Source organism: Chitinophaga sp. Cy-1792 (assembly GCF_011752935.1).
Classification (GTDB): domain Bacteria; phylum Bacteroidota; class Bacteroidia; order Chitinophagales; family Chitinophagaceae; genus Chitinophaga.
In genome coordinates this window covers 1,787,050-1,844,720 of sequence record NZ_VWWO01000002.1, presented here as the reverse complement: position 1 = coordinate 1,844,720, position 57,671 = coordinate 1,787,050, and the positions used below count along the sequence as shown (strand labels likewise).

At 46.6% G+C, this 57,671-nt stretch carries 55 protein-coding genes (1 of these 55 running past the window's edge); 17 read left to right on the top strand and 38 right to left on the bottom strand.

Translation table 11 applies throughout. The features are described 5' to 3' along the window. Positions 1-19: 19 nt before the first annotated feature. The 8 genes from F3J22_RS21655 to F3J22_RS21620 all read right to left on the bottom strand — a co-directional run bounded on the left by F3J22_RS21655 (position 20) and on the right by F3J22_RS21620 (position 9,749). Positions 20-439 (bottom strand): DUF3276 family protein, encoded by a 420-nt coding sequence (locus F3J22_RS21655; RefSeq protein ID WP_167020019.1) that lies wholly within the window; start codon positions 437-439, stop codon positions 20-22. Positions 440-593: 154 nt separating this feature from the next. After that, on the bottom strand, positions 594-2,393 hold the full coding sequence (locus tag F3J22_RS21650) for an ABC transporter ATP-binding protein (protein ID WP_167020018.1): 1,800 nt from the start codon (positions 2,391-2,393) through the stop codon (positions 594-596). 132 nt (positions 2,394-2,525) lie between these two features. After that, a complete protein-coding gene (locus F3J22_RS21645) occupies positions 2,526-3,458 on the bottom strand; it encodes a phosphoribosylaminoimidazolesuccinocarboxamide synthase (protein ID WP_167020017.1) in 933 nt (310 codons plus the stop codon). Between the two features lie 98 nt (positions 3,459-3,556). Beyond that, positions 3,557-4,912, bottom strand: coding sequence for an exonuclease domain-containing protein (locus F3J22_RS21640; protein WP_167020016.1), 1,356 nt, complete (start codon positions 4,910-4,912; stop codon positions 3,557-3,559). Between the two features lie 42 nt (positions 4,913-4,954). Continuing rightward, the gene (locus tag F3J22_RS21635; protein WP_167020015.1) at positions 4,955-6,136 is read right to left on the bottom strand and encodes an ABC transporter permease; all 1,182 of its coding nucleotides are present in this window, start codon (positions 6,134-6,136) and stop codon (positions 4,955-4,957) included. Continuing rightward, positions 6,129-7,292, bottom strand: coding sequence for an ABC transporter permease (locus tag F3J22_RS21630; RefSeq protein ID WP_167020014.1), 1,164 nt, complete (start codon positions 7,290-7,292; stop codon positions 6,129-6,131). The genes F3J22_RS21635 and F3J22_RS21630 overlap by 8 nt, the downstream gene beginning before the upstream one ends. After that, entirely contained in the window at positions 7,289-8,278 is a 990-nt protein-coding gene (locus F3J22_RS21625) for an HlyD family secretion protein (RefSeq protein WP_167020013.1), read from the bottom strand. Before F3J22_RS21625 ends, F3J22_RS21630 begins: the two co-directional genes overlap by 4 nt. 10 nt (positions 8,279-8,288) lie before the next feature. Beyond that, positions 8,289-9,749 carry a TolC family protein gene (locus F3J22_RS21620; RefSeq protein WP_167020012.1) on the bottom strand — a complete coding sequence of 487 codons (1,461 nt, stop codon included), beginning with the start codon at positions 9,747-9,749 and terminating at the stop codon, positions 8,289-8,291. Between the two features lie 318 nt (positions 9,750-10,067). On the opposite strand from F3J22_RS21620, the gene F3J22_RS21615 reads away from it, so the two are divergent. The 8 genes from F3J22_RS21615 to F3J22_RS21580 all read left to right on the top strand — a co-directional run bounded on the left by F3J22_RS21615 (position 10,068) and on the right by F3J22_RS21580 (position 14,618). Further along, positions 10,068-10,604, top strand: coding sequence for a YceI family protein (locus F3J22_RS21615; RefSeq protein ID WP_167020011.1), 537 nt, complete (start codon positions 10,068-10,070; stop codon positions 10,602-10,604). Between the two features lie 51 nt (positions 10,605-10,655). Then, a complete protein-coding gene (locus F3J22_RS21610) occupies positions 10,656-11,588 on the top strand; it encodes a ring-cleaving dioxygenase (protein ID WP_205195500.1) in 933 nt (310 codons plus the stop codon). Positions 11,589-11,590: 2 nt separating this feature from the next. Next, complete coding sequence (locus tag F3J22_RS21605; RefSeq protein ID WP_167020010.1) at positions 11,591-12,217, top strand: alpha/beta hydrolase; 627 nt, start codon at positions 11,591-11,593, stop codon at positions 12,215-12,217. A 45-nt stretch (positions 12,218-12,262) separates the two neighbouring features. Then, entirely contained in the window at positions 12,263-12,667 is a 405-nt protein-coding gene (locus F3J22_RS21600; RefSeq protein WP_167020009.1) for an OsmC family protein, read from the top strand. A gap of 16 nt (positions 12,668-12,683) precedes the next feature. Continuing rightward, positions 12,684-13,133 (top strand): (4Fe-4S)-binding protein, encoded by a 450-nt coding sequence (locus tag F3J22_RS21595; RefSeq protein ID WP_167020008.1) that lies wholly within the window; start codon positions 12,684-12,686, stop codon positions 13,131-13,133. Positions 13,134-13,143: 10 nt separating this feature from the next. Then, entirely contained in the window at positions 13,144-13,428 is a 285-nt protein-coding gene (locus F3J22_RS21590) for a GNAT family N-acetyltransferase (RefSeq protein WP_167020007.1), read from the top strand. 207 nt (positions 13,429-13,635) lie between these two features. Next, a complete protein-coding gene (locus F3J22_RS21585) occupies positions 13,636-14,202 on the top strand; it encodes a YeeE/YedE family protein (RefSeq protein ID WP_167020006.1) in 567 nt (188 codons plus the stop codon). A 5-nt stretch (positions 14,203-14,207) separates the two neighbouring features. After that, positions 14,208-14,618 carry a DUF6691 family protein gene (locus tag F3J22_RS21580; RefSeq protein WP_167020005.1) on the top strand — a complete coding sequence of 137 codons (411 nt, stop codon included), beginning with the start codon at positions 14,208-14,210 and terminating at the stop codon, positions 14,616-14,618. Positions 14,619-14,748: 130 nt separating this feature from the next. Here F3J22_RS21580 and F3J22_RS21575 read toward each other — a convergent pair whose 3' ends face one another. The 14 genes from F3J22_RS21575 to F3J22_RS21510 form a co-directional block, all read right to left on the bottom strand. Then, positions 14,749-15,312: a DUF4142 domain-containing protein gene (locus F3J22_RS21575; RefSeq protein WP_167020004.1), complete on the bottom strand. Its 564-nt coding sequence runs from the start codon at positions 15,310-15,312 to the stop codon at positions 14,749-14,751. 231 nt (positions 15,313-15,543) lie between these two features. After that, on the bottom strand, positions 15,544-16,674 hold the full coding sequence (locus F3J22_RS21570; protein WP_167020003.1) for a hypothetical protein: 1,131 nt from the start codon (positions 16,672-16,674) through the stop codon (positions 15,544-15,546). Positions 16,675-16,726: 52 nt separating this feature from the next. Beyond that, positions 16,727-17,866: an SPFH domain-containing protein gene (locus tag F3J22_RS21565; RefSeq protein WP_167020002.1), complete on the bottom strand. Its 1,140-nt coding sequence runs from the start codon at positions 17,864-17,866 to the stop codon at positions 16,727-16,729. A 77-nt stretch (positions 17,867-17,943) separates the two neighbouring features. Continuing rightward, complete coding sequence (locus F3J22_RS21560; RefSeq protein WP_167020001.1) at positions 17,944-20,034, bottom strand: copper-translocating P-type ATPase; 2,091 nt, start codon at positions 20,032-20,034, stop codon at positions 17,944-17,946. Positions 20,035-20,099: 65 nt separating this feature from the next. Continuing rightward, on the bottom strand, positions 20,100-20,954 hold the full coding sequence (locus tag F3J22_RS21555; RefSeq protein WP_167020000.1) for an alpha/beta hydrolase: 855 nt from the start codon (positions 20,952-20,954) through the stop codon (positions 20,100-20,102). Positions 20,955-20,971: 17 nt separating this feature from the next. Next, positions 20,972-21,727: an SGNH/GDSL hydrolase family protein gene (locus F3J22_RS21550; RefSeq protein WP_167019999.1), complete on the bottom strand. Its 756-nt coding sequence runs from the start codon at positions 21,725-21,727 to the stop codon at positions 20,972-20,974. A gap of 98 nt (positions 21,728-21,825) precedes the next feature. Further along, a complete protein-coding gene (locus tag F3J22_RS21545) occupies positions 21,826-23,187 on the bottom strand; it encodes an acyl-CoA dehydrogenase family protein (protein WP_167019998.1) in 1,362 nt (453 codons plus the stop codon). 28 nt (positions 23,188-23,215) lie between these two features. Then, complete coding sequence (locus F3J22_RS21540) at positions 23,216-24,703, bottom strand: hypothetical protein (protein WP_167019997.1); 1,488 nt, start codon at positions 24,701-24,703, stop codon at positions 23,216-23,218. Between the two features lie 178 nt (positions 24,704-24,881). Then, complete coding sequence (locus tag F3J22_RS21535) at positions 24,882-25,496, bottom strand: ABC transporter permease (protein WP_205195498.1); 615 nt, start codon at positions 25,494-25,496, stop codon at positions 24,882-24,884. Between the two features lie 408 nt (positions 25,497-25,904). Beyond that, positions 25,905-27,374: a hypothetical protein gene (locus F3J22_RS21530; RefSeq protein ID WP_167019996.1), complete on the bottom strand. Its 1,470-nt coding sequence runs from the start codon at positions 27,372-27,374 to the stop codon at positions 25,905-25,907. A gap of 135 nt (positions 27,375-27,509) precedes the next feature. Beyond that, a complete protein-coding gene (locus tag F3J22_RS21525) occupies positions 27,510-28,988 on the bottom strand; it encodes a hypothetical protein (RefSeq protein ID WP_167019995.1) in 1,479 nt (492 codons plus the stop codon). A gap of 33 nt (positions 28,989-29,021) precedes the next feature. Further along, positions 29,022-30,473 carry a hypothetical protein gene (locus F3J22_RS21520; protein ID WP_167019994.1) on the bottom strand — a complete coding sequence of 484 codons (1,452 nt, stop codon included), beginning with the start codon at positions 30,471-30,473 and terminating at the stop codon, positions 29,022-29,024. A 126-nt stretch (positions 30,474-30,599) separates the two neighbouring features. Further along, on the bottom strand, positions 30,600-33,011 hold the full coding sequence (locus F3J22_RS21515) for a glycoside hydrolase family 3 N-terminal domain-containing protein (RefSeq protein ID WP_167019993.1): 2,412 nt from the start codon (positions 33,009-33,011) through the stop codon (positions 30,600-30,602). Positions 33,012-33,149: 138 nt separating this feature from the next. Continuing rightward, positions 33,150-33,776 (bottom strand): 4'-phosphopantetheinyl transferase superfamily protein, encoded by a 627-nt coding sequence (locus tag F3J22_RS21510; protein WP_167019992.1) that lies wholly within the window; start codon positions 33,774-33,776, stop codon positions 33,150-33,152. Positions 33,777-33,921: 145 nt separating this feature from the next. Here F3J22_RS21510 and F3J22_RS21505 point away from each other — a divergent pair, with 145 nt between their 5' ends. From F3J22_RS21505 to F3J22_RS21490, 4 genes are all read left to right on the top strand, one after another. Beyond that, the gene (locus F3J22_RS21505; RefSeq protein WP_167019991.1) at positions 33,922-34,482 is read left to right on the top strand and encodes an RNA polymerase sigma-70 factor; all 561 of its coding nucleotides are present in this window, start codon (positions 33,922-33,924) and stop codon (positions 34,480-34,482) included. Positions 34,483-34,537: 55 nt separating this feature from the next. After that, on the top strand, positions 34,538-35,515 hold the full coding sequence (locus F3J22_RS21500) for a FecR family protein (protein ID WP_167019990.1): 978 nt from the start codon (positions 34,538-34,540) through the stop codon (positions 35,513-35,515). Continuing rightward, positions 35,448-38,159, top strand: a complete 2,712-nt coding sequence (locus F3J22_RS21495) for a TonB-dependent receptor (RefSeq protein ID WP_167019989.1) — start codon at positions 35,448-35,450, stop codon at positions 38,157-38,159. The genes F3J22_RS21500 and F3J22_RS21495 overlap by 68 nt, the downstream gene beginning before the upstream one ends. A 65-nt stretch (positions 38,160-38,224) precedes the next feature. Then, entirely contained in the window at positions 38,225-39,184 is a 960-nt protein-coding gene (locus tag F3J22_RS21490) for a DUF4249 family protein (protein ID WP_370459464.1), read from the top strand. Positions 39,185-39,272: 88 nt separating this feature from the next. Here the strand turns inward: F3J22_RS21490 and F3J22_RS21485 are convergent, their stop codons facing one another. Next, the gene (locus F3J22_RS21485) at positions 39,273-41,138 is read right to left on the bottom strand and encodes a M1 family metallopeptidase (RefSeq protein WP_167019987.1); all 1,866 of its coding nucleotides are present in this window, start codon (positions 41,136-41,138) and stop codon (positions 39,273-39,275) included. Positions 41,139-41,195: 57 nt separating this feature from the next. Further along, entirely contained in the window at positions 41,196-41,555 is a 360-nt protein-coding gene (locus tag F3J22_RS21480) for a hypothetical protein (RefSeq protein WP_167019986.1), read from the bottom strand. A gap of 255 nt (positions 41,556-41,810) precedes the next feature. Here F3J22_RS21480 and F3J22_RS21475 point away from each other — a divergent pair, with 255 nt between their 5' ends. Beyond that, positions 41,811-42,926 carry a ParM/StbA family protein gene (locus F3J22_RS21475; protein ID WP_167019985.1) on the top strand — a complete coding sequence of 372 codons (1,116 nt, stop codon included), beginning with the start codon at positions 41,811-41,813 and terminating at the stop codon, positions 42,924-42,926. A gap of 9 nt (positions 42,927-42,935) precedes the next feature. Next, entirely contained in the window at positions 42,936-43,412 is a 477-nt protein-coding gene (locus F3J22_RS21470) for a polymer-forming cytoskeletal protein (RefSeq protein ID WP_167019984.1), read from the top strand. 7 nt (positions 43,413-43,419) lie between these two features. Here F3J22_RS21470 and F3J22_RS21465 read toward each other — a convergent pair whose 3' ends face one another. Then, entirely contained in the window at positions 43,420-43,647 is a 228-nt protein-coding gene (locus F3J22_RS21465; protein ID WP_167019983.1) for a DUF3820 family protein, read from the bottom strand. Positions 43,648-43,740: 93 nt separating this feature from the next. Next, positions 43,741-44,409, bottom strand: a complete 669-nt coding sequence (locus F3J22_RS21460; RefSeq protein ID WP_167019982.1) for a hypothetical protein — start codon at positions 44,407-44,409, stop codon at positions 43,741-43,743. A gap of 222 nt (positions 44,410-44,631) precedes the next feature. On the opposite strand from F3J22_RS21460, the gene F3J22_RS21455 reads away from it, so the two are divergent. Then, on the top strand, positions 44,632-45,105 hold the full coding sequence (locus F3J22_RS21455; RefSeq protein ID WP_167019981.1) for an Lrp/AsnC ligand binding domain-containing protein: 474 nt from the start codon (positions 44,632-44,634) through the stop codon (positions 45,103-45,105). A gap of 8 nt (positions 45,106-45,113) precedes the next feature. Here the strand turns inward: F3J22_RS21455 and F3J22_RS21450 are convergent, their stop codons facing one another. The 11 genes from F3J22_RS21450 to F3J22_RS21400 form a co-directional block, all read right to left on the bottom strand. Further along, positions 45,114-45,296, bottom strand: a complete 183-nt coding sequence (locus F3J22_RS21450) for a hypothetical protein (RefSeq protein WP_167019980.1) — start codon at positions 45,294-45,296, stop codon at positions 45,114-45,116. Between the two features lie 231 nt (positions 45,297-45,527). Continuing rightward, on the bottom strand, positions 45,528-46,718 hold the full coding sequence (locus F3J22_RS21445) for a class I SAM-dependent RNA methyltransferase (RefSeq protein WP_167019979.1): 1,191 nt from the start codon (positions 46,716-46,718) through the stop codon (positions 45,528-45,530). 18 nt (positions 46,719-46,736) lie between these two features. Continuing rightward, a complete protein-coding gene (gene map / locus F3J22_RS21440) occupies positions 46,737-47,501 on the bottom strand; it encodes a type I methionyl aminopeptidase (RefSeq protein WP_167019978.1) in 765 nt (254 codons plus the stop codon). Positions 47,502-47,594: 93 nt separating this feature from the next. Further along, complete coding sequence (locus F3J22_RS21435; protein ID WP_167019977.1) at positions 47,595-48,128, bottom strand: RNA 2'-phosphotransferase; 534 nt, start codon at positions 48,126-48,128, stop codon at positions 47,595-47,597. A gap of 1 nt (position 48,129) precedes the next feature. Then, positions 48,130-49,245, bottom strand: a complete 1,116-nt coding sequence (locus F3J22_RS21430) for an acyltransferase family protein (RefSeq protein WP_167019976.1) — start codon at positions 49,243-49,245, stop codon at positions 48,130-48,132. Positions 49,246-49,312: 67 nt separating this feature from the next. Beyond that, the gene (locus tag F3J22_RS21425; RefSeq protein WP_167019975.1) at positions 49,313-50,197 is read right to left on the bottom strand and encodes a hypothetical protein; all 885 of its coding nucleotides are present in this window, start codon (positions 50,195-50,197) and stop codon (positions 49,313-49,315) included. 229 nt (positions 50,198-50,426) lie between these two features. Beyond that, positions 50,427-50,795 carry a YccF domain-containing protein gene (locus F3J22_RS21420; protein WP_167019974.1) on the bottom strand — a complete coding sequence of 123 codons (369 nt, stop codon included), beginning with the start codon at positions 50,793-50,795 and terminating at the stop codon, positions 50,427-50,429. Next, entirely contained in the window at positions 50,779-51,279 is a 501-nt protein-coding gene (locus F3J22_RS21415) for a GNAT family N-acetyltransferase (RefSeq protein WP_167019973.1), read from the bottom strand. The genes F3J22_RS21420 and F3J22_RS21415 overlap by 17 nt, the downstream gene beginning before the upstream one ends. Next, a complete protein-coding gene (locus F3J22_RS21410; RefSeq protein WP_167019972.1) occupies positions 51,279-51,734 on the bottom strand; it encodes a YhcH/YjgK/YiaL family protein in 456 nt (151 codons plus the stop codon). Before F3J22_RS21410 ends, F3J22_RS21415 begins: the two co-directional genes overlap by 1 nt. Positions 51,735-51,803: 69 nt before the next feature. After that, on the bottom strand, positions 51,804-53,747 hold the full coding sequence (locus F3J22_RS21405; RefSeq protein WP_167019971.1) for a PAS domain-containing sensor histidine kinase: 1,944 nt from the start codon (positions 53,745-53,747) through the stop codon (positions 51,804-51,806). Between the two features lie 214 nt (positions 53,748-53,961). Then, positions 53,962-54,414 (bottom strand): cold-shock protein, encoded by a 453-nt coding sequence (locus tag F3J22_RS21400; RefSeq protein WP_167019970.1) that lies wholly within the window; start codon positions 54,412-54,414, stop codon positions 53,962-53,964. A 222-nt stretch (positions 54,415-54,636) separates the two neighbouring features. Here F3J22_RS21400 and lepB point away from each other — a divergent pair, with 222 nt between their 5' ends. Next, positions 54,637-55,809, top strand: a complete 1,173-nt coding sequence (gene lepB / locus F3J22_RS21395; RefSeq protein WP_167019969.1) for a signal peptidase I — start codon at positions 54,637-54,639, stop codon at positions 55,807-55,809. Positions 55,810-55,927: 118 nt separating this feature from the next. Continuing rightward, positions 55,928-56,800 carry a hypothetical protein gene (locus tag F3J22_RS21390; protein ID WP_167019968.1) on the top strand — a complete coding sequence of 291 codons (873 nt, stop codon included), beginning with the start codon at positions 55,928-55,930 and terminating at the stop codon, positions 56,798-56,800. Here the strand turns inward: F3J22_RS21390 and F3J22_RS21385 are convergent. Beyond that, on the bottom strand, positions 56,795-57,671 hold the 3' portion of the coding sequence (locus F3J22_RS21385) for a PLP-dependent aminotransferase family protein (RefSeq protein ID WP_167019967.1). 596 nt of this gene lie beyond the right edge of the window; 877 of the gene's 1,473 nt are visible here — the last part of the coding sequence; its start codon lies off the right edge, out of view; its stop codon occupies positions 56,795-56,797. The two genes, F3J22_RS21390 and F3J22_RS21385, sit on opposite strands and share 6 nt — an antisense overlap.

The following is a 57,671-nucleotide window of genomic DNA, read 5'->3' as shown; positions in this document are numbered from 1 at the left end:
ATGATAAAATAAGTTCAGATTACCATTTGTCTACATCATCGGCTGCATGTGAAGAAGGCGCAGAAGCCTCTACAGAAACTGTCTCGGCGGGAGCTGCTGAAACTTCAGCACCTTCGGCGTCGTCCTGGTCTTCCTGCACATAATCGTGGTTGTAGGCATCAAAATCAAAATCGGGCATCAACTCAGTTTTAACGTAGTTGATGGTTTCGGTCAGCGCGTTCAGGAACTTGTTAAAGTCTTCCTTGTACAGGAACACTTTATGCCTGTCATAACCGTTGTCATTAAAACGTTTCTTACTTTCTGTGATAGTAAGAAAATAATCGTTTCCCCGAGTGGTCTTAACATCAAAGAAGTACGTTCTTCTTTTGCCCGCTTTCAATCGTTTAGAAAAGATGCTATCATTGTTTCTTTCCTGTTGATTGTTGTTGTCGTACGCCACAGTTGATAGATTTAAGTGTTAACGAATCAAATCCTGTTTCAATAAGGAACAAATATACTATTGTTTTACAAATATCAAAATAATTTTAAATGATTTTGAAAATTCATAAAAGACAGCCGTCAATGACTGTTACAACGTATATACAAGACAGTGATTACGACTCACTTACAGGGTCCTCTTCGTTGGTCTGCTGACGTGTGTACAACTCCGCATAGTACCCATTCAATGATAATAATTCTTCATGTGTTCCTGATTCAGCGATGCGTCCTTCGTCCATCACAATAATCTTATCAAACTCAAACAGTGCAAATATGCGGTGGGTAATGATGATAGCAGTTTTATCCTTCAGATAGGCGTACAGGTTACCGATGATTTCCTTTTCTGTACGGGCATCTACGGCCGAAAGGCAGTCGTCAAATATCAGCAGGTGCGGGTCTTTTATCAGTGCCCGCGCAATAGAGATACGCTGTTTCTGTCCGCCACTTAATGTAACACCGCGCTCTCCTATCTCCGTTTCAAAGCCTTCCTTGAAACCAAGGATATCTTTTTCAACGGAAGCCTGACGGGCAGCGGTTTGCACCACGGTAATATCCGCTGCAGGATCTCCGAACCGGATATTATTGGCCACTGTGTCAGAGAACAAAAATACATCCTGCGGCACATAACTGATCTGGCCGCGCAGACCTTCCAGCGGCATTGTACGGATATCCGTATCCGTTAGTTTCACTTTCCCTTCCTGCGGATCGTACATACGTATCAGTAGCTGCGCAAGCGTGCTCTTACCGGAGCCAGTACGGCCTATCACCGCTACTTTCTGCCCAGGCCTGATATGCAGGTTAAAATCCTTTATGGCTGTTATGCCGGTATGCGGATACGTAAATGAAACGTTTTCAAATTTGATGTCACCGTCAATATCTTTTGCCACAGCGCCCGGTATATTCTTAATTTCCGGTTCTATTTTCAAAAATTCGTTTATGCGTTGCTGTGAGGCCGCAGCGCGCTGTATCATACTCGCTACCATCCCGATGGAAAAAAACGGGAACATCAGCATATTTACATATATCACAAACTCCGCCAGGTTACCCACGGTAATATTACCGGCAATCACCTGCATACCACCTACATAAATCGTGATAATAACGCTCAGGCCTATCATCAGCGCCATAGTAGGCTGAAACAAGGCATCCGTCTTTGCGAGACTGATTGAACTTTGCTTATAATCTTCGCTGGCCTGCTCAAAATGTTTTGTGCTGGCATCTTCCTGCACATAGGATTTTATAACGCGGATACCGGAATATGATTCCTGTGCAATAGAAGTTATACCTGAAAGCTGCGCCTGTATACGTTCACTTTTTTTATGAATGATACGGTTGACATAGTAGATGGTCAGTGCCAGGAAAGGCAGCGGCGACAAGGTATACAACGTCAGCATCGGATTCACCCTTATCATCAGCCAGATGACAATGATGATCAGGAACACTGTACGGGAAGCATACATAATGGCCGGTCCCACATACATACGCACCCTTGAAACGTCTTCCGTGATGCGGCTCATCAGGTCGCCCGTGCGGTGCATCTTGAAAAAGTTAAGGTCCAGTTTCTGGTAATGCTGATAGATTTCATTTTTAAGGCCGTATTCAATATGACGGCTCATGACAATCAGGGTTTGTCGTTGCAGGAAAAGAAAGAACCCGCTCAGCAGGGCAAAGATCAGAATACTGATGCCATAGAAGGCCAGCACCTGGCTAAAACTACCCCTGAAGGCGGATTTGAGTCCTGTATCTTCTAATAACCGGTATTCGTCCAGGTTGTGTGAAAGCAGGTCAAAGATCTGCCTTACCATGATGGGTTGGGTAACGCTAAAAATGATGGAGATGGCTGTAAACAGCAATCCCAGGATTAACCGCCATTTGTTCTGGAGAAAATATTTATTGAGTGCGCCTAAATGTTTCAAAAGCCTAACTATTTGACAACAAAAATAGGACTTTATAGGATTCGGGGAATCACTGATTTTACCAGTGGTAACAAACAGAAACGGGGCAGCATATCTGCCGCCCCGTCATTAGTTATATGGAATACCGCTATATTAAAGCAGATTTTTCAGTTCAGCTATGATTCTTGCCTGTGCATCCGCATCGGAAACATCTTCCTTCACGAATTGCTGGCCGGTGATGTTTTCGAACAGCTCGATATAACGATCACTTACCGTTTGCACAAACTCATCGGTCATTTCAGGAACCACCTGTCCTTCCTTACCCTGGAAACCATTTGCCATCAGCCATTCGCGTACAAACTCCTTAGACAGTTGTTTCTGCGGGTTGCCGGCTTTCTGGTTCTCTTCATATCCTTCAGCATAGAAGTAACGGGAAGAATCCGGGGTATGGATCTCATCGATTACGTAGATCTTGTCACCGATTTTACCGAATTCATATTTGGTATCTACCAGTATCAGCCCACGTGCTGCTGCCAGCTCCTTACCTTTCGCGAATAGCGCCAGGGTATATTTCTCCAGCTGCTCGTAATCTTCTTTGCTGATCAGTCCTTTTGCGAGGATTTCTTCACGGGAGATATCTTCGTCGTGGCCTTCATGTGCTTTGGTGGTAGGTGTAATGATAGGTGCAGGGAAGAAATCATTTTCTTTCAGTCCTTCCGGCATGGTAACGCCGCAGAGTACACGCTGACCGGTTTTGTAAGTCCTCCAGGCATGGCCGGTGAGGTTTCCGCGAACCACCATTTCCACAGGGAAGGTCTCACATTTCAGACCGATGGTAGTATTAGGCAGCGGAGTAGATTTTACCCAGTTAGGTACAATATCTTTTGTAGCTTCCAGCATGATGGCAGCCACCTGATTCAACACCTGACCTTTGTAGGGAATAGGGCGAGGTAATACCACATCAAATGCAGAGATACGGTCGCTAGCTACCATTACCATCAGTTTATCCTCAATGGTGTATACATCACGTACTTTCCCTTTATAGAAAGCTGTCTGACCAGGCAGGTTGAATTTTGACTCTAACATGAATAAAGAATTAATATATAATGAAGTTTTAAGCACTTTTCGCGCTGCAAAAGTAAATACGAAACACATGACTTGTTGCAACCCATGCGGATTTTTTCTTACAAATCTCCTGAAATCCCTGTGGCATAAGGCCTCAGCAAGCCTATAATGGTTTCATTTTCGGGGTATGGCGTCAGGTATTCCCTGATGGCCAGCTGATCTGCTACCAGATGTTCGGGGAAATAACCCATGCCATAGAATTTACCTTTTTCCATCAGGATACAGCTTTTTTCGCCTGGCTGTAGTCCTTTGTCAATAATGGTTACAGAAGGTTGCTGCTGTTGCAGGTAGTTGATGGCAGCCATCACACGGGCGTTATAAACGACAGGCTCTTCTTCTCTCCTGCAGGCCCCATGGCAGGTTTGCGCGGTAATGCCTGCGCAGGTGCCTTCATCTTTCTGCATAAAACAGAGTTTAGGGCACAACTCAAATTCACGGATAAGCGTCCGCAACATGCGATGGCCATCTACGAGGAGATTGAAACTATGTACAGGGTGACTGTGCTTACGTCGTTTTTCTATGGCCAGGCGCAGGTACCCGGACTGATCTTCGAAGAGATAGAACCCATAGCGGAACTCTATATGTTTCTGTGAGGTATTGAAAGGTGGCCACAGACGCTTTATCTCCACAGATTCCAGGATACAGGCCATCAGTTCCGTGGCAGTAGGCTGAAAGGTGATGCTATGGATGGTACGTAAAAAATTCTGACGCTGGCGGCCGGGATTATTACCTGTAAAGTGGCTGTTGACGCGTTTTTTCAGGTCTCTGGCCTTGCCCACGTACACTACTTTCCCTTTCTGGTCATGGAAATAATATACCCCAGGATCGGAAGGAAGTGCTTTCACCTGCTCTGGTGGCAGATTTGGAGGCAGGAACTGTTCTTTGGAGCCACCTTTGAGGACGGCTGCAATAGCGTTTGCAGTATCATGCTGCAACAGCAGGCCAAAGAGTTTCATGGTAGCTTCTGCATCGCCCGAAGCCCGGTGGCGGCCATTTATAGGTATCTGGAAATGCCGGCAGATATTGCCCAGACTATACGAAGGCAAACCCGGGAAGATCTTCCTACCTAACCTGACAGTACATAATTTCTTCGATTGCAGATCGAAACCGGCTTCCAGCAAATGATATTTTACGAAGGAATAATCAAAATTGACGTTGTGGGCAACGAAGATATTATCTTTCAGTAAACTGAAAATCATAGGCGCCACTGCGGAGAATGGCGGTGCTTCTGCCACCATCTCGTTGGAAATACCCGTGAGCGTGGTAATGTAATATGGGATCGGGATACCTGGGTTTACCAATGTTTCGTAATGCTGCACCAGCTCTCTCCCGTCATAAACATATATGGCGATTTCCGTAATTCCGTTTGCACTGGCATGACCGCCGGTGGTTTCTATATCAACAATTGCATACATCCGGCAGCAAAGATATTGCATTGAACCTAACCATACAAATACCTATATTGCAGCCACCATGGCCTGCTGACGGCGATTAATAACTGAAAGCCTCCACAGGGCAAGCATTACATAAAATATCCACAATACCATCAGGTGAATGATGGCCCCATGGTTATCGCTCAGGGTGGCCCCCGACTGCACAATAGAGACGTATAGCTTCATAAACGGTGTAGTTGGCAGCAGCGATGACAGGCCCTGCATAAACGGCGGCAGACTGTCGTACGGCCAGGCCAGGCCACTCAGCAGGAAGAACGGATAAGTAGAAAATACCATAAGTTGCGCAGTGAGCAGTTGCCCCTTAAAAAGGGTACCCAATAAGAAACCCATCGGTATCAGGGTGAGGATAAAAAGTATGAAAGCGATGGAAACATCGAACGGATGCCCGCGGAAAGGGATGTCGAAGGTGCGGTAGTTGACCGTCATGAAAAAGGCCGCATAGGCACAGTACAAGATGAAATAGAACAGGCCTTTCCCCCACAGGGCAGTAGACAGGCTGTTGCCAGCCAGGCCCAGCAACTGCGGAAAGTGTTTATGTTGCCTGTCCAGCGCCACACTTTCGGCGAGGCCTATCAGCAATGTTTGCTGAAGAATCAGTGCCAGGAGCCCTGGCAGCAGAAAGCCACCGTAGCTGCTACGTGTATTGTACAGGGGCCTGTAGTCCAGGTTTACGGGCATTGCCTCCCGCATGGCGATATCTGAATTATTACCTTTCTTTTCATTGTATTGGAGTCGCACCCCCGCCCCTACCGCCATCGCAATATTGGTAACAGCCATGGTTAGTTCACTGGAAGGCAGGAACCTGGCACCATTTACCGCCAGTACGATATCAGCCTGTTTCAGGGCCAGTATATTACTTTCCATTCCTTTGGGAATAAACAGGAAACCCTGCGTATTGCCCAGGTACATGCTCTTTTGCGCATCCTGCATATTGCGCATCCGGGTAATATCTGTTATCTGGAGATCCCCCACCTGGTTAATAAAGGTGCGTGACAAACTGGTATTATCTTCATCTACCACCCCCAGCTTCACTTTCTCTTCCACTTTATAGGCGTAGATACTGCCATAGAAAAAGGCATAGATCAGCGGGGCCAGCAGCAAGGTAAGCAGCAGACTATGATCTTTGGCGATCAATGTCAGTTCTCTCAGAAAAACCTTACCGATATTTTTAAACAAATCAGGCATGTTGCAGGGCTGTTTTAATCTTCCGCTGGTAAACAATAATTGCTACCGGGTAGGTTACCACAATAAAAATCATCAGGTGGCTGATCTCTGTATAACAATATTTCAATGGCAGTTCCATGAAATACACCTTGAAGAATGAGTCCAGGAAAGGCGTAAACGGCATCAGGTAAGCATAAAACTGGTCATACCAGGGCATGGCCCAGCGTGGAAAGGTGAACCCACTGAACACAAATGCCGGCGAAGTATAGAACAGTCCGAGGTCGCAGGCTACCATCACATCATCCACCACAGCACTCACCATCATGCCTACGCCGATACAGGCAATGGCCAGCAGTGTGTACATAACGAACAACGGGCCATTGGAGCCGATTTGTCCGCCGGTGAAGATGGGAAACATGATAAACAGCACCAGGATATAATTGATCCAGGCAACGGAAAGATGCGCCAGCGCCTTGCCTGATATCACCGCAGACGCTGATCCACCGGAGGTTTGCACCAGGTCATTGAAAGTACCGGTATTCACTTCGTAGTTCAGTGTCAGCACGGCCACCATGATGATAATCATCTGCAAAGCCACGGCTATCAGACCCGGCACCAGGTAGGCCTGGTAATCATAGCGGGGATTATACAACGTATAGCCGTGCATGTTAACCGGCAATACCAATGCCATGGCCCTGCTCTGCGGCATACCTTTTTTCACCAGCTTCTGGAGAATAACACCGGAAGACCCGGTAATAATCACCTGTGCGGCATCTTTATATATCAGCTTACTCGTAACCAGCGAGGCTGCATTGGCGTAAATGGTGACTGTCACCGGATGCCTGCTTTTGATATCATTATCCAGCGTAGCCGGAAAATGAACGGCAGCCTGGATCTTCCCTTCTTTCATGAGCTTCTCCAGCTCACCCTGGTTATTTATCTGGTGGGTAATATGTATAGATTCCGTTTCCTCCAGCATGAAGGTGAGCTGCCGCGACAATGGGGAATGCGCTTCGTCCCAGATGGCCACCGGCAAGTCTTTCGCGAATTTATTATTATAGATAAATGCATATACCAGACAGATAACCGCAGGCACAATCAGCAGTGCCACATAATGTATTGGCAATGTCAGTATGCGCTTCCATTCACGCAGAAATATGTTCCAGGTAGCGATCATGGCAGGTCCATGGAGGCAGTCATACCAGGGCGCAACCCGGCGATGGCCGACTCATTTACAGGTTTGAAATCAACGGTAAAAGTGCGCAGTTCAAAATCACCTTTGGCCTTTACAGGCACCCAGTTAGCGAAAGTGAGGGAAGGTGCTACTTTCTCCAGCTTTGCATCAAACTTTTCGGGCTTACAGCCGGGAACAGTCATTTGCACCACTGTTCCGGTTTTCAGCTTGTCCATCTGGTCTTGCCGGATATTAAAGCGTACGTGATAGGTACCAGGTTTCTGTATAGTAATTAACGGATAGCCGATAGAAACAATTTCTCCTTCTTCAATCACCATAGAGTTGATAATACCATCGCTGGGTGCGTGGATGTATGTTTTATCTGCCAGTGATTTTGTTAACTCGTAACCTTCCTTTGCCTGGCGCAGAATGGCTGCCGCGGCGGTAATCAGCTCCGGCCGGCTTCCCTGCTCCAGCATGTCCATATTCAGTTTTGCCGTCTCCATTTCTTTTTTGGAAGCCTGCAATTTGAAGTATACCAGGTCTTTTTCCTGTCCGGATATCACTTCGTCGCTGAAGAGGTTCTCCATGCGTTTGTAGGTTTTCTGCATCAACTCATATTGGTCCTGTGTTATTTTATAGAGATTATCAGCCGCTTTTATCACCTCTGGCCGGGCGCCTTTCTGCAGCAGTGTCAGCTGGCTCTGTGCTGCGTCTATGGCTGCCAGTGCCTGGTTTCTGATGGCGTTGATTTCGGTAGAACGCAGTACACCGAGGAGCTGTCCTCTGCTAACGGTATCTCCCTGTTTAACCAGCAGGCTATCGAGGCGGCCGGGGAATTCGGCGGCCACATCCACATAATCAGCATCTACCATACCTATCACGCTGTTATCGGGCTGTTCAGGCCTTTTCACAAAGAAGAACAATGCGATCAGGATGATCACAACAGGTACCAGCAAGGCCCAATAGTTCTTAAAGAAGTTACTCATTAGCTTACGTTTATTTCGTTCCGTCAATGTAAACAGCAAATTCCTCAGGGGTTCCGAGGACATTCCAGTACTCGGCCATAGCCAGGTAATAGCCCAGTACAGCGGTATAGTAGGTTTTCTCCATTTCTTCCTCCATCAGCAAAGCATCGTTGACATCCTTTACGGACGACAATTCATTTTGCATCCGGTCGGTGATCAGCGTGGTGGTTATCCGGGATTGCTGTCGGGCACTATCCAGACTGGCTACCGTATTACGTAGCGAAGCCATTTTATTTTTCGCAATAGCCAGTTTCAGCTCCAGGTTGGATTTAGTATTTTCTGCTGCCAGTTTAGCTTCTTCCACCAGCTGCTGACTGGCGCGGGTACGCTTTACGCGGGAGAATCCGTCGAAGATATTCCATTGCATTTCCACACCTACCAGCCATGGTGGTACCGTTACCGGCAGGTCTTTCTGGTAAAGGTTTACGTTACCGATCGCAAAAATATTGGGCATCGACAAAGACCTGGTGGCCTTCACAGCCACCTGCGCCTGCGATTCGGTATTTTGTACCAGGCGGTAAGTGGCGTTATTCTCCAGGTCCAATGTGGTATCTCTACCTATATTATAATCCGAATAACGGAGTGTATCCGTAATCGTTATAGGTGTACCCAGCGGCTGACCTAGTAATTTATTCAGTTCCAGCAGGGCGTTCTGTTTGTCCAGTTCAAGATTCGCATACCTGTTGATGGCCTGGGTGTACGACACGCGGGCCCAGTTGAGCAGGTATGGCGGAAGTATCTGGTTATCTTTCAGCGATGTGGCGTAGTCCCTGTTTTTACGGAAGGCGTCTACGATCACGGCTTCGTGTGCCATGATGGTGTTCAGGTACAGTATACGCAGGTATTGTGCGCTAATACCGAAACTTAGCTCTTTTTCTACCAGTTGCTGATTAAATTCACCTGCACGAACATTGGCTTTTGCCAGGTCCTGGGCAGCAGTGATCTTTCCACCCATATAAATCGGCTGGCGCAGAAAGAGTCCGGCGGTAAAGTAGGATTGTTTGGCCAGTTCGGGGTTATAGTCAGGATAGAATGCGTTGATAAGGGTTTTAGTGGCTGCAGCGATTTTGTCCTGGGCTGCCTGTGGCAGGTTCTGGCCGGTAATCTGGTGATAAACCTCGTTGGCAGTATTGGCGCTTTGTGCCGCAGAACCATTGACCACACCATCTTTTACCTGCTGCAGGTTTATTTTCAGCGGCTGACCGAGGTAATTGTAACCGGCCAGCAGGTCTACTTTAGGGTAGTAGGCCCGGTTATCAGCCTGAAGGGCATACTCTCTTGCTTTAAGGGAGTGTTGCGCCTGCTGAACGACCACATTACCCTGTTTCGCAATCCGGTAACAGTCCTTCAACGTCAGTTCTCCCCCGTTTTGCTGGGCAGAAACGCTAATTGTACAGATGAGTGGGAAGATGATGACCGGTATTTGTTTCATACGTATTTTTTTCAGAACAGCGGCGCCTGTTGGATAGACTCCCGACAGATAAACAATTATTTATGGATAATGTTTGTACTATTCGAAAAAACTTGAAGATTAAACAGATAAGTGTCAGACATGCATTATATTCCTTATCTTTAAAGAGATACATTTTGTGCATGATTAACTGTAAAAAGTCCATTTCCGGGCAATCGTTAAATGTTGACCTTTGACATATCAACGGATGAACAATAGCCTCCCGGGCTTGTTAAGCTAAAAGGCGCCTCCGTTAAAACGAAGTATCAAATTTCATTTATCATAAAACCATTATCACTCATGGCAAAAACAACCTGGGTTTCAGATGCAGATCACAGCGAACTTGGTTTCAGTATCAGACACCTGATGATCACCAATATCAGAGGTAAATTCAATTCATTTACGGTAGAGGCAGAAACCGAAGACGAAGATTTCATGACTGCCAAGGTGAATGTAGCGGTAGACGTGGACGGCATCAGTACCGGTAATGAACAACGCGACGGGCACCTGCGTTCGCCGGACTTCTTCGACGTAGATAAATACCGCTATATCAAGTTTGCGGCCACCAAATATGAGAATGTAGATAATGACGGTTCTTACAATCTCTATGGTGATCTGACCATCCGGGATGTAACCAAAAACATTAAGCTGGCCGTTGAATTCGGTGGCGTGGTAAAAGATCCGTGGGGCAATACCAAAGCGGGATTTACCATCACCGGAAAAATCAACCGTAAGGATTTCGGGCTGAACTGGAATGCGGTAACTGAAGCAGGCGGTGTAATGGTAAGTGATGAAGTAAAAATTCACTGTGAAGTACAGATGCTGAAGAAATCATAAATAACCGGTCCCGCCCAGCTGGCGGGACTTTTTTAATTAAAATCAGGAATTATGGGTAAGATAGAAGGAATACATCACGTAACGGCGATCTCAGGAAATGCGAAGAAGAACTATGATTTTTATACCCGGGTAATGGGGCTGAGGTTTGTTAAGAAAACCGTCAATTTTGACGATCCTAACACCTATCACTTCTATTATGGAGATGAAAAAGGCACACCTGGCACCATCCTGACCTTCTTCCCCTGGGAAGATATTATGACTGGCAGACGCGGTACGCATATGGCCACAGAAATAGGTTACAGCGTTCCCGAAGGCAGCCTGGATTTCTGGCTGAAAAGGCTGGACAAAGAAAATATCATCTACAACAAACCTTCCTCTAAATTCGGTGAGGTATACCTTACCTTCCTGGACAGAGATGGTTTAAAAATAGAATTGACCGTACCGGAAAAAAGTGACGACAGAACGCCGTGGGTAACACAAGAAATTAATGAAGATGTTGCCACCAGGGGGTTCCATCACGTTACCCTTACGCTGGAAGACATACAGCCTACTGCCGACCTGCTGGTGTCTGTATTCGATTACACGCTGGTAAAGAACCACACCAACCGTTACCGCTTCGCCGGCCCTAACGGCGAAAAAGGCGGCTATATTGATCTCGTGGAAGCCAAAGGCGAGCAACGCGGACACGTAGCCGGCGGCAGTGTACACCATGTTGCCTTTCGTGTAGCCGACGACGCGGCACAGCTGGAACTCAGGCAGATACTGGAAGACAGAGGCCTGCATGTCACTGCACAACTGGACAGAAAATATTTCAGGTCTGTATACTTCCGTGAACCGGGCGGTGTATTATTTGAGCTGGCCACCGACCAGCCAGGTTTTACCGTAGATGAACCCGTTCAGGAACTGGGCACCCACCTGATGTTACCGGAGCAATTTGAGGCGCAGCGCGCAGAAATAGAAAGCAGACTAATAAAGCTGGACTAATCATGGATTTCAAACCACTGGAATATATCTGGCAACCTGCCGATAACAGCAACGGGTATACGTTGCTGTTATTACACGGCACGGGGGGCGATGAAACAGATTTGCTGCCGCTGGGCGAACGTATCGGCAAGCAGTACAACCTGCTGGGATTACGTGGCAATGTGGAAGAACATGGTATGCCCCGCTTTTTCAGGCGATTATCAGCCGGTGTTTTTGACGAAGCTGACATCCATTTCAGAACACATGAGATGGTACATTTCTTAAAGGAGTTATCCCTGGAAAAAGGCTTTGACGCAGATAAGCTGATCGCTGTCGGGTATTCCAACGGTGCAAACATTGCAGGCGCCATACTGATGCTTTATCCCGAATTACTTGCCGGGGCTGCGTTGTTCAGGCCCATGCAGCCATTACATGGTATAGAAGACCCGTTTGAAACGGAGAAAGCCCAGCCGGTATTATTGAGTGCAGGCAGTCTTGATACCACAGTAGCAACCGCCGCCACCACAGCATATGCCTCCTTACTGGAAGCGAATGGTTTCCGGGTAAGTTTGCACCAGCTGGAAACAGGTCATAACCTCACCCAGCAGGATATTACACTGGCAGGAAAATGGCTGGCAGATTCATTTTAGAAAAGTATATAGATGCTGATAAGGAAGCAGCAGGAAATAAATTTTATGGAAGACAATATCGTAACAGTAACAATTGGCAACATCCCGTACCAGGCGTCTATTGAAGCAAGGTCACACCGCTGGCTGGCAGACGAGCCTGAAAACGTTGGTGGTGGCGATACCGGGCCGCAACCAGGAGAGCTCCTGCTCAGCAGTCTGGGTACCTGCACCGCCATTACCGTAAAAATGTATGCGGCGAGGAAAGGCTGGCCACTGGAAGATATAGAGGTACAGCTGAACTTCAACAAGGAGCTGAAGCCATCCCCCAACACCACTGTAATAGAGCTCAACATCAGCCTGAAAGGCAATCTGGATGAAGAGCAGCGGGCAAGGCTGTTGCAGATAGCCCACCAGTGCCCGGTACACAAGGTATTGCTGAATCCCATAGAGATTATTACCAAAGCGTATTAAAAGGAGGAAAAATATCATGAAAGACATCACCAAGAAATACACTAATGGCGAGGTAACCATTGTATGGAAGCCGAATGTTTGTGTCCATTCTGAAGTATGCTTCCACGGCCTTCCGGAAGTATTTAATCCCAACAACAAGCCCTGGATCAATGCAGAAGGCGCCCCTACACAACGTATGATAGACCAGGTGAAGAGATGTCCTTCCGGTGCACTTACCTACTTCCTCAACGCCGATGCGGCAGCAGAAGGAGGCATAGCCCCTGAGATTACGGCAGAAAGCATAGTGGAACCGTTACCCAACGGACCGCTGCTGGTATACGGCAATATTGTCGTGAAAGATGCAGCAGGCAATGAAACGCATAAGAATAAAGTCACTGCATTCTGCCGCTGTGGCGCTTCCAGTAACAAACCTTACTGTGATGGCACCCATGCTAAAATTCAATTTACCGATAAACCCAACAGCTAACTTTTTATATATGGAATTAACGATAACAAAAAACGAAGAAAAACATCGTTTCGAAACAACCGTAGAAGGACATACCGGCTTCATTCAATATGTGGAAACGCCTGGTGTCATTGCATATGTTCATACCGAGGTACCTCCTGAACTGGAAGGACGCGGCATTGCCGCTCAACTGGCAAAATACGTACTGGATTATGCCCGTGAACATAAGCTGAGAGTAAAACCATTATGTCCTTACGTGCATGCCTATATGAAACGTCATCCGGAGTATAATGATCTGTTGCATGCGCAGCAATAATTTATTTATACAATGATTTTTATTTGTTCAGAATGCAGAAGCAACTACGCGATCTCTACTTAGTAGAGATCGCGTAGTTGCTTCTCTCTACATGTAGAGACGCGGTCAGCTTTCAGCAGAAAACGTCCCCACGGTGGGGTAATGAGCTTTCGCCTGATAAATTACCAGCATTATGCCATAGGAATTCATTAATTTAAAAGAAAAAAAATGAGTTTCCTTTATCAACCATGGTATTGGCTGCCCGCGGGATTCCTGATAGGGCTAACCGTCCCGCTCCTGCTGTTGCTGGGCAATAAGCCGTTCGGTATCTCCTCTTCCCTGCGTCATATATGTGCTGCCTGCTTTCCCGCAGGCATTTCTTTTTTCAGGTACGACTGGAAACAGCAGGCCTGGAATCTTTTCTTTGTGGCAGGCATAGCCATCGGCGGATACATTGGCGGTGTATTACTGAAAGATCCGCATCCGGTAGAAGTAGCAGCTGCCACCCAGCAACGGCTCGCCGGCTATGGCCTGCACGACTACTCCTCGCTCCTTCCTGCAGAGCTATTTAACTGGAATAACCTGTTTACGCTCAAAGGACTTATATTCTTTGTCATCGGGGGTTTGCTGGTGGGTTTTGGTACCCGCTATGCCGGTGGTTGCACCTCCGGCCATTCCATCATGGGTATTTCTAACCTGCAGTGGCCTTCCATGGTAGCGACCATGTGTTTCATGGCTGGCGGGTTCTTTTGTGCCAATGTTATTCTTCCCTGGATCTTCTCACATATCATCTGACTACAATGAAAAATATTAAATACCTGCTTGCCGGCATTTATTTCGGGATCGTACTTGTAAAATCACAGGTGATCAGCTGGTTTCGCATACAGGAAATGTTTCAGCTCACTTCCTTTCATATGTACGGCGTCATCGGCACCGCCATTGTTACCGGCATTATTTCCATACAACTTATCAAACGTTTTAACATCAAGACTTTCAGTGGAGAACCAATTGAGATAGCGCCCAAACAATTCGATAAGGGGCAGATCTTCGGCGGACTGATCTTCGGACTGGGATGGGCCATAACAGGAGCTTGTCCGGGGCCATTGTTTGCGCAGATCGGGAGTGGATTCACGGTTGTGCTAATTACCTTACTGAGTGCCATTGCCGGCACCTGGTTATACGGCCTGCTGGAAAAGAAACTACCTCATTAAAACAGGAATCCCCGTCTCTACTGAGTAGAGATGGGGATTCGCCATTCAGGATATGGCATGCAGTTCCATCCTGAACAAACAGGGTCTTATAGGATAATTAATTACGTATATTCATCTGCGTTAGGCAGCATTATTTTAATGCATCTTTGATCGCTCTGGCAGAATCCTGGTGTACTTTCAATGTAATCAATGTAGTTGCAGCAAATGCTTTAATATCAGCATTGGTAAGACTTTGCGAAGCATCTTCAAATGCTTTCACATCCATATTATGATCATCTACCATCATCTTCATATATTCTTTATCGAAGTCTTTACCAGATTTCTTTGCCAGTTCATCCAGGTGTTTCTGTTCATCCGGATTGATGGCTGCAGGCAAGGTGATATTCAGTGTTGCAGCTAATGCTTTCAGTGCGTCATCAATTCTGCTATGATCATTTACCATCATGGTACCGAAAGCTTTCACCCGCGGATTAGTCGCCTTTTCCTGGGCCAGTTTACCCATAGCTACTTCCGACATACCTCCATTAGCAGCTTCCACAGCAAACTTAGACGACTGGTCATCAACGGGCTTTACGGCCTCATTGATCTGCTGGGCACTATCTGTTTCTGCCTTATTCGAATTACTACCGCCACATGATTGTAGAATACCCGTTAGCAGACACGCTGCTATTGCAATAAATACGTTCTTTTTCATAGCCTGGTAATTTTTGTTCAGTTTATTAACAACTATTCACGAATAATGACAGTCAAAAAAGATACCCTAACGCAGATCATCTCTCAAACCCTTTACTACAGCCAATTTGATTAATCAAAAACACACACAGGCATATGTTGCCTTACGTAGAATATAGTCTACGTAACGCGTATAAAAAAAGGATGTGACAACAATAAGTGTCACATCCTTTTTTATATTATTTCAGAGAGATCAGTGTTTTTGTCCGGCATACTGGTAGATGAGTACAGCGATAAGAATGATCGAAATGATTAGCCCGATAATCTTCCATACGCTGTATGGACGATCGCCGGTAACTTCGCCGGTGCAGGCATTTACAACGAAATGATACACTTTATCATTGTACTTGTAGGCGCTGATCCAAACGGGCAGCAGCAGGTACTTAATGGCCAGGTTGTTGTAAACAACGCGATAGTCGTCAATAATCTGTTCATCACCGCCGATGTCGGAGCGGATATCGTCCCGGATGATAGGGTCCATGCGATCTTTAGCGATGCGCAGGCCGTTTTCGGCATTAGTCTGGTAGATTTCTGCCCTGAACCCGCTCAGGTAGCGGCCGTCATAATCTTTCAGCAGTTCCAGTTTCCAGGGCTCCAGGATCACCGCCATTTTTTGTGGCAGTGAAGGACTGGCAGAAACGAGTACATCACGGAAGTTATTGTCTACGCGACCGGAGGCGTGATACCATGCAGTATGACGCACCTGTCTGGTACGTGTTTCTTCGCGGCCATTCACCGTTTCTGTGTAGGTTTCGGTGGTATAATAGTATTCACCACGCTGGCCTGAATAAGCGGTATCAGTATCGGTATCGTAGCTCCAGTGCGGTATATACACACCTTTTAGTTGCTGACTGGAACCATCTTTTACTTTTTTTACCAGGTCTGAAGGGGCAAACCAGAGTTTGCTCATCCAGTTTCGGAAATACTGCAGGGCTTCACCGTCTTTCACAATAAATGGCAGCACATAGTGTGGCTGCAACATACTTGTTGTTTGCGCATGGTCTATCACCAGTGGTGAGGCACAAAACGGACAGGAATCTGCGGTAACATTGGGAAGTAAGGTAGTAGAAGCACCACAGTTGACACATTTCACGACAACCGCTTCGGTGGTGGCGCTGGTATGTGCGGCTTCCGCTGCCAGAAAGTCCTGGTAATCATAAGACCGGATTTCGACAGGAGCGGCATCATCAGCAGTGATTTTATTAACGGTACCACAATAATCACATTTCAGTGTATCGGTGCCAGGAGCGTAATGGAGTACCGCGCCGCAGTTCTGGCATTTAAGCGAGTTGACCGTCTCGCTGGTTTTTTCCTCAAAAGACATAGGGAAAATTATAAAATGAATGGGCCGTTACCGGGGGTAACGGCCTTATAACTTATGGTAATGGTGGAGGTACGGTAGCCAGTACCGGTGCCAGTTCAGGAACAGTGCCTGCAGCTGCCCATGCGGCCATGCCAGCCTTCCATACGAGCGTATTGGCATTGAAGTTACCAGCTGTTGCCAGCTGACGGAGTTGGTCCAGTTCAAAAGGGCCGGCCTGTTTACCCTCAATAGCTACGTGAAAAGCTACAGCAGCGGGTAATGGCGGAGGTACTGCGCCGGCAGCCGGTGCTGCCTGGGTACCACTGGCACCTGTTTGCGGGTTGAACTGGTTAGGTTGGAATACGTTACCTACCTGGCCCATCATCGCGGCGCCCATGCCCAGTCCGAGGCCTGCACCTGCCAGTCCGCCGCTGCCTGGGTTTTCAGCAGATTTTTCCATGGCATTGGCAGCCTGGAATTGTGCATATGCACCCAGGTTACCAACAATACCCATGCTGCTGCGTTTGTCCAGTGCTGCTTCCACTTCTGGTGGCAGGGAAATATTTTCGATCAGGAATTTAGTCAGTTCAAGACCTAACTCATTAAACTCCGGACGGATTTTTTCTGTGATAATGTTAGATACCTCATCATACTTAGCGGCGAGGTCCAGCACCGGAATATGCTGCTCTGCGATGGCATCCATACCGCGGGAAACGGCCAGGTTACGCAGTTGTTCGTTGATACCATCAACGGTAAATTCCGGGTTGGTGGCGGCTACTTCTTTCAGAAATACATCGGCAGCCTTTATTTTAAATGCATAGCTACCGAAGGCACGGATACGTAAAGGTCCGAATTCTGCATCACGCAGCATGACAGGATTTTTGGTACCCCATTTCTGATTGGTAAACTGACGCAGGCTCACGAAGAAAACGTCCGCTTTATATGGGCTGTTGAAGCCATATTTCCATCCCTGTAAGGTGGCAAGGATAGGAAGGTTTTGAGTAGTAAGTACATATCTTCCGGCCGGGAAAATATCTGCAATCTTACCTTCGTTCATGAACACAGCTACCTGGGACTCACGTACAGTAAGTTGCGCGCCTTGTTTGATCTCGTTTTGGTAACGGGGAAATTTCCAAACAATGGTATCTGAAGTGGTGTCTGTCCACTCAATAATATCTATAAATTCATTCCTTAGTTTATCAAATAATCCCATGATCAGGTTTTTAAAATACTAGCTAAATGTCTGCCAAATTTATAGAATTATTTATTTGAAACCGTTTAAATGATATGTTATAATTTAAGCAATTTAGCATTGATGGCGACTATGACGGTACTAACGGTCATCAGAATGGCACCTACCGCCGGGCTGAGTATCACGCCCCAGGGCGCCAGGACACCTGCTGCCAGCGGCATAGTTATCAGGTTATAGCCGGTAGCCCATACCAGGTTCTGTATCATTTTGCGATAAGTAGCTTTTCCAAAACGTACAAGACTCACAATATCAGCGGGATTGCTGTTTACCAGCACAATGCCTGCCGTTTCAGCAGCGATATCAGAACCAGAACCAACTGCAATACCTACATCTGCCTGCGCCAGTGCAGGTGCGTCGTTGATGCCATCACCCGTCATAGCGACATAGCGGCCTTCACTTTGTAATTGCTTAATAGCATCCAGTTTCTGATGCGGTAAAACTTCAGCAATCACCTTATCAATTTTCAGCTGCACACCTACTGCATCCGCCACTTTGCGGTTATCCCCTGTCAGTAAAACCGTCGTTATTTTTTCCGCTTTCAACTGCTGTACCGCCGCTGCTGATTCCGGGCGGATTTCATCTGCCAGTATCAAATAGCCGGCTGGCTGGTTATTGATGATAACATAAGATATAGTACCGGTATCATCTGATTTCACCTCCGGCAGTTTATAATTTTCACGGGCATAAGCGGGAGACGCCACTAATATTGTATCCGCTCCTACCCTTGCCTGAATGCCTTTTCCGGCGAGCGCCTGCACATCTGTTGCAGCAGGAACTTCCAGTTTCAGTTCCTGTGCCTTTGCAATTATACCGGTGGCTATCGGGTGTTCTGACTGCTGTTCTGCAGCTGCCGCCAATACCAGTAGCTGCTCCTTGCTACGGTCAGGCATAAACGATTCCATCTGTGTTACTTCGAATTTGCCAACAGTAAGCGTACCGGTTTTATCGAATACCAGTGTATCTATTTTGCGGGCATTTTCAAAAGCGGTCCTGTTCTTTATCAGCAATCCATGTTTTGCCGCGATGGTGGTAGAACGCGCCACCACCAATGGTATAGCCAGTCCGAGTGCATGTGGGCAGCAGATAACGATTACCGTAACCATACGTTCCATGGCAAAAGACAAGCTGCTACCTGTCAGCCACCATACAAAGAAAGTGATAAGCCCTGCGGCAATGGCCAGTATTGTCAGGCATCTGGCAGCTTTATCCGCCAGCAGCTGTGTACCTGATTTAGCCTGCTGTGCATCATTCACCAGTTTGATTACCTGCGAGAGATAGGAGTCGGCACTGCTATGTGTAACTGTTACCTGTAAAGCACCGTGGCCGTTGATAGATCCGGCGATCACCTTGTCGCCGGCTTTCTTTTCTACGGGCCTTGATTCGCCGGTAAGCATGGCTTCATTGATATAACTGCTCCCCTCTTTAATGGTGCCATCTGCGGCAATTTTTTCACCCGGCTTGATGATAATAACATTGCCAGGTTGCAGGCTATCTGTTTTAACATCGCGCTGGTTACCATTTTCCAGGAGGTGCGCCTCTGCAGGCATCAGTTTTACCAGTAACTCCAGCTCTCTGCCGGCACCAGCCACCGCACTCATTTCTATCCAGTGGCCCAGCAGCATGATCAATATCAGGGTGGCCAGTTCCCAGAAGAAATCCATTCCTTTCAAACCAAATAAGGTGGCCACGCTGTATACAAATGCCACCGTGATAGCAAAGCCTATCAGCGTCATCATGCCAGGATTCTTTGCCTTTATTTCCTGCACCAGCCCTGAAAGGAACGGCCATCCGCCGTAAAAGTAGATGATCGTGGAGAGTCCGAACAAAACATATTTATCTCCCGGAAAACCAACATGTATCCCCATCCACTGCTGGATCATTTTTGACAGCAGCATGACAGGTAAGGTGAGCACCAGCACTACATAAAACCGTTTCCTGAAATCATTGATCATGGCCGAATGATCATGTCCGGCATGGCCACCATGGTTCATTCCGTTGTGATGATCGTGATCATGCATTTCCATATGTTTGTGATCATGGTGTTCATGTTGGTCATGACTATCGGCAGGCATTTTATGCTGATGACCATTATGTGCTGGTTCCATATTATGTTCATGCGTATGCTCCATATTATCCGCTTTTTCTAGTAATACAACCCGGTTTCCCTAATTGTTGCGCATAAAAAAGGCAACACTTAATGTGTTGCCTTCAATAGTTGTTCCAGCCATTTTCCTGCCAGGCCCGGCCATGTATCCGCAGCGGGATTACCAGGCCGGAGTCCGTAGCCATGGCCTCCCTTATTGTAGAAATGTAATTCTACCGGGGCTTTGGCATCTCTCATGGCACCGGTCATGACCAGCGCACTATATCCATAGCTATCATCTGCCGTTGCAAATAAGAACATGGGCGGTGTAGCTGCATTAACTTTCAACTCTGGTGTCAGCGTTCTGTTTTCGCCTTCGTCGAGGTATGCCGGGTAGATCAGCATGGCATATGCCGGTTTGGCACTCAGCTTATCAGCAGCATCGATGGCGGTATAGGTTTGCCTATCGTACAGGGTGGCTGCACGCGCACTCAGGCTACCACCTGCGGAAAAGCCGATGAGGCCTACCTTTTCAGGGTTTATCTGCCATTCGGAAGCGCGGGATTTCACGAGCCTGATGGCCCTTTGTACATCCTGTAAGGCACCTTCTCTTTTCTGCGGAACGCGGTAGTGCAGTACAAATGCAGTATAGCCCAGCTTGTTAAGCCATTGTGCTATTTCATAACCTTCCAGATCGATGGCCAGGATACCGTAGCCGCCACCCGGACAAACAATCACTGCTGCATCTTTGCGGCCTTCTAACGGCGCCGGGTAAACGGAAATAAAGGGATCGGTTACCGAAGAAATACGATGAACATTCCGGCTGCTGTCGGCCGACATTTCCAGTGGTTTCTTCACGGTTTCACCGGGAGCGATACCGGGCCACAAGGCTATTTGCTTTTCCTGTTGTGCCATTCCATTAAGTCCATAACCCGCCAGCATGCAAAGGAGGATCAATTTTTTCATAATTGTCTGCATGAGTTTTATTTAACACAATTCAGCCATCCCTGTGCCATCAGGCGTGCGCCTGCAACGGAAGGATGTACACCGTCTCCTGTCCAGTAGGAAGCAGGGGCCGATTGAATGGCTTTATCATAGATGGCCTGGTAAGGAATAAAGATCGCTTTGTATTTAGCGGCAATTTCTTTAGCGGCCACCTGGTATTCATTGAACGTCGGGAACCAGGAATCATCCACTGCCTTTACGCCTTTAACAGCGTATGGCTCACCGATGATCAGCTGTACATCTGGCAGCTGTTGCTTTGTACGGTCCAGGAGTTTGTCGAGGTCGTCGTGGTAAACCTTTGAGGTACCGTTATATTTATTGGTAAGGGTATGCCAGTAGTCATTTACGCCTACGAGAATGCTCAATACATCTGGTTTGAGTGCCAGACAGTCGGCATCCCAGCGTTCAGCCAGCTGAAATACCTTATTTCCGCTGATGCCTCTGTTGAAAATTTTCAGGTTTCTGTCCGGATACTGCCAGAGCATTTCAGAAGCAGCCAGGAGTGGGTATCCGCCACCCAATGCGCTATTATTGTTGGGGGCATCATTGTCTCTTTTGCGGCCTACATCGGTGATGGAGTCGCCCTGGAAGAGGATGGTACAATCTTTCTTCAGCGCGATTTTTGGTGATTTTTCTGCAGGAGCGGCTGCTGCAACGATTTCCGGCAAACTAAGTGCGGCAAGGCTTCCAAGAGATACATTTCGTAAAAAACTACGACGGTTTGTGTTATTCATAACGAAGGTCATTTTTTAGCAACAGCTAAAACTATAAAAAACCGACGATAATTTTTTTAATATCTCAATTGAAAATTACCGGTCATCTGAAGGCACTCCTATACAAAGGCACTCAGACCGGTGATGGCTTTCCCCACTATCAGGGAATTGATTTCCTTGGTGCCTTCATAGGAATAGATCCCTTCGGCATCAGCTACAAAGCGGGCGACGTTGTATTCCAGCAGGATGCCGTTGCCTCCCATCACTTCACGGGCACGGCTAACGATATCGCGGGTACGAAGGGTACAAAAAACTTTCGCGAGAGAGGCATGTTCATCTTTGAGGCGGCCTTCGTCCTGGAGTTCGGAAAGGCGGAAAGCCATTGTTTGCATGGCGGTGAGGTTGGACAACATTTCTACCAGATGTCCCTGTATAAGCTGAAAACCGGCGATGGGCTTACCAAACTGCTTCCTTTTCATGGTATAGTCCAGCGCATTTTCATAGGCTCCTCTGGCGCACCCAACCGCTTCCCAGGCTACACTGGCCCTTGTCATGCGCAATACGTGCGACGTATCTTTAAAGCTCGCTGCATGTGCCAGGCGGTCACTTTCTGCTATGTGGCAGTCTTTCAGTGTGATCAGGCCATTCTGAACAATGCGGAGGGACATTTTATCGTGGATCTTTTCTACGGAGAAGCCCGGGGTGTCTTTTCGCAGGAGAAAACCTTTTACCTGGTTATCATCTACATCCCTGGCCCAGATAACGATTACATCTGCAAAGGTGGCGTTGCCGATCCATTTTTTCTGGCCGTTAAGTACCCAGGTGTCGCCGGTACGTTTAGCCGTGGTGGTGAGTCCGCCGGCGGTACCGCTACCTACTTCCGGTTCGGTGAGTCCGAAGGCCCCTATTATGTTCAGTTGCTGCATTCCCGGGAGCCATTCATCTTTCTGCGCTTCAGAGCCCAGCATATAAATGGAACGCATGGCGAGGCCGGTTTGTACGCCGAAGAAAGTGGCGATGCTGGCATCTACGCGGGCCATTTCCATTGCGATGATGCCCTCCATCAGGAAAGAGCGGTTGGCACAACCGTAACCTTCAAAGGTGATACCGGTGATATTTAGTTCTCTGAATTTAGGAATGATTTCAAAAGGGAATTCAGCCTTGAGCCAGTATTCGTTTACCAGCGGCTGTATCTCCTCTTCCATGAAACGGCGTACTTTCAGCTGTAGTTCTCTGTCTTCGGGAGATAGCCGGGCGGCAATATCATAGAAATCACCATTAACAGCGGGAGGAACCTTCTTTTTCGAACTTCTGGCGCTCAGCATCTTCAACAGGCCGTTCAGCTGGTTTTCGTCCATTTTGGAAACGGATTCCATTACCTTGGGCAGATCGACCTTTTCAGAGAGTTTTGCCAGCATTTTAAAATCAATGCTTTTAAACAGATGGTAGGCATTCCTGAGCTTTGAGAAAGTTCCAGACATACGACATGGTTTTAGATGAATATACGAATTATTTCACCTTAAATTTCCCCTGTGGCGTCACTTCCAGTAATTTGCCTGCTACTTTTAGTGTAACCGGGCCATTAAATTCTATCTTTTCCCCCTGGGCAGAAATAGCATCATCCTGATCTTCGAATTGTGCAGGCATCGTGCCGGCATATATGGTTCTTTTCAGTCCGTTGTAGACGATGAAACGATCGGTAACATCCATGTTTTCATTTCCCAGAAAGACCTCTGCCAATACTTCATTATTTCTTCTGAAGATGTGTAATCCTATTGCCACCGGCTTTTCGAAAGGAATCCAGGATACACCGTTGAAGTAATGCTCTTCATGCTCCTCTTCTCCCGAAAGGATTTCCTTCAGGTTGGCCTTCAAGGTAGCCGGGTCATAGAAATTGCTGGCGATCTGAAGACTGTTGCGGGTTTGATCGAGTTTGCCCTCGTTATCAGGTTTTAAGGAGAGATCCCATATATATCGTAAATCATCAGAGAGGTTCACCGTATAATAAACAGGCTCACCCAGGGTTTCCGTCAGGTGAATATTGCCGGAAGCATCTATCGTTGCATTTTCTGCCGTAGTATAGTAAGATTCAGCGGCTTCTGTGCCCAGCAGCATATGCCGGTCTGTTTCCTTGCCTTCCGGTGAATATACTACCAGCTGGTAGCCCGGTTCGGTAATACCTTCTCCCTGCTCCATCTGGCCGGTAGTATATACCAGCATCGGATATTTACCGGGCAGACTGATTCTTCCGAAATGATAAAATTGCAGGGTATCTGCCAACATATATCCTTCGAAGTTATAGTAAGGTGTGAGCAGTGACACCGGCTTCAGCAGACTGTTATCAGGGGCTATTGTCAGCGCCAGGGGCAGCTTCAGCGCAGGAAACCTGTTCATAAAATCCTGGAAGCTGACATTCTCCTGTGGAATATGGGTGATGGTTCCGTTCCTGCCTATACGAATCAACTTCAGCTTACTTTTACTTTTGGGAGATGATTCCCGGTTAGTATAATAAACATACCATTGTGTTCTGAGCTGTACGAGGGAATCGCCGTCGAAGACAGGCTGCATGGAAGTATTGGAATGTTCGTTGCCATTTTCCTCTACCGCGTTTACACCAATTTCTTCGCTGGCAATGGTTTTACCGTTTTTATGAAAAGTGGCCAGGAAGACCTGGTACCTGTTCTTATTCAGGTCTGTATAGCATTTAAATATAAGTGCGGTAACCGTATCTCTATTAAATAACACCCCTGCCTGGATCATCTGGAATTTATGCCCGTTTGCAGCGGGAATAAATGCATTTGCCTGAACAGTTTTCAGCTGATCATCATTATAAGGCATGGTAAGCTTAGGGAGAGTATCCACCATACCGGAGAAACCAGGAATAGTTTTGATAGTCACCTTAGCAATATCAGCATCCGAATTATTGGTTTCATTATTTTGGCATGCCAGCATTGATACAGACAACAATGCCATCAAGGTTTTCGCCAACGTTTTCATGGGTGTATGGGATGATTTGACGGGCAAGATAATAATATTCTGCATAAAGCGAAAAATTGCCTTTGTAGCCAGACAAGCAGAACAGGTAAACGGGAAAACCCCGGAAACCCTCTCCGGATATCATCTTCCGGACAATCATCTACCTAAAAATACCAGTAAAACATGGCAGGTTAAATATTTATTCGCTCTTCAGACTTTTTACAGGATTCACCAGGGCAGCCTTAATACTCTGGAAGCTGATGGTTAGTGCCGCTATCGAAATGGCGATGATGCCTGCGCCTGCGAAAATGATCCAGGACAAACCAATACTATAACTGAAATTTTGCAGCCATTGGTGCATGGTATACCATGCCAGCGGCATTGCAATGACAATAGCAATCAGCACCAGTTTCAGGAAATCGCCGGATAAGAGCGCAACAATATTGACAACGGAAGCGCCTAATACTTTACGTACGCCAATTTCACGTGTACGCTGCTCAGCAGTAAAGGCTGCCAGGCCAAACAGGCCCAGACAGGCGATAAAAACAGAAAGGCAGGTAAACAATGTGTTAAGTTTACCTACAATCATCTCACTGTTATAAACCTTTTGAAAATCCTGGTCCAGGAAGGAATAACTGAAAGGGTATCCCGGGTTCAGCTTTTTACAAATGGCTGCTGTGGCAGCAAGTGCCTGTTTTGTTTGTCCGGTAGTTGTTTTAATCAGAATATAATCATAGCCCCAGTTTTCGTTCAGACGTATGATCAGCGGGCGGATTGGTTCATGCAGGGAATTGAAATGAAAGTCTTTCAGCAAGCCAACAATGAGGCCCGACCGCTGCCCGAATGTAAGTGGCTATCCGATTGGATCTTTATATCCCAATCGTTTTGCGGCTGCTTCGTTGATGATATAATTTGCAGAATCAGCCCCGAAGGCAGGAGCTTCAGGTTCAATGTTTTAACGAAATCATATCCAACAGCGGTATTGCTAAATTGAATGGCGACATCCGTGTTCTGGCCTGTCCACCGCACGCCGTCCGTTCCATGGCCAGACGGGCTGTAGTACAGCGGATTAACAGGTTACTTGATAACTGGAGCTGTTCAGCATCGGACTATACGTATCCGGTTTAGAACACCGTCACTTCTAATTTACTATTATTTTTTTAATGAGAAACGGGCATACCGGCTGATACCAGTATGCCCGTAGCACATTAGTTATGGGTAATTATTTCGTTGCCGTTGCATCCGCTATAGCTGCAGCAGTTTTGGTCAATTTACCATCTGCACCTACTGTGATAGCACCGTCTTTAAGTAAGACCCGGACAACACCATTCATTTTCATCCTGGCAACAGGAGGCATGTATAAAATATCCGCATCAATCGGTACATGGAGATCAGGCTTTGAGCCGGCAGATAACTTTGATGCCACTGTTAAAGCATCCAGTATCTTCCTGTTCTGATCTAAGGAGAGTATTTCATATACAAACTCTTTCTTATCAAACCAGCCGTGCATCACGATATGAATATTGGCACCCGGATAATTTCCCAGGTAACAATATTGATTATCCTCACTGGTGGTATCAGCGACGCCGGTATTGTATCTGGCGCTGTCGCCAACAAAATCCTTCAGGTCCATATCAAAAGCAGTGGCTGTTATGGCGAGTGTTCCATTCGGCTGTACTGCAATATCTTTGTTCAGGTTGGTAGTATATGTACCCACTCCAAGTGTAAAACCAAATTCTGAACCGTCGTTGGACTTTTCTACCATATGCATGGTACCTGCAGAGTCAATACTAAAGTCATTTCTATACAGATAAATCCCTTCTCCTCCTTCTCCACCGGTCACCTGATGCCGGTCAATTTCTCTTCCATTCCCATCAAATACGGCAACATACAAACCGTCTTCAACATCCTCTTCACCACCTTCCATCATAACTTCAGCTGATTTCACCAGGTACAATGTATACGCGGATCCCGGGATATTGTATTTACCTACTTTATAAAATTTAGGAAAATCATACCCTAATAATTCACTTGGGTCATACCAGCCATTATTCAGATCAAACTGAGGGAACCCGGTAGACTTAGGTGTTTCAGGATATGAAACAGGCAGGTTTAATACCGGGAAGTTACCTGCAAATGCCAGGAAGGTTTCCTTATGGGCTTTCTGCCAGCTATGATGGCCGTCTTGCTGTATCAGTAAGTGTTTGATGAGCGACGCTTTATTTCCACCACCTTCTCTGTTGATATAGTATTCACGTACCTCTATGATAGAATCAGACCCCATCACCAATTTGCTATAGGTATTCTGCTCACCCATCCTGTCATTATCCATTTCGTATACTTTGGTTTTCTGAATGAGCTTACCATCTTTAGTATAGGAAGCAAGGAAATAGGTATCCATGTGGCTTTCGTCTGTGACCCCGTTGTAGAGTACGGCGATGAAGTTGTCTGGCGACGGAATGCGTACGGCATGGATGCTTTGGAATTTAACGGAGCTGTCGCGGTACATATACTGGGCAGTAACCGTATCCCAGATCGCTAAATTCGGAGTAGGAGTATGCAGTAATGTTAAGTTCTGGACAAAGGTTCCAAAATTTTCCGTTGAAACAACGTTACCTGTTTCTTTCTTTTTTGATGGCTGGCAAGCCACGAAGAGCAGCAGTAAAAACGCCGCATAATTACGTATAGGCATAAGGGTAGGTATAACAAGTGGCAAAGGTAGTGGTAGCATCGGAAAAAAAAGAAACTTATACATTAAAAAATAAAAAGCCACTGACAGTTCAGCCAGTGGCTTTTTATTAACAAGATAAGATGGAAGAATTTAATATTATTCGGAGCCCTTTGACCGTGTTGCCTCTCCTTCTACCTGCTTTATCAGCTTACCTTCGGCAGTAACCACATATACGAGATCCTTCAACAAAATTTTTACAGGGCCGCTGTTTTTCATTTTCTTCATTGGCGGCACATATAAAGCGCGATCAGGTATGGCCACATGCAGCGCCGGCTGTTTACCTGATGGCAGATTTGCCGCGATAACAGCAGCATCCAGTATTTTATGCTGCCCATCAACTGTTATCAACTCATATACATATTCTCCTTTTAATGTCCAGAAATGCAATACTACATTAACATTGGTGCCAGGATAGTTTCCAAGGAATTCATATACATGGTGCGAAGTATCACTGGGAAAATTTCCTAAGGTTGTGCTGTCAATGGATAACTTCTGCATGTCCATTTCAAAGTTGGTAGCCACTACGTCCAGCCGGCCGTTTGGCTGCACTGTAACATCAGTTTTCAGCATACTGGAATATGTATCAGCGTACATAGAGGCTTCAAATACAGGCACATGAATTTCTTCCTGAATATGCATTACGCCAGCGGCATCCATGGTAAAATTCTTCCAGCGGGTATAAGATCCATCTTCCCCCCAATCCTTTCCGGTTGCTTTTATTCGGTCTGTTTCCTTTCCGTTGGCGTCAAATACAACTACGTGAACAGCATCATCGATATGTGCTTCATTATCCGGATGGGTGATTACATCAGCTGTTTTTATGAAGACGGTAGAAAACTTACTTCCGGAGATATTAAGTTTCCCCATCTTATAGCAGCGAGGGAAATCGTAGGTCAGCATTTCTTTCAGGTCAAACCAGCTATTATCGCTTGCAAACTCCGGCCAGTTGCCGGAGTTGGGGGTTTGTGGAAAGCTGAGCGGCAATGTCAGCTGGGGGAAGTTTCCAATAAATTTCGCAAAGGGCTCTTTATCACTGTTCAGCCAACTATGATGGCCGTCTGCCTGTATTAATAATTTTTTAACTGCTGCCGACAAATATTTTTCTTCTTCCGGTGAATGTGTATCCAGTTGGAAAGTACGCAATTCAAGGACGCTATCTGACGGTATGGCTAATTTCTTCCAAACCCCTTCAGCCCGATTACTCTTACTTAATTCAAAAATGACGGTCTTCTGAATCACGCTGCCATCCTGGTTATAGGTAACAAGTATACTACTGTACTTTTCATCAGGCCCGGCAGTTCCATCATATATTATTGCTATAAAATTATCAGGCGATGGCAAGCGTAAAGCATGAAATTTACTGAATTGAATGGAACTGTCGCGGTACATATATTGCCCTTCAACAGCCTCATACAGGTTGATAAATGCATTGGGTGGTTTTATGGTAGAAAGGCCATTAACGAATTCGTTGAAGTCAGCTGCTGAAACGGTGCCGGCAGCACCTTTCTGTTTAGGGGTTGGCTTGCAGGCTATGAAAAGTAGTAGCAACAGTGCTGTATAGGTACGTATAGTCATATGGGTAAGGAATAACAAAATGAAAAGATTACCTTATAAATCCGGAGTAGTTTTCGGAACCGTTATATTTAGTACAGGTTCCATTGATAATGTACCATTAGCCTCCATCGTTAATGTCTTATCTTTAAAACGTACTCTTACCGGACCGTTCATGGTTCCTGGCAGCTGCTCCAGGTTTTCGAATACAGTTTTATCGAATGTAACTTCATCTGCCGGTATACGATCAAGACCTTTATAGGCCACTACCATTGCATCAATGATTTTGGCCTTCGCAATGGAAACAATTTCAAAAACATAGACCTTCCCTGATTTCCAGCGGTGTAAAGCCAGGGACATATTGCTACCGGGCACCCTGGTAAGCAATGTATATTTCTGCTGATTATTAACAGCCAGTTTATAATTCGCAATAGCTGAATCAGCATCGAAGCTTTTCATGTCCACATCCAGCGAATTGCAGAAAAGTTTTAATCTTCCGTTCGACTGCACGGATAATTCTTTTCTCATCAGATAAGATATACTAAACCCTTCGTTCTCAAAAACTTCTCCCTTATCTAATTTAAACTCAGCAAAATGGCAGTTACCTATGGAATCAACATTAAAATCCCGTACCAGTGTAAAATTATTATCAACCTCATCACCGCCGGTAACGCGCCACTGGCCATATCTTTTACCACGCTCATCATAATCGACCACATAGAGCGCGTCATCTACCTGCTGGTTAGTATATTGCAATATTGGTTGCGACATTTTCAGCACATAGAAACGGTGTTGTGTACCTGGAATGTTTACTTTTCCCATTTTATTAATTTTGGGAAAATCAAGTCCCAGCAAAGGCCCCAGATCAAACCAGTGTGCTGCTCTGTTGACCGTTGGCAGCGGCTCAGCATCATCCGGGGTATCGGGGAAGATAAACGGCAATTGCAGCTCCCGGAAGTCTTTCCCAAAGTGCTCAAAAGTTTCTGTATCATTGTCCAGCAAAGTATGCTGTCCATTTTTCCCAATCAATATTTGCGTAATGTCAGATGCAGGGTTTCCGGTAGCCTCCCAGCTACCGCTGAAATAATACTGTCTTAACTCCAGTAAAGAATCGTTTTCCATTACAACCGCACCGCCCCATTTGTGGTCCGGCTCTTTTCTGAGCTTTTTCATGAGCGTTTTACTGACAAGTTTGCCTGCCGGCGTATAAGCGGCAACAATAAAGCTATGGGTCAGCGTATCTTTTTCATCGGTGGCATCATATACTATATTAATCATGCTATCTCTTGGGGGCAGCATTGCTGCTGTTACGGCAGCATACGAGGTATAGTCTCCGAATACACGGACCGCCCTGAGTGAATCCATCCATATCCAGGTGGTAGGTGTTTTAACCGTATCAAGATTGTTCAAAAGCATCTTGAAATTTGCTGTAGTAAAATCCTCATGGGCGGGTTGTCCGCAAGCAATCATAAACAGCAGGGATACAGCGGCAAAGAAACGTATAGGCATAAGAGTAAGGAATAACAAAGTGCAAAGATAGTCGCAAGGTTTACACACCCAATACCCGGAAGGTGTTAAAAAAAAGCCCCCGGAAAGAATTCCAGGGGCAGGTGATTATAGGATATGAGTTTATTATTAGTCAATTATGGTAATTGTTTTTTTGAGCTTCAGGTCTTCTGAATTCGCGCCTATTGCTATTTCAAAGTCCCCTGGCTCAACAGTCCAGTTCATATTCTTATCCAGCAGGGCCAGGTCGTCCGGGTGCAGGGTGAAGTGCATTGTTTTCTTTTCGCCTGGAGCCAGTGTTACGCGGTCGAAGCCACGAAGCTGCCAAACGTAAGTAGTGACACTGCTTACTTTGTCGTGCATATATAATTGTACCACTTCATCGCCGGTACGTTTACCCGTATTGGTTACATCCACTGACACCTGGATATCTGTTTGCTGGTGGCCCTGATCAGGTGTTACCACCAGGTTGCTGTATTCAAATGTTGTGTAGCTGAGGCCATAACCGAAAGGATACAGCGGTCCGTTTACGCTCGTACGACCGTAACCGTTATTACCGCTGGAAGGCTGATCAGCATGAGATCCGGGTTTATACGGGAAGTTCAGTTCCAGCTGACCGGTTGATTTAGGGAAGGTAACGGTGAGTCGGCCGCCCGGGTTATAATCCCCGAACAGCGCTTCTGCTACTGCTATACCACCTGAAGGGCCAGGGAACCAGGCCTCAAGGATAGCCGGCAGGTTTTGGTTTTCCCAGTTGATGGTTAAAGGCTGGCCATTGATCAGTACCGCTACTACCGGTTTGCCGGTGGCATGCAATGCCTGCAGCAGTTGCAGCTGACGACCCGGCAAATCCAGGCTGGTACGGGAAAGGCTCTCCCCTACGCGTTTATCGTCTTCACCAACCACTGCAACAATAACATCCGCTTCTTTCGCTTTTGCTACCGCTTCGTTGATATCGTTCTGCTCATCCTGGCTCAATGGTGTAGGAATAACTTCCGTGCCAGGCCATCCTGGGTTTACCACATCACAACCTTTGGCGTAAGTAACTTCGAGGCCTTTACCTGCCTGCTTCCGGATGCCTTCCAACACGGAAATCACCGGGTTATGCGAAGGACCATAGCGGCTGTTGGCGTGACTTACGGCTGTGGCCATCGGTCCGGTTACCAATAACTTTTTGATCGCCTGTTTATTGATTGGTAAAGTATTGTTTTCATTTTTCAGGAGTACCAGCGACTCGCGGTTCAGTTGCAGTGCAAAGGAATCGTCGGCAGGAGTATGTACACCTTTGTCGGCTGCTTTCTCGTCTACGTAAGGCTTATCGAAGAGGCCCAGGCGGAACTTCACGCGTAAAACATCACTTACACGGCTATCGATCGTTTTCATATTTACCTTTCCTTCTTTCACCAGCTCACGAAGCGGGGTGATGAAATCTTCCGGAGGGGTAAAGTTGGTACGAACGTTCAGTCCTGCTTCTACTGTCTGGCGAACCGCTTCTTTATAGGTAGCTGCTACGTGGTGTTTGCTGAAGAGGTATTCCACCGCATCACTGTCGGACACCACATATCCGTCGAAGCCAAATTTCTGGCGAAGTAATTCGGTGAGGAAGAAATAGGAACCAGTTACCGGCTCACCATCCCAGTCGTTATAACTGCTCATTACGCCCATTGGCTTTGCTTCCTGGATTACGCGACGGAATGGATAGAGGTATATCTGGTACATTTCTCTTGGCGCCACATGTGGGTCTGTACGGGCGTTGCCATCGCGGCCACCTTTAGGAATACTGTATACTGCAAAGTGTTTCAGTGTTGAAGCCACTCCCTGTGATTGTATACCGATCACCATTTGTTTACCCATTTCAGCGATGAGGAAGGGATCTTCACCATAGCATTCTACCACACGGCCCCAGCGTGGGTCGCGGGCAGGATCAAGAATAGGTGCATATACGTTCGTATAGCCAAGCAGTTTAGCCTCACGGCCGGCGATTTCTCCTGCCTGGTGTACCAGTTTACGGTTCCAGGTACTACCGATGCCGATTGGCGCCGGCAAAGGGGTGGCGCGGTCATGGTTCAGACCATGTATACCTTCGTTGGTAAAATCTACCGGTATACCCAGCCTGGTTTCCTCAATAAACCATTTCTGAACGGTATTGATGGCAGCCGCATGTTTATTAAAAGGGAAAGAGTAGGCAGATTGGGCTTTGCTGTTACCGGCCAGACTGTTCAATTCCTCATCGATGTTGGCGATACCATCTTTCCAGACTTTGTTTTTCCATTCCGGGGTTGGCATTTCATCTTTGAGTACGCGGCCATAACCGTATAGGGTGGCCATCTGACAGGTCTTTTCGTCCAGTGTCATTTGAGAAAGGAGGTCCTTCACGCGTGCATCAACTGTCTGAGATGGATCTTCAAAGATGTCCATCTTTCCATTTTTGTTGAAATCAATCCAGCCATTCCGATAAATGGGCAGCTGACCTTTCTGAGCGGCTGCATATTGTACCGTCAGCATAGTTAGCAGGCCCGTTGCTGTAATCCTGAGCTTCATTTTCCGATGTTTATTTAACGGGATAAAAATTCTTTGCAATGGATTGCAAAACGCCTCCAAGATAAAATTATAATCTGAAAATCAAGAAGAAATATGAAATATGGCCAGAAATCAGTTTGAGTAGATTTTTTAGGTAGATCAGAAGAGATTTACCTGATTAATTACAGGGGGAAGAAGTGCTGGCAGATCGGTGGCGATGTGGGCTTTATAGCCTGGCAGCAGGAAGAGTTCCTGGAGTTGCCAGGATTTCTGGTCCAGTAAAACCTGGTCTTTGCTGACATCAATCAGCTGCAATGGCAGGTGGAGGCCTCTCCCATCTGCTTTGATAATGGCTTCCTTACGGGTCCAGTAGTAAAAGAACCGGCTATGGTCGTGCTGAATAAACTGTAGTTCGGCGGGTGTCCAGATGCCTTCAAAATCGTCCAGTTCTATAGGTTGAATTTTTTCTATGTCGATGCCTACCCTTCCTTCTGTGGAGAAGGCGCATACTGCAACATTACCGGTGTGCGACAGGTTAAAGTCGGGGCAACCCGGAATGTAGGGGCGTTTATAGTTATCCGACAGGATCATTTCCAGGAGGTTGTCTGCCAGGTGATTGGTTCTCAGCGCATGCTGGAGGAGTAGTCTGCTGGTGAGTGCAAGGCCGGCATCTTTAAAGTAATGGTACCTGTTAACATAATCCCTGATGGGCGTGGGCATTGATGACAGGGCCGATTCAAAATCGGGCAGTTCGTTCGGTGCAGTGGCATAGAAGACCTGTATCATGCCTATAAAGATAATATTAAATTATGCGAAATGGAGGCGTGAAATATAAAAGGCGATGGTACGCGTATATGTCAACTTATATTTATAATGAAAAAAAGAACTACATTAGCAGCATTCATTATTAATAAAATTCTTTGAAGGTTAAATGATTACATCACCTTCTTATCAAGCATATCAGGCGCTTTTTCATTCACTGTACAACGAGTTGTGTAATTATGCCTACAGTTTTCTGAATGACGATGCCGCCGCGGAAGACGTGGTACAGGAAACATTCATTAAGTTATGGCAGAAACACCAGGACCTCATTGGAATTCCAAACATTAAAGCCTACCTGTTCAGGGCAGTACGCAATAATTCCATTTCAGCGTTGCGGAAAATCAATGTAGAACAGGCGCATAATAAGGGATATGAGTTACTGGCCGATTACAGTGAAGAACCTGGAGAACAGGAAAAGGAACAGAGCAAACCATACTATGAGCAGCTGATATATGAAGCCATTGAAAATCTGCCTCCTCAATGTAAGGAAGTATTCACCCGTTGCCGGGTGAAGGGCATGACTCATCAACAGGCTGCTGCCGAGCTCGGTTTATCCGCCAAAACGGTCGAGAACTATATGGGAAGAGCACTAAAAATCCTTCGAAAGTACCTCTCCGCCTACGGATTACCGGTCTGTATGTTATTTCTTGTTAATTTATTAATAGACTAATAGAGGGATGATGTCCCTTTTGCCGTTGTATAGATAGAGCACACTGTAGTTATTTATGGAACCTAGCACCTTATATGAACTGATCACACTACGACTGTCCAACCAGATCAGCCCTGAAGAAGACCTGGTACTCCGTCAATGGACGGAAGCCGATGAGGCAAACCAGCAAGAGTACGAGAAAATAGTGAAAATCTGGAACGATAGTGCGAAATCCCGACCTGAAAGGCAATACAATACGCCGGCAGCCTGGATAAAGGTAGATCAGCAAATTCAGTCTTCATTACCTGCAACTGCCAAAGTGAGGCCACTTTGGGCCAGATATGCTGCTGCCGCAGCCGTTCTCGCCTTATTGTCTGCCGGCGCATGGTGGATGACGGAATCTTCTTCCTATAAAATGCATGAAGTGGCGGCCAATGAAGGTAAAATAAAAGACCTTCAGCTGGATGATCAAACCAGTATCAGTCTCCGCCCGGGCTCCAGCATCAAATACAGCAAAGCCTATAAAGAAAATAAAAGGATCGTGGAATTAACAGGTGAAGCATGGTTCCAGGTAGCCAGCGACGCCAGCCACCCCTTTGTCATCAAAACGCCCAATCACGACCAGGTAGAAGTACTGGGAACGGCCTTTACCGTAGAAACCAGCGACTCCGGCACCGTAGTAATTGTTACAGAAGGTAGCGTAAGACTCGGAAATGAAGACCAGAACCAGGGCGTAATCGTTAGCAGCGGCAAAAAAGGTATCAGTAAAAACGGACTTCTTTCCGCCGCAGAAAACGATGATCTCAACTTTTTAGCCTGGAAAACAGGGACATTACAATTTAATGATCTTCCACTTGTTGATATATTGCCACAATTAGCCGATTTTTACAGCAAAGTAATCAGGATCGACGAATCTTACCAGAAGAATGCCGCTCAGCAAAGAGCAACCATCACCTTCCGGGATCAGTCCTGTGATAATGCATTGCATGAACTACAACTATTGCTGGGCTTCAAATACAGACAAGAAGGCGACACGATTGTCATCAGCCAATGATTATGTAAAAATCGCCTGTACCGTTACAACATTATTGTTTCTGCTGCTTTTGCCGTGGACAGCTGTCCGCGCCCAGCAAAACAGTGACTCACTTCTATCCGTACACTTCAAACCTACTTCCCAACAGGGAAGTATTTTGTCGTATATACAGGAAATACAACGCCATACCGGCATACAGATCTCCTATAGCTCTAATTTTATTCACCTGAACAAAAAGGTGCAGCTAAACGGAAACGAAAAAACTACCGGTATGGTGCTCAACACCATCCTCCAGGGAAGCGGTATCCAGGCCGCCGCCTTCAACGGCAAAATATTCCTCCTCCGGGAAAACTCCCAGACGCAATACTATACCGTCAGCGGCTTCGTAAAAGAAAATTCCAGTAATGAGGCTATTATCGGCGCTTCCATATATGACCCGGTAACCATGAAAGGTACCGTCAGCAACGCCTACGGCTTCTATACCCTCCAGTTGCCCGACACCTGCCACCAGATCGTATTTTCCCACGTGGGCTATGAAACGGTATTACAACCGCTTCCTCCGCCTGACGAAGGTCAGCTGGATATCTACATGTCTATCCGCAATTACCTTCAGCCGGTAGTCGTAAACGCCGCGCCTGCAGACTCCATGGTACTGCATGCAGGTTATATCAATATGCCGGTATCTTATGTAAGCAGCTTCCCTTCCCTCCTGGGAGAGAAAGATGTGCTGAAGTCACTGCAATTCTATCCCGGCGCCAGCAGCTCCCTGGAAAGCAGTGCCAACCTCCTTATCAGAGGCGGCGGCGCAGACCAGAACCTTTACCTCCTGGATGGTGTACCTATCTATCATACCGGCCACCTCTTCGGACTGTTCTCTATTTTTAATGGTGATGCCGTCAAAGATGTCTCTCTTTATAAAGATGCATTTCCGGCCAAATACGCAGGCAGACTGTCGTCTGTGGTAGACATCCGCACCCGCGATGGTAATATGAAGGAATGGCATGGCAGCATTACTGCAAGCCCGGTATCTGCCAGTGCTGTAGTTGAAGGACCGATCGTAAAAGATAAAACTTCCATGGCCCTCAGTCTTCGCAGATCACTTGTAGATGCACTCTATGGTGGCAATATCCTTAAAAACTATGGCAAGTATTACCTCTACGATGTCAACCTGAAAGTAAACCAGGTTATCAACGATAAAAACAAATTATACCTGAGCTTCTACAAAGGCCAGGACAAACTCCGCATCAGCAGTGATAACCCGGTAATCCTGTTATTCGACGACTACAACTTCGACTGGAGTAATATCACTGCTGCCCTGAAATGGACCAGTGTATTGTCGCCAAGGATATTCATGAACAACACGGTTACCTATAGCCGGTTCTATAATCTTTTCAGACAAAACTCCGTCATCCCGCTGAGTGAAACGGATTCCATGTTCGTTAAGGGACAAGGAATATCCAGTATTAAGGACGTGGCCGTACAGAATGAAACAGAGTATAGCATCAACAATATGCATAAGCTGTCTTTCGGTGGTGGTTATACGTACCACAACTTCGCTCCTACTGCATACAGCACCAATATTTCAGCAGGTGAAGCCATCAAAAGACAGGCGCCTAAATATTTCATGTCAGAAGTAAATGCCTATGCAGAGGACCAGCTGACAATATTCAATGATAAGCTGATCATAAGGCCAGGCTTACATTTCGGGGCACTGCTACAAGCCGGGTCCAGTTATACCAGCTTTCAGCCCCGACTGATGGTACGCTGGAAACTACCACAGAATCAGTATATCGAGGCTTCGTATTCGAATATGACGCAGTTTATTCACCAGCTGACAACACCGGTGATCAATCTGCCTACAGATCTCTGGGTACCCAGCACAGATAATATTAAACCGGAACGTTCCTATAATTACAGCCTGGCTTACGAGAAAAAATTGAATGACCAGTGGAGATTCAGCGTAGACGGATATTACAAACTGTTAAGTGATATCGTCACTACCAATACTGTGCTGAACATCTTCGATAATTCCGATCTCTGGGAGAAGAAAGTTATCGCTGGTACCGGCACCAATTACGGTGCGGAAGTATTGCTGGAAAAGACCAAAGGGAAATTCACCGGCATATTCAGCTATACGCTGGCATGGGCATGGCGCCAGTTCGACCGCACCAATGGGGGCAGAAAGTTCCCTTACAAAGAGGACCGCCGCCATACCATATCGCTGGCCACCAAGTACCAGCTGAAAAAAAACTGGACAATATCAGCCACATGGAAGTACGCCAGTGGTGCGCCTTTCACATTACCACAGCAAATATTTCCTGACCTGGATTGGGCCAGACATATCAATGGTTACCTGGATGAGCGCTATTCGCCATTCTCTACCTACCAGGTTAATTATCTCCCCTTCTTCAGCGGGCTGAATAATTACCGGTTACATGCCGTGCATCACCTGGATATCGGCACCAACATCTACCTCGGAGAAAAATCCAGGTTCAAGCATATCATCAGTGCGGGCGTATACAACATCTATGACCGGAACAACCCGTTCATCGTGAGTTTCGACCAGTTCTCCTATTATAATTTCGACCAGGTATATCCGATACAGTTATACCAGTATAGTATTTTCCGAACATTACCATATTTGAGTTATACATTAAAATTCTGATTATGAAGTTGCTGCATTTACCAGCTGTGTTAATGATAATGTTGCTCACCGCCTGCGAACGGGAAATGCCACTCCCTGCCATTACAGGTACGCCCAGGGTAGTGATTTACAGCGAGCTGACAGCCGGACAGGCGCCAGTGGTGCTGGTTGGCAAAAGCAAAGTGATAGGTCCCGGGGTAGACAATGGTTTTGACCTGGTCAAAAATGCAATTGTTCAGCTGACCACCAAAGATGGTAACCTGGTAGAGACGCTCAGTCTTAACAGCGACAGCAATAGCCTGATGAGCTCTTACAGTGGTAAAACCACGCTCGCTGCCGGCACCAACTACCGCGTAATTGTGAACGTGCCCGACATGAAAGAAGCACTGGCTTCTGCCCTCATCCCACCGGCGCCAACGGTTGTACTGCACGATACCTTACGTACCCTGCTCAACGGCCGCCCGGTGTTACGGTTCAACTTTATCATCTCACCACAGCCGGCAGGCAGGCAGTTTATCGTGATGGAAGCGCTGAAACAATCTGCCACCGTAGATATCTATTTTACGTATAATGGTGTCCGTTATAACAAAGCGGAAAACGAAGACTTGTACGAACAGGTGAAGAACCAGCATGGTGTATTGATTACCAAAGACACCACCTTCCTGAACGATTATCTCCGTATACCGGTATACACACAGGATGAAAATGCCGACAATAACCAGATCGGCGGGTTAAATGAAAACTATAATACCATTCTTTTTAGCCAGACAAATAAAACCATCAACACGAACCTGTATATCAATGCTACCGCATTAAGTTCCAGTCCGGCCGAAGCCATTGCGCCTAAAGGCCGTGTACTCGTGTACGTTAAAGCTGTTTCAAAAGAGTATTATGATTTCCTGATGACCTATGAGAAAGTGAAGCGTAATCCGGGGCTCAACAGCCTTATTCAGGCGATACAGCTGAGAAATAATACCGTCGGGGGACTTGGGATTGTTGGGGGTAGCAACCAGGTATTGTATAGTTTGTACTACGATGAGTTGTAATTTATCGTAGCTGATTTTTTTGCAGTATCTACTGATGGTAGATACTGGAGGGGGCCGCCCTGCGGAGCGTGGCGGCCATCCCCGGGAATTAATTATTTGGGGCAGTATAAATATTATCTGCCTTATTTATATCTGCATCCCAGGTATCTCCCAATACCACCTGTTTAATTTTATGGGCAGCAGTAAATGCAATTTCCACTTGTTTTTCGCCATGTTCCCAGCAGGCGATGCTGCGATGGTACTTTTTAACACTGCCATCATCAAAGGTAACTGCAATATCTACCGGTACAGGCTTAGTTCCTTTTGATTCAACTACCACCGTACATTGATCAATGTTTTGCTTCACGGTAGCAATGCCCTGATCAGGATAGCCGTTATCAAAGAACCAGCTTTTCCAGAACCAGTTCATATTACGGCCGGCGCCGGCGTTCATGCAGTTGAAGAAATCGTATGGCTGCGGATGTTTGCCATTCCACTGTGTAATATAATGGTGCAGTGCTTTCAGGAAAAGGCTGTCGCCGAGCATATCTTTTACATAGAGATAACCCAGTCCTGGCTTAGGATAAGAGTTGGTCATGTATGCATCTGAAAGCTGATTGGATGGCGACATAATCGGCAGGTCCTGGAATTTGCCGGCGATGTTATTGTAAGGAAGCATACCATAATCATCCACTATAGTACTATCGATCAGGGGAGAAATAACCCACTCTCCTATGGTAGCCCAGCCTTCATCCATCCAGGCATAGATCGTTTCATTGATGCCCATGTAGAACGGAAACATGGTATGAAATATTTCATGGTCTGTCAGTTCGATGGCCTGCGCTTTGTTGTTCAGCGGGTTGTCGTTTACCATCATCGGATATTCCATCTGATCGAGTCCGTCAAAAACCGTTTCATGACTATAAGGGTACGGCCAGCGCGGGAAGGTATAGCTCATGTGTTTGACGGTGGCGCGTGCAAAGCCGGCCACTTCGAAGTAATCAGCATGCTCCGGATTAAACACCGCATCAACACGGGTACGGCGTTTCGTACGTGGGTCTACTTCCACGCCGGAAGCCTGCCAGAGGTAGTGGTTACTCAGTGCAAAAGCGAAATCAGTTACATTTTTAGCTTCGAAGCGCCAGGTATTACTATTCCGGTTTTTAGTGATCTTTCTGCCGCTGACATCTGCGCTGTCTATCACGAACATTATTTTATCACTTTTCTCCGCCTGCGCGATCCTTTGAAGGATTTTAGGCTGGTAGACTTCCTGACCATTTACAAGGTCGCCGGTAGCCCAGGCAGCATAATCACCGGGGGCAGTGATGGCTACGTGGAAATCACAGAAATCGTTGTAGAACTCAGTAATGCCGGTATATGGTACTCTGTCCCAGCCGTTGATATCATCATATACAGCTATACGGGGAAAGAAATAAGCGATAAAGTAGGCACCGGTATCGATGGAGCCGGTGCGTATATGGGTATTTTCGTTAAGGATATAGGAGAAGTCCAGCTCCAGCCGAAGCTGTTTGCCGGGGGCGAGTGCCGGGATAAAAACCGGCATGTTGGTGCCCAGTGTTTTTGGGATCAGGATTTCAGCGCCATTGGCCCGGAAGTTTTTAATGACAACGCCATCGGTGAGGTCGTCCGGGGAGATGGGCATTGCGTGTATATTTCCCTTCTGGTAGAGGTTTGGGAAGACTTTAAAATTAATTTCCTTCAGTGTATCCTGGCTGTTATTGGTGTATATGATCGTTTCTGCCCCAGCCACCCGGTTGGTTTCGGGTGCAAACGAAACCTGGATATTATAATCCGCATGGTTCTGCCAGTATTTTTGTCCGGGTGCGCCGGATTCATTTCTGGTGCCTTTCTCATATGCCTGTTTGATGTTCAGCGGCATGTACAGCGGTTGCTGCGCCACTGCCTGCTGAATGACTGCAGTCAGCAGGAACGATAATATTGCCTGTATCTTCATAAAATTTAATATTACAGCATACGCAGTAATGGACATCAAATGTAGGAAATAAGCACCTTATTGCCTGCCGGTATTACCATTTGCTGTATCGGAGATATTATGGGAGCTGTCTGCAGGGAGTTTCAATGTATCCGAAGGATTCATATGAGAGCTGTCTGCCGGCAATGTTTCGCCGGAGGTAGCTTTTTTTATGGGGGCGGTGGGGGCTGTATTCCTTTTACGGGTATAGTCGCTGGAGAGCCCTTCCTTTTTCATCTCTTTCATGGTTTTCTTATCGAAGAGATACTGTGGATGCTTTTCGGGACGTAGTCCGTCATCGAATTTCGATTCAGCTCCCATGGCGGGGGCTGTATATATCTTATTGGAGGTATTGCAGGCTGTTATGGCAAACAGCAGAAAGGCCAGGCAGTACTTCATGCTTTAATCGTATAAAGTGAGCATGGGCAAGGGAAGGACGCAATATAATTAACGAATATCCGGAAAGAATATTATTAAAATGAAGGTATTTTGAAAATCAAATACCCTGTATTAAATTTAGCCTAAATTCATTGAATGCGACTCTGAATTGTCCTATTATTTCATAATTTCATAACCTATTCACAACGTCCGATGAAAGCTATGTACCGTTAATATGAGAGGTGCATTTTTTATCGCAGTTATTATCACAACACTATGAAAGTATCTACAACCAGCTTCCCCAGCGTATTTGAGACAGCCTTCGGGAACACGGAGAACTCCAGTAAAGATTTACTGAACGGATTAAAAATCAAGAAAGATGATACATGGTATCTGGTCGGGAACCTGGCCAAGAGAGGCGGCATAAATCCGGGCAGGGTGACGAATGCTTCTCCTACGGAGGAAGACTACGAGATACTGTTCAAGGCGGCGCTGCTGAATACCATCGACAAGGTACAACAGCCAATGTCCGTTACCATGGGCTTCCCATTTTCTACCTACAATATCTACAAGGCTGCCGCCGAGCAATTCCTTAGCAAAAGGCATTTCCTGGTAGATTATGATACCCAGACCTTCAACAACAAAGGTTCTTTTAAAAAGGGTATGTTCGATATCGAGCGATACGAAGTAATCCCGGAGATCGTGGGTGGCATCATCGGTTTGAAGAAAACCATCAATGAACCCCAGTTAGACAACTTCATTGCCATCAGCTTTGGTTTTGGCACCATTGAGGGAGGCATGGCTACCGGCGATGGCCTGATTCACCGTACCTGCTTCAGCTCCCATGGTATCAAATATGCCATCAACAACCTGACCCGTGAACTGAACCAGAAGCATTACCTGGAAATGAAGAATGAGCATCAGGTAGACGACGCCTTCATGAAAGGTTCTATCTTCACCAACCGTAAGCGTATCGACCTGCGTGAAATGCGTAAAGGGGTGCTGACCCAATATTACAAGGAAGTGGTTTCTCCTTTGATGCGTCAGTACTTTACTGACCTGGATTTTGAAACCTGTGAAAAAATCTACCTGATGGGTGGTGGCGCGCACTACAAGGAGCTCACCGATGCCTTTACAGAAGAATTCCGTGATTTTATTCCGGTAGAAGTTGCCCCGGATCCTGAAAAACTCATCAGTATTGGTTATCTTCATAACTCTTTAAGAATATCTGATAATAAACCTACTCGTTGTGTAGGCCTTGATCTCGGGAATGCAAGTTCCGTTATCTCCTACTTCGAGGATGAACATACGAAGCCATCGGCTGCTACTACGTCCACTGCTGCGGCAGCTGAGGCACCGGCAGCATCGGCTACGATTCCTATTAACCTGTAAATTGTTCGTGTGATTAACGTCAGTCATTTATTCCGCAACCTGATCTCTCCTGGTGCATTCAGGATTCCTAAATCTGTTTCAGTAAATGGTAGTATAGACGCTACTATTTCCGGCCGTATTGATGGACATATCCGTGGTGACGTAAAAACCACGGGGAAGCTGATTATCAGTGAAAATGCCAGTATCCGCGGGCATGTATATGCTACGGACCTGGTTATTAAAGGGAAAGTTTATGGCGACGTTTATATCAGCAACAAGGCGTATGTGACCACCAAGGCTTTTGTGAAGGGAGATGTGAACGCCATGATATTGGAAATAGAAGAAGGCGCGGTAGTAGAAGGAGCTATACGCAAGAACGTGCAGGTACAACCACCGGCTGAAATGCCTGTGTCTGTTAAAACCATCCCCGTTCCTGTGGAAAATAAGCCTTCTGCTACTGCTACTATACCTGAAAATGAGGAAGACAAGCCCACTTCCTGGTTTTAGTCTGCCCCTATTTTTGTTTGAGGGGATCCAGCAGATAACCTAATCCATTCATTTTTATTACCAGCAGCGTTTCCAGCAGCATACCCAGTTTGCCGGCAGGGAAACCTTTGCGTTGAAACCATTCCAGGTAGCTTACCGGGAGGTCACACAGCACCGTATTTTCATATTTTCCAAACGGCATCTTCATTGTTACCAGTGCTTTCAGTAATTCCGGGTTGGGTTGTGCTGCTTCCATCTTTATTTTTTTGCAAAGAAAAGGAAAAGAAACAAAAAAGGTGCTGCAAGCTTCAGCCGCAACACCTGTATGTACTAATGAATGAAATGATGATCAGCGCTGTAACAGGCCACCATTCTGCAATGCGTCGGACACCGTTTTGGAAAACGCCTTTCCGAATGATTGCAGGCTGCTTGGATTGTAGGTTTCCGACTGGCCCGACCATACCAGTTGCCCATTTTTTGTAAGATCGTAGAGATTCGTTTCCAGGAAATAAATCTTATCCGTGGTATAATAGCCCGGAGAATATACCGTGCCGTACATATAGCCATAGTAGCCCCAGAAGCTGCCATACCAGCCATATGCAGGATATGGCGCGTACATCATGGAGCCGGGCACATACCTGGTTTCTGATTCTTTATTTACCAGCGAGGTTGTCAATACGGCCGTATAACCAGCTTCGCGGATTTTATCTGCCATCTGCTGCTTCGACACTTCATTTTTAGGGTCAAAGTTTGGCGGGAACATATCCAGGCTTTTGCCGGTAACAATCCCTTTTTTCGCCAGGGCTGCGGCCAGGTCTGTTTCTACGGTTTGCCGGGCACCAAGGTTCGACGACAAGCTGGCGATCAATATTTTGTGGTACCCTGTATTGGCGGCTTCATTTCCTTTCCAGGTACCGGTCATATGAACGGAAGTACCACATCCGCTCATCAGCAGCACAAAAGCCATGGATAGCACTAGCTGGGCACGGGAAAAGACTTTACTGTAACGGGGAAACATAGTTGTAGATTTAGGTAATTAAAATCTGATAAATACAGCTGATTGCTACATTAACAACAAGGCCATATCTAAAATGTTCGTACAATTTAAACGTATAATCATTCCCGTTACATCCATATACTTTTTTTATCTGCCTGATTTCTTGTTGTTGATAATATATTATTTTGATATTTTTGCAAATAATTAGTTATTTTTAGATAAAATCTAAATCGAAGTATCGAAATGAGCCATCAGTTAAATATTGACAAATTAGACTTACAAATCATATCTGAAATGTCTAATGATGCCAGCATCTCCTATGCTGAATTAGGCAAGAAATTGTTTGTTTCCGGTGGCACGATCCATGTACGTATCAAAAAGCTCCATGAAATGGGCGTTATCAAAGGAACGCGTTTACAGGTAAACCTGCGTGCCATTGGTTATGATGTACTGGCGTTTATCGGTATTTACCTCGAAAAGAGCTCTATGTACGAGAGCGTGGCCAAGCAACTCCTGAAAGTTCCCCAGATCGTACGACTGAACTACACAACCGGTGCCTACAGCATGTTCGCGGAGATTATCTGTAAAGACAGTGCCGAGCTTCGCAAGATTCTGCAGGATGACCTCCAGCATATTAAAGGAATAGAGCGGACAGAAACCATCATTTCCCTGGAAGAGAGTTTCTCCCGCCCTATTAATGTCAGCGCGGCTATATAGTCAGCCCTTCAGGAGATCATCTGATTCCTGGACCTGCGCTGTAACCTTACTGGTCTGTAGAAATACAGTCTGGTATTATGGAAAGTAAGTACTTCCTCGTGGTTTGCAGCGATAAAAGGTTTTGTTTCTGGTGCGAAATCTTCGTGTGCGAGTAAAGCTTTTCCTTTACGAAAGAAATTAAATTTGAACATAGTACTGGTTTTGCCCTGCAACCGGCGCTACCAGCGGTTGGGCGGGTTACAGGAAGTGAATAAATGACGTTGCAGGATCTGGGTCCATGTTGTTTATTTTTTACGTTGCAAATATAGCGCTGCCTGCTGTAGCTGGCAGTTAGAAAACGGATAGTTTTTTATTAGAAAGCTATTAGAAATAAAAAGCCGTCTCTACGATGTAGAGACGGCTTTTTATTGTATACCTAACGGCTATGCGTTTGGTTCTGCAGAGAGCTTACGCGGATCCCTGGTACCGGCATACAGTTCATATTCCAGCAAGCGGCAATCGATCGTTGCGTTATAAAACTCAATTCTGCGTTTGGCTTTAAGTCCTATTTTCTTTGCCAGATCGAGGTTTCCGGTGAATATATACCCGAAATAACCCCCACATTTCTGTTTCATGAAGTCGCCGATTCGGCCATAAGTTTCTTCCAGGGCTTCAATTTCGCCGAGGCGCAGACCATATTCCGGGTTCATGAACAATACGCCATTGGCGCCGGCAGGCACGTTGGTAGCGGCAAAATCGCATACACGGAATTCGATCATGTCATCCACTCCGGCTGCGCGTGCATTTTTGCGGGCATTGCTGATGGCCTGCTCACTAAGGTCGGTGGCGATGATACGGAGTCCGGGTACTTCGATGATCTGCTTTTCCAGTTTTCCACGTTCTTCCTGGTAGATGGTATCATCATACCCGATGAGGTGCATGAAGCCGTAGTTGTCGCGGAAAAGGCCGGGGCGGCTGTTGGTAGCAATTAATGCTGCTTCAATGGCGAGGGTACCGGAACCGCACATCGGGTTGATGAACGGGGATTTCCTGTCCCAGCGGCTGGCCAGAATGGTAGCTGCTGCCAATGCTTCGAGCATGGGGGCACGGCCTGGTATTTTGCGGTAACCGTGGCGGGCCAGTGAGTCGCCGGAGGTATCGATAAATACTTCTGCCTGTTCGTTTTTCCAGAAGAGGTTTACAACGGCGCCTGTCAGCTCTGCTCCTGTGGAGGGGCGTTTGCCGGTTTTCTCCCGCAGGCGGTCTACGATGGCATCTTTCACACGCAGGTTGGCAAACATGCTGTTATTGATGGTTTCGTTAAGTACGTTGCTGGTGATGGAGAAATAGCCATCAGGCTTCAGGATCTTCTCCCAGGCATATGATTTCAGCTGAAGGTAGATTTCGTCGGCATCTCTGGCCTCAAATTGCTTGAGGCTATAAAGTACCTGGCTGCCAGTGCGCAGGTTCAGATTGAGCTTAATACAGTCGTTAATAGTGCCCTGAATGCGTACACCGGTCACGAAGGTATCTTCCGGCACAAAGCCAAGGTCACGAACTTCCTGTTCCAGGAAAGGTGTAAGGCGTTTATTACAGGTAATAGTAATTGCGCCCTTTGTAGTGTATAAAGACATAATGGGCGCAAATTACAATTAATTCCAGATTTCGTTGGCGGATGTAAGAATGACAGGTGCACCATCCGTCACAATGATGGTATGTTCATGTTGTGCAACGAGGCCGCCTTTATTCCCTACCAGTGTCCAGCCGTCGCTTTCCTGGTTGGCGTAATCAGATACGGTGGAGATAAATGTTTCAATGGCTACCACTGAAAAACGCTTGAATTTACTACGGTTTGCGCGGTCATAGCAATTGAGGATATCTTCCGGGGATTCGTGCAGGCTTCTTCCTACGCCGTGTCCGGCGAGATTACGGATAACGCGGTAGCCGGATTTACGGGCTTCCGTTTCGATAAGCCTGCCGATATCGCAGATCTTTACACCACCATGGATGGCATGGATGGCTTTATACAGGATATTGCGGGAAGCATCTACCAATGACTGATGACCATGGATATCTTTTCCTACCACAAAGCTTCCGCCATTATCTGCCCAGAAGCCATTGTATTCGGCAGAAACATCTATGTTGACCAGGTCACCTTCCTGAATTATTTTACCGGCACTGGGAATGCCGTGTGCCACCTCGTGATTAACGCTGATACAGGTCCAGCCGGGGAAGCCATAGGTCAGTCTGGGAGCCGACCTGGCTCCTTGTTTATTCAGCAGCTGGCCGCCGAAATCATCTATCTGCTGTGCAGTCATTCCTGGTTTAGTGAAGTTCCGCATTTCTTTCAGTGTATTCGCTACAATATCACTGATCCGCTTCATTCCGTTTAATTCATTCTCGGATGTAATTGACATAACTAAAATTTGAATGGGCTAATGCAAAGGCTTTTCAGTAATTACGAATATCCGCAATTCTTTCCAAACAACCTGACCCGGAGCCTGCAATTATCACTTATCAATATACTTTGCCGGTATATTGTCGGTGAGCCACACGTTATTGTCGGAGCAATAAAACAGGATTCCATCCCTGAACATCTCTCCGCTCCTGATGGTCAGTACTACGGGAAATCCGTGCCGGGCCCCTACTTTGGTAGCGGTATCCTTATCGAGGCTTAAATGCACATGCTGACGGTTCATTTTTTGGAGTCCGCCTTTTCTGATCAGGAGCACCATACGGGAGGCCGTACCATGGTAAAGATATTCAGGCGGTTCCTGGGGTTGCAATCCTAACTCGATATCAATGCTATGGCCCTGGTTGGCCCTGATCCGGTTATTGGGAATATCTAGGGAGAAGCGTTGCTTATCGTTGGTGGCTACAATTTCCTGGAGTTCTTCAAAGGTAAGCCTGTTACCGGCTTTTTGCAGCAGCTGGGTTACGTCTGCCCATCCCTGGCTGTCCAGCTCCAAATTAATGGAAGCTGGATCATGCCTGAGAATATAACTTAGAAATTTACTTTTCGTTTTCTTTTGTTGTTCGTTCATATTAGATTTTAATAATAATATTCCTTTTATACATTATCTGAATAGGTATCCAGATAAGGAATACGAGGAATAGGGCGGATGCCAGCGATGCGTTGTAGGGAGAGAATATATTCCCGAAAACGTTGTTGTTTATCCAGCCCTGTAAAGATTGATCATTCCCTGCGGGAATGAGGCTTAACAATTTCGGTATTACGGCAGACAGTACGAAGGCGGTAATTGCATTTCTACCGAAGGCAACGAATGGTTCCATGTATCTGGTCCGGTGTTGCACGTCGATGAGCCAGTAGCTGGTTGCCAGTGCCATCGTGGCCAGGCCGCCGGTATACAGTACAAAGGAGCTTGTCCAGAGTGACTTGTTGATAGGGAAAAACATATCCCAGATCAGGCCCGCAATAACGGCGCAGAACCCATACACAAACATCCAGCTTACCTTTACGGCATCTTCTCTGTCTTTACGACGTAACCAGGTACCTACCAGTATACCAAATAAACCGGTGCTTACTGCCGGCATGGTACTGAGCAATCCTTCGGGGTCCCAGGTTTTGCTTTGAGACCAGAGGTGATTGGTGGTGAAAACTAGTCTGTCTAACCACGCACCCAGATTGGTTTCCGGCTCAAGGTTAGGAGCCCCTACACCGGGTACGGGTACAAAAGTCATCAGTATATAATACAGCACCAGTAAGCCACCGAAAGTCCATGCGATGGTCTTTCTGCTGCCTTTTATAAACAGTATGGCGATGATGGAGAATACCACACCAATTCGCTGTAATACACCTGGGAAGCGCAGTGTTTCAAAGTGCCAGTTAGACATCATGCGCAATGCCATTCCAATCAGGATCAGGATCAAACCTCTGCGCAGTGCGTGCAGGATAAGTGATTTATGATTGGCCGGATCTTCTCTTTTTGTGCCCATGGCATAGGGTACGGAAACCCCTACAATAAAGAGGAAGAAGGGAAATATCAGGTCTGTTGGTGTACAGCCGTTCCATTTACTATGTTCCAGCGGAGCGTATACAAAGCTCCAGCTACCCGGGTTATTTACCATTATCATGGCTGCTACAGTGATACCCCGGAATACGTCCAGCGACAAGAGTCGTGTTTTGGTTGTGCTATTCATGCAAAAGGTTATGAGGTTCACAATTTAATTAAATAATTGTGAGATTTTCAACCTTTTACAGTAGCGGTTATGCCGCCTTCTTTATCTTTCTGAAGGTAAAATAACCCAGCACACCCAGAATTACCAACGGCCAGATTCCAACCAGGAAAAGGAATATATTACGCAGCATTTCTGTCCCATTGATCACAGACATTTTAAGCTCTGTTCCAAAACCAGCTCTGCTAACGGCATCCGGGTTAACGACTATCTGTACATCTGCTTTATCAGGCTGCACGAGTGCAATGGATATAGTGGCATTATTGACATCATCAATGATCGCCAGATTTCTGATCTGCCGGTCAATCTTTTCTACTTTCTTATCATCATTATAGGTAGCTGCATCTACAGAAGATGTCTTTTTATCTGCCGTTACCGTACTTGCCGCTACATTGTTCCGCAGGGAATTGGACAGGTAATCCAGTGTTTTATCTTCATCCTTCAGCGTTCTGTGATCGATAAATGTTGCCAGACCTGTAATAACATGTACTACTGAATCCAGGCTTGCTACGGGCACTTTCAGCTGAATATCTGCGGCAGTAGTATACACCCTCACCTGGCGTACAGAGTCGGTTGTATAAGGCAGGTAACTATCATTCCTGCTTTGGCTGTATTGGTTGCTGGATACAATAACACCTTCTACAGAACGGGTTGCGCGCTCAATAGTACTAACGGCATCGAATACACTATTTACACGGCATTGTATATCAGCACTGCGTACACGCTTACGGGACGCGGAGTTAAGCGATGCTATATTATTTTGAAAGGCTACAGAATCTGCGGCAGCTGTCACTGTATTGGCTGAAATTTTTTCTTCTGCTGCTGCCTCTGCTGTAGCGCTGTGATGTGATGGACCTGCAGAACAGGCAGCAAGGGTCAGGGCGGGTAAAACCCACAGTGGTATGGAGTAACGCATGATTAGGTCGTTTCCCCTTTATACGTAAAAGCCCTAACAGGTAACCCATATTTTCAGAAATTTCAAATAAAAAAACTATCTGCTGATGATACAATCCATGTCGTATTATCTGCAGATAGTTTTAGGAGCAAGTCCAAAAAGCACTAACAGTACCGGCCAGACGGCGGGCTACCGCCCGGTCATTTACTTTTTAAGACAGTGCAAAGTGTAAACTGAATATATAGAAGGGCTAGTATACTTCTTTACCAAATGGTGCAAATGTCAGGGACATCAGTTTAAAATGCTGACGGCCCCATGGAATACCGATGATGCTGATGGTTAGCAGGAAACCGAAGAACAGGTGCCCGATCGCTACGGCCAGTCCGCCGGTGAAAATCCATATGATATTAAAAATGGTGGCCAGGCAGCCTACTGGCGCCCTGCCTTCGCGCACCTGTGCACCAAAGGGCATCAGGGTGAGCAGTCCGATTTTAAAAAACTGGATACCAAACGGGATACCAATGATGGTAATACACGAGGCTATGCCGGCAACAAAATAGCCCATGGCACAAAAGAAGCCACCGAAGATCAACCAGATTACATTACCTATTAGGTTCATAAAACAATGATTTCAACATCCAAACGGTACAGGAAATATGGCCTGAATTACCCAGCGGCGCCGGCAGGTATTCGAAACCATTTTTTTCATAGAGGGAAATGGCGCGGGTCATCTCCGGAAAAGATTCCAGGTAAAGGCTGGTATATCCTTCTTCCCTGGCGAACTCATATGCTTTCTCCAGCAATTTAACACCCAGTCCCTTTCCTCTGGCCGCAGGCGACAGAAAAAAACGCACCAGTTCGGCGCACCCCTTTGGCAATCCATGGGTAGGAAAAATGCCACAACCACCCAATATCACACCATCTTCTTCTGCGATGGCATAACGGGAGCCTTTTGTCTGAAATAACTGGTAAAGATTATCTGTAGTAGGATCGGTATGGGCCGTTCCTTCTGTTGGCACATCAAATTCTTCTATGGAGCGGCGGATAATGGCTGCCATCACCGGGTTATCTGCGGGCAGAATATCTCTGAAAATAACACTCATTACTGTACACTGATTTTTATAACTATTTTTTTAACGGGCACGGGGCCGGCTACGCGCAAGTTGGGCATATGCAGATCAGTAGGGTAAAAAATAGCAAACTGACCTTGTCTGAGGGTGGTATAAAATGCAGGCTTCTCTGCAAATAACATGTAGTCCTCGGTATCGCTATAGGCACGTGAAGGGGATTTATCTCCCAGGAAATCATGACCTATGCGTTCTTCTCCGGCTGCTACAAACTGTACATCGATGTATTTACGGTGAGATTCCATTTGTTCACCGGCTTCTTCAATGGTATCATATTCGTTGACAATGGCGAAGATGCGGTCTCCATCTATCTCATATTTACCTTTGGCCACTGCGTTGAAGTCGGTCTGCTGAAGGTATTCGAAAGCCTTTACAAATTTAGCGCCCAGGCCCTGGTAACGGGCTGCATTCTCTAATGTATCGATAATCATAATGACGAAAAGTATAGATCGGAAAGATACAGTAGTTTTTGCAGCATTAATATTTTTTGCGGGAAATAATCAGGTGGCGGGGAGATAGATGTCTATCTGCATACCGCCTTCGGGTGCGTTGCAGGCGGTGATCAGGCCACCGTGTGCCTGTACTGCCTTCCGGCAGATGGCGAGGCCGATACCAGTTCCGGCACTATAACCGGCATGACTGCCTTTATGGAAGATATCGAATATTCTTTCAGAGAGATGTTTGTCGATACCCGGGCCGTTATCATTTATGCGGATGCGCAGGTATTTATGATCGGCGTGTAACTCCGGGAGCAGCTGTTGTTCGGCACGTGACAGTGCATTACAATGCACACGCACCAGGGGAGGCTGGCCGGCAAACTTCAGGGCATTGCCGATCGCATTGTGAAAGAGGCGGTATAACTGGACTTTCACACCTTTGATGCATGGCAGCACATCCTGTTCAATAATGGCTTCCCTTGCAGCGATCAGCGGCAGATAGTCGTCCAGCACTTCCTTCAATACCACTGCCAGATCCACGGTTTCAGGCGATGTGATGGCATTTGTCAGGCTGCAATATTCCAGTACATCTTCCACGAGGGAGTTCATACGGGAAATGGTATGCAGCATTTTATTGAGCCATGGCAAGGCGGGGCTACCGGGGTCGGTATTGGTGCAGGCGATTTCTGCGTACAGTGCCAGATTTTTAAGCGGTACCTGGAGATCATGGCTGGTCATATGGGCAAAGTCCTGCAGTTCTTTGTTGGAGCGTTCCAGTTGTGCCATGGAACGTTGCAGGGCAATGGTTTTGCGGGAGGCCGCCTGTTCCAGTTCTTCCAGGAGGGTTTGTGTTTCCGTGATATCGGCGATGGTTCCTACTACCCTTTCCGGCTGATGGTGATCGTTGCTGTATACTTTAGCGCGGAAGCTGATCCAGCGGAGGCTATCGTCGTCATAGCGGATGATACGGAATTCAGCTTTCAGGTAGCCGTCGTTGATACCTTTGAGTGCCATGTTCATTTGTTCCCGGACCATATTCACGTCTGCCGGGTGAATACGGCTGTAAAACACGTGCATATTGACGGGCATGGCGGAAGGTAATCCGAAGATATTGCGGCTGATGGCGGAGAGTTTGAGGTAATCTGTCAGGACATCCAGCTCACAGAGGCCGAGGTTGCTGGCGGCTACTGCCTGACGGATGCGTTCTTCTCCTTCCCTGGACAGCTGTTGCAGTTTATTGGCCACCGCTGCATTTCTGGCTACCAGCACATATCCCAGCTTTTCGCCGGCCATGGTGATGGGCGACAGGCTGATGTCCATATCCACTATGCGCTGGTCTTTTGTCTGGCAATGGGCGCTTAAGCGCGTATGTTCACCGGAGGCAGAGAGCGGCATATCGCCGTTCAGGAAAATCATGCTGATATGTTTACCGGTGGTTTCTGCGGGCATATAACCGAACAGCTGTTCTGCGGCTTTATTCCAGGAGGTGATACTATGATCGTTGCTAACGGTGATAATAACCTCACTGGTACTGTTGAGCACAGCGGCGGGCAGGTCGTGGTTGCCTGGCTGTACAACACCTGGCTGGCCAACGACACAAAGTACGGCGAAGGGCTGATGAACCTTGTTATACAGGAGGCTGGTATTCATCTGGACCATGCGTTTACTGCCATCATTTTTTTCGAGGATGATGGCTTTTCCGGTACATGGTTGCTGATGAGCGAGGGTATATGCTACGGGGAATGCGGCTTCTTCCAGTGGTTTGCCGCTGGTAGAAAAGGCGCGGCGGCAAACGCACCATTTATCGAGGTCAGGAAATGGTACTCTGCCGAAGAGGTGAACGGCATGGCGGTTCCATACGCGGATAAATCCTTCTGTATCGCAGATATAGGCGGCTGCCGGGAAGGCTTCCAGCAGGGCACGATAGTCAACGTCGTGAACCTGCAGTGTCGATTCAAAAGACAATCCGGCCGTCAGTTGCGGCTCGTTGATGAGTAAATTTTTCATACGTGGGTGTTGAACCCTGGAACAGGCAGGAAATGCCTTGTTCCAAGGTGGAATTGAAACAGGTACGAAAATTAATTCAGCAGGTAATGCGGGAGATAAGTCCGGCCTTGGCAGCCGATAGAAATAGCAACAGTATTTTCCTGCCAGTTGATGGCAGTGTGTAAATCTGGAACAAAAAATGGCATGCTTATCAAAAAAGAAATGGCTGGTGCTGTTACCTCAGTAATTTTACTTTGATGGCAATAGGGCCTTTAGGGCCGGAACCAATTTCAAAAGAGACTTTTGCATTTTCGCGTAGCGGATCCTGTGACTGATTTACATGAACAAAAATACTTTCCTGACTCTTCGCATCCTTGATAAAACCAAATCCTTTAGATTCATTGAAGAAGGTAATGACGCCGGTACGTTCGATTTCCGGCACTTCCTCCTGTTGACGTGCAACGCCTATCTGAATATCTTCAACATTAATTTCTTTTCTTTTTGATGGATCAGGTGGCGTACTGGTAATGTTACCATTTTCATCAAGATAGGCCATCATATCTTCCAGACTCTTTCCTTTGTTGTTTTTAGCCTGCCTTTCCTCCTTACGCTCCTCTTTGGCATTCCGCTTTTCTTTTTTCTTCTTTTCAAATTCTTTTTTGCCGAAGGTTTCCTGTGACTTAGACATAATTAATAACCGGTTTTTATACTCCCCGTCGGGGTAAAGATACGACAGATGAGGTTACCGGGTGTTTACGAATATAAGCATTTCCTTTCGAAACTGAACATCCTTTCTATTTTCTTAATCTACATAAATTTAACACCTTGTGACCTGCGCAGAGACCGTCCTTAATAAATCCTTTTTAAACATCTGAAAAAAAGCGAAATTAGGACTACAAAATCCAACACTATGAAGCTATTTGGCACGAAGAAATCCGCCAGTCCCCAGAAGAAGTCTGCTTTACGTGAATGGCTGAATGCCGCTGTTTTCGCCATTGTAGCTGCCACCCTGATCCGCCTTTTTATCTTTGAAGCCTACTGTATTCCTTCGGGTTCTATGGAGCGCACGCTGCTGGTAAACGATTATCTTTTTGTCAGCAAGATAAGTTATGGCCCGCGTATGCCGGAAACGCCACTGGCCATACCGCTGGTACACAATAAAATGCCTTTTACCCGCTACACTCCTTCCTACAGCACGGCTGTAAAATGGGGCTACCACCGCCTGCCTGGCTTTTCTGAGATCCAGCGCAATGACATTGTGGTGTTTAACCTCCCTTCCGGTGATACTGTAGCGCTGGAAGTAGAGGAAAGCATGAATTATTACGAGCTGGTACGCCGCGAAGGCCGCGAAGCTGTATGGAACCAGTTCCACATCATGCCCCGCCCGCTGGATAAACGCGAAAACATCATCAAGCGCTGTGTAGCCATTTCCGGCGATACGCTCCAGATTATCAACGGGCAGGTGCATATCAACCACCTGACACCATTTTCTGCTCCTGAAAGCGAAATGCCTTACCTGGTGCAAACCAACGGCGAATCCCTCAACAGTATCCGCCTGAAAGAAATGGGCATTATTGATGAGCCTGCTGCGGGTGAACTGCCAGGCCAATATATCTGTAATCTTACCGCAGCGGATGTGGCAACTATGCGTAGCTGGCCGGTAGTAAAAAGTATTATCCCGGTTACTTACCAGGAAGCCAATCCGGAAATCTGGCCGCATGACACCGCCAGCTACCACTGGAACCAGGATAATTTCGGACCTATCGTTATCCCCGCAAAAGGACAGACGGTGCAGTTAAATACGACCAATATCGCGCTGTATGACCGTGTCATTCGTATATATGAAGGAAACGATCTGCAGGTAAAAGATGGAAAAATTTTCATCAATAACCAGCCAGCCGACAGCTATACATTTAAAATGAATTATTTCTGGATGATGGGCGACAACAGGCACAACTCCCTCGATTCCCGCTACTGGGGCTTTGTTCCGGAAGACCATGTGGTAGGAAAAGCATGGATTACCTGGATGAGTTACGACAGCGACGGTATCCGCTGGCGCCGCATTCTTCAGTCAATTAATTAACGACGGAAACTACCAAAGATGATCATCATCTGCGAAAGCCATTCTTCTATTACAGATGAATGGCTTTTTTACTTCCTTTTTTTTCAATACTTTGTTGAACGATCTAACTTCCCAAATTATGACCACTACCCGGGATTTCAACGCCATCAGCCCTTCAGCGAAAGGCTTACTTTTTCTTAAAAGTCTGACCAATATACCGTTTGCGCTGGAAGCCGCGCATATCATGCATGCGCCGGCGCCCTACACACCGGATTTCGACGTAAAAGAACCCTATTTCTGGGCCAGGGTATTGCATTTCGAAGACCGCTACTGGAGTATTGACCAGCTGCTGGAAGAAACCGGTATTCACAATATACTGGAACTCTCGTCAGGCTTTTCTTTCCGTGGACTGGCCACCGTATCCAGGCCAGGTTTTCACTATATCGACACAGACCTCCCCGATCTTATCGCCACCAAGCAAAGCTTTGTCAGTGTACTACAAAAGCATCCCGCCGCCGCTGGCAGCATGCTGGAAGTATTACCACTGAACGCCCTGGATGCAGTGGCATTCCAGCAGACAGCCGATAAATTTCCGGCCGGAGAACTGGCTATCGTGAATGAAGGATTATTGATGTACCTGGAACTGGAAGAGAAAAAACAATTGTGCCAGATTATCCGTGGCATTCTCGAAAAACGAGGAGGGTATTGGATTACGGCAGACATCTACATAAAAGAAGATCCCGAATTCAGAAAAAAAATCATTCGGTCTGATGCCCTCATGGAATTTTTTGAGAAGCACCAGATAGAAGAAAAGAAATTCGATTCATATGAGGCGGCCAAAGCTTTCTTTGAAGACCAGGGCTTCGAATTAGATAAAGTGGCCGTATCAGATACATCGTTGCTCACCACTCTGCCCTATCTCCTGAAAACGCTGAGACCGGAGCAGCTCGAAAAGCTGCGTCAGCGCAGCAAAACGAGGGAGACATGGCGACTGAAAGTAAAAAAATCATAGCCGCCGTTTCAATACAGCAGCAAGTATATCCGTTACCGTATGCAGCTCTTTTTCATGGAGGGAGGCAAAGCCAAAACGCAGTGCATTCAAGGGTTTGCTCATATGCGAATAACTGCTGCCATCGCTCATGACCAGGCCTTGTTCAGCCGCTCTGGCAGCTATTGCAGGTAACGGGTATTTTTTATTGAATGACAACCAGATGGCCATCCCACCAGTCGGAAGCCGGAACTGTGTGTACTTCCCCAGCTTTTCCTGGAGCAGCTGTCCGGCCAGATCGCGACGTTCCCAGTAGTATTTATTTGCTTTTTTAAGATGGCGGTTAATTGTACCATTTGCCAGCATATTGGCCAGCGCTTCTTCCACCAGGTTATCACCGCCGAGGTCCATGAGGCGTCGCATAGCTGCCGCATTCTCTATAAACCTGGCAGGTGCAATCATAAAACCTATGCGTAGGGAAAGCCCCAGTGATTTTGTGAAAGAGCCTACATAAATTACATTGCCGCCATGATCTGCACTGGCCAGCGGTAATATCGGTGCAGAAGCATAATGAAAATCGTAATCATAATCATCTTCAATAACTGCCAGCTTATATTTACGGATAAGCGCCAGCAGCTTCATTCTCCGTTCTGCACTGAGGGTTACCGTAGTAGGATGATGATGATGAGGGATGATGTACAGCAGTTTAATTTTTTTTGTTGCACATAGTTTTTCCACGGCATCGATATCGAGGCCGTTTTCATCTACAGGAACCTGGAGCAGATTAGCGCCCAATTGCTCAAAGGCCAGGTCGGCAAAAAAGTAATTCGGCGTCCCGACAATAACATTATCTCCCTTATTAATTACCAGTGAAGCTGCCAGGTAGATGCTCATC

Excerpts from the sequence above, each read along its gene's own strand:
- F3J22_RS21645 (WP_167020017.1), bottom strand. The coding sequence starts at position 3,458 with ATGTTAGAGTCAAAATTCAACCTGCCTGGTCAGACAGCTTTCTATAAA.
- F3J22_RS21640 (WP_167020016.1), bottom strand. The coding sequence starts at position 4,912 with ATGTATGCAATTGTTGATATAGAAACCACCGGCGGTCATGCCAGTGCA.
- F3J22_RS21635 (WP_167020015.1), bottom strand. The coding sequence starts at position 6,136 with ATGCCTGATTTGTTTAAAAATATCGGTAAGGTTTTTCTGAGAGAACTG.
- F3J22_RS21630 (WP_167020014.1), bottom strand. The coding sequence starts at position 7,292 with ATGATCGCTACCTGGAACATATTTCTGCGTGAATGGAAGCGCATACTG.
- F3J22_RS21625 (WP_167020013.1), bottom strand. The coding sequence starts at position 8,278 with ATGAGTAACTTCTTTAAGAACTATTGGGCCTTGCTGGTACCTGTTGTG.
- F3J22_RS21620 (WP_167020012.1), bottom strand. The coding sequence starts at position 9,749 with ATGAAACAAATACCGGTCATCATCTTCCCACTCATCTGTACAATTAGC.
- F3J22_RS21615 (WP_167020011.1), top strand. The coding sequence starts at position 10,068 with ATGGCAAAAACAACCTGGGTTTCAGATGCAGATCACAGCGAACTTGGT.
- F3J22_RS21610 (WP_205195500.1), top strand. The coding sequence starts at position 10,656 with ATGGGTAAGATAGAAGGAATACATCACGTAACGGCGATCTCAGGAAAT.
- F3J22_RS21605 (WP_167020010.1), top strand. The coding sequence starts at position 11,591 with ATGGATTTCAAACCACTGGAATATATCTGGCAACCTGCCGATAACAGC.
- F3J22_RS21600 (WP_167020009.1), top strand. The coding sequence starts at position 12,263 with ATGGAAGACAATATCGTAACAGTAACAATTGGCAACATCCCGTACCAG.
- F3J22_RS21595 (WP_167020008.1), top strand. The coding sequence starts at position 12,684 with ATGAAAGACATCACCAAGAAATACACTAATGGCGAGGTAACCATTGTA.
- F3J22_RS21590 (WP_167020007.1), top strand. The coding sequence starts at position 13,144 with ATGGAATTAACGATAACAAAAAACGAAGAAAAACATCGTTTCGAAACA.
- F3J22_RS21585 (WP_167020006.1), top strand. The coding sequence starts at position 13,636 with ATGAGTTTCCTTTATCAACCATGGTATTGGCTGCCCGCGGGATTCCTG.
- F3J22_RS21580 (WP_167020005.1), top strand. The coding sequence starts at position 14,208 with ATGAAAAATATTAAATACCTGCTTGCCGGCATTTATTTCGGGATCGTA.
- F3J22_RS21575 (WP_167020004.1), bottom strand. The coding sequence starts at position 15,312 with ATGAAAAAGAACGTATTTATTGCAATAGCAGCGTGTCTGCTAACGGGT.
- F3J22_RS21570 (WP_167020003.1), bottom strand. The coding sequence starts at position 16,674 with ATGTCTTTTGAGGAAAAAACCAGCGAGACGGTCAACTCGCTTAAATGC.
- F3J22_RS21565 (WP_167020002.1), bottom strand. The coding sequence starts at position 17,866 with ATGGGATTATTTGATAAACTAAGGAATGAATTTATAGATATTATTGAG.
- F3J22_RS21560 (WP_167020001.1), bottom strand. The coding sequence starts at position 20,034 with ATGGAGCATACGCATGAACATAATATGGAACCAGCACATAATGGTCAT.
- F3J22_RS21555 (WP_167020000.1), bottom strand. The coding sequence starts at position 20,954 with ATGAAAAAATTGATCCTCCTTTGCATGCTGGCGGGTTATGGACTTAAT.
- F3J22_RS21550 (WP_167019999.1), bottom strand. The coding sequence starts at position 21,727 with ATGAATAACACAAACCGTCGTAGTTTTTTACGAAATGTATCTCTTGGA.
- F3J22_RS21545 (WP_167019998.1), bottom strand. The coding sequence starts at position 23,187 with ATGTCTGGAACTTTCTCAAAGCTCAGGAATGCCTACCATCTGTTTAAA.
- F3J22_RS21540 (WP_167019997.1), bottom strand. The coding sequence starts at position 24,703 with ATGAAAACGTTGGCGAAAACCTTGATGGCATTGTTGTCTGTATCAATG.
- F3J22_RS21530 (WP_167019996.1), bottom strand. The coding sequence starts at position 27,374 with ATGCCTATACGTAATTATGCGGCGTTTTTACTGCTGCTCTTCGTGGCT.
- F3J22_RS21525 (WP_167019995.1), bottom strand. The coding sequence starts at position 28,988 with ATGACTATACGTACCTATACAGCACTGTTGCTACTACTTTTCATAGCC.
- F3J22_RS21520 (WP_167019994.1), bottom strand. The coding sequence starts at position 30,473 with ATGCCTATACGTTTCTTTGCCGCTGTATCCCTGCTGTTTATGATTGCT.
- F3J22_RS21515 (WP_167019993.1), bottom strand. The coding sequence starts at position 33,011 with ATGAAGCTCAGGATTACAGCAACGGGCCTGCTAACTATGCTGACGGTA.
- F3J22_RS21510 (WP_167019992.1), bottom strand. The coding sequence starts at position 33,776 with ATGATACAGGTCTTCTATGCCACTGCACCGAACGAACTGCCCGATTTT.
- F3J22_RS21505 (WP_167019991.1), top strand. The coding sequence starts at position 33,922 with ATGATTACATCACCTTCTTATCAAGCATATCAGGCGCTTTTTCATTCA.
- F3J22_RS21500 (WP_167019990.1), top strand. The coding sequence starts at position 34,538 with ATGGAACCTAGCACCTTATATGAACTGATCACACTACGACTGTCCAAC.
- F3J22_RS21495 (WP_167019989.1), top strand. The coding sequence starts at position 35,448 with ATGAACTACAACTATTGCTGGGCTTCAAATACAGACAAGAAGGCGACA.
- F3J22_RS21490 (WP_370459464.1), top strand. The coding sequence starts at position 38,225 with ATGCCACTCCCTGCCATTACAGGTACGCCCAGGGTAGTGATTTACAGC.
- F3J22_RS21485 (WP_167019987.1), bottom strand. The coding sequence starts at position 41,138 with ATGAAGATACAGGCAATATTATCGTTCCTGCTGACTGCAGTCATTCAG.
- F3J22_RS21480 (WP_167019986.1), bottom strand. The coding sequence starts at position 41,555 with ATGAAGTACTGCCTGGCCTTTCTGCTGTTTGCCATAACAGCCTGCAAT.
- F3J22_RS21475 (WP_167019985.1), top strand. The coding sequence starts at position 41,811 with ATGAAAGTATCTACAACCAGCTTCCCCAGCGTATTTGAGACAGCCTTC.
- F3J22_RS21465 (WP_167019983.1), bottom strand. The coding sequence starts at position 43,647 with ATGGAAGCAGCACAACCCAACCCGGAATTACTGAAAGCACTGGTAACA.
- F3J22_RS21460 (WP_167019982.1), bottom strand. The coding sequence starts at position 44,409 with ATGTTTCCCCGTTACAGTAAAGTCTTTTCCCGTGCCCAGCTAGTGCTA.
- F3J22_RS21455 (WP_167019981.1), top strand. The coding sequence starts at position 44,632 with ATGAGCCATCAGTTAAATATTGACAAATTAGACTTACAAATCATATCT.
- F3J22_RS21450 (WP_167019980.1), bottom strand. The coding sequence starts at position 45,296 with ATGTTCAAATTTAATTTCTTTCGTAAAGGAAAAGCTTTACTCGCACAC.
- F3J22_RS21445 (WP_167019979.1), bottom strand. The coding sequence starts at position 46,718 with ATGTCTTTATACACTACAAAGGGCGCAATTACTATTACCTGTAATAAA.
- map (WP_167019978.1), bottom strand. The coding sequence starts at position 47,501 with ATGTCAATTACATCCGAGAATGAATTAAACGGAATGAAGCGGATCAGT.
- F3J22_RS21435 (WP_167019977.1), bottom strand. The coding sequence starts at position 48,128 with ATGAACGAACAACAAAAGAAAACGAAAAGTAAATTTCTAAGTTATATT.
- F3J22_RS21430 (WP_167019976.1), bottom strand. The coding sequence starts at position 49,245 with ATGAATAGCACAACCAAAACACGACTCTTGTCGCTGGACGTATTCCGG.
- F3J22_RS21425 (WP_167019975.1), bottom strand. The coding sequence starts at position 50,197 with ATGCGTTACTCCATACCACTGTGGGTTTTACCCGCCCTGACCCTTGCT.
- F3J22_RS21420 (WP_167019974.1), bottom strand. The coding sequence starts at position 50,795 with ATGAACCTAATAGGTAATGTAATCTGGTTGATCTTCGGTGGCTTCTTT.
- F3J22_RS21415 (WP_167019973.1), bottom strand. The coding sequence starts at position 51,279 with ATGAGTGTTATTTTCAGAGATATTCTGCCCGCAGATAACCCGGTGATG.
- F3J22_RS21410 (WP_167019972.1), bottom strand. The coding sequence starts at position 51,734 with ATGATTATCGATACATTAGAGAATGCAGCCCGTTACCAGGGCCTGGGC.
- F3J22_RS21405 (WP_167019971.1), bottom strand. The coding sequence starts at position 53,747 with ATGAAAAATTTACTCATCAACGAGCCGCAACTGACGGCCGGATTGTCT.
- F3J22_RS21400 (WP_167019970.1), bottom strand. The coding sequence starts at position 54,414 with ATGTCTAAGTCACAGGAAACCTTCGGCAAAAAAGAATTTGAAAAGAAG.
- lepB (WP_167019969.1), top strand. The coding sequence starts at position 54,637 with ATGAAGCTATTTGGCACGAAGAAATCCGCCAGTCCCCAGAAGAAGTCT.
- F3J22_RS21390 (WP_167019968.1), top strand. The coding sequence starts at position 55,928 with ATGACCACTACCCGGGATTTCAACGCCATCAGCCCTTCAGCGAAAGGC.